At 72.3% G+C, this 56059-nt stretch carries 49 protein-coding genes and 2 pseudogenes (1 of these 51 cut by a window edge); 26 read left to right on the top strand and 25 right to left on the bottom strand.

The genetic code is table 11. The features are described 5' to 3' along the window. A protein-coding gene (locus ACGFYH_RS04030) for an HTTM domain-containing protein (RefSeq protein ID WP_393801571.1) crosses the window boundary here: on the top strand, nt 1-754 show its 3' portion. The gene continues 341 nt to the left of window position 1, outside the view; the window shows 754 of its 1095 coding nt (coding positions 342-1095); its start codon lies beyond the left edge, outside the window; it ends in the stop codon at nt 752-754. Between the two features lie 52 nt (nt 755-806). Here ACGFYH_RS04030 and ACGFYH_RS04025 read toward each other — a convergent pair whose 3' ends face one another. Then, on the bottom strand, nt 807-1187 hold the full coding sequence (locus ACGFYH_RS04025) for a thiol-disulfide oxidoreductase DCC family protein (protein WP_393801570.1): 381 nt from the start codon (nt 1185-1187) through the stop codon (nt 807-809). Beyond that, a complete protein-coding gene (locus ACGFYH_RS04020; RefSeq protein WP_393801569.1) occupies nt 1153-1980 on the bottom strand; it encodes a hypothetical protein in 828 nt (275 codons plus the stop codon). Before ACGFYH_RS04020 ends, ACGFYH_RS04025 begins: the two co-directional genes overlap by 35 nt. 563 nt (nt 1981-2543) lie before the next feature. Between ACGFYH_RS04020 and ACGFYH_RS04015 the strand changes: the two genes are divergently transcribed. The 4 genes from ACGFYH_RS04015 to ACGFYH_RS04000 all read left to right on the top strand — a co-directional run bounded on the left by ACGFYH_RS04015 (nt 2544) and on the right by ACGFYH_RS04000 (nt 5974). After that, a complete protein-coding gene (locus ACGFYH_RS04015; protein WP_393801568.1) occupies nt 2544-3743 on the top strand; it encodes a hypothetical protein in 1200 nt (399 codons plus the stop codon). Between the two features lie 11 nt (nt 3744-3754). Further along, the gene (locus ACGFYH_RS04010) at nt 3755-4345 is read left to right on the top strand and encodes a hemerythrin domain-containing protein (protein ID WP_393801567.1); all 591 of its coding nucleotides are present in this window, start codon (nt 3755-3757) and stop codon (nt 4343-4345) included. Nucleotides 4346-4470: 125 nt separating this feature from the next. Further along, nucleotides 4471-5445 carry a Rieske 2Fe-2S domain-containing protein gene (locus ACGFYH_RS04005; RefSeq protein WP_393801937.1) on the top strand — a complete coding sequence of 325 codons (975 nt, stop codon included), beginning with the start codon at nt 4471-4473 and terminating at the stop codon, nt 5443-5445. Then, complete coding sequence (locus ACGFYH_RS04000) at nt 5429-5974, top strand: DUF1360 domain-containing protein (protein ID WP_393801566.1); 546 nt, start codon at nt 5429-5431, stop codon at nt 5972-5974. Before ACGFYH_RS04005 ends, ACGFYH_RS04000 begins: the two co-directional genes overlap by 17 nt. 66 nt (nt 5975-6040) lie before the next feature. On the opposite strand, the gene ACGFYH_RS03995 is transcribed toward ACGFYH_RS04000, so the two are convergent. The 5 genes from ACGFYH_RS03995 to ACGFYH_RS03975 all read right to left on the bottom strand — a co-directional run bounded on the left by ACGFYH_RS03995 (nt 6041) and on the right by ACGFYH_RS03975 (nt 10146). Continuing rightward, the gene (locus tag ACGFYH_RS03995) at nt 6041-6415 is read right to left on the bottom strand and encodes a hypothetical protein (RefSeq protein ID WP_393801565.1); all 375 of its coding nucleotides are present in this window, start codon (nt 6413-6415) and stop codon (nt 6041-6043) included. Beyond that, nucleotides 6412-6828: a hypothetical protein gene (locus ACGFYH_RS03990; protein ID WP_393801564.1), complete on the bottom strand. Its 417-nt coding sequence runs from the start codon at nt 6826-6828 to the stop codon at nt 6412-6414. Before ACGFYH_RS03990 ends, ACGFYH_RS03995 begins: the two co-directional genes overlap by 4 nt. 454 nt (nt 6829-7282) lie before the next feature. Beyond that, nucleotides 7283-8551, bottom strand: a complete 1269-nt coding sequence (locus tag ACGFYH_RS03985; RefSeq protein ID WP_393801563.1) for an MFS transporter — start codon at nt 8549-8551, stop codon at nt 7283-7285. Further along, the gene (locus ACGFYH_RS03980) at nt 8548-9945 is read right to left on the bottom strand and encodes an NAD(P)-binding domain-containing protein (RefSeq protein WP_393801562.1); all 1398 of its coding nucleotides are present in this window, start codon (nt 9943-9945) and stop codon (nt 8548-8550) included. The genes ACGFYH_RS03985 and ACGFYH_RS03980 overlap by 4 nt, the downstream gene beginning before the upstream one ends. Nucleotides 9946-9975: 30 nt before the next feature. Further along, entirely contained in the window at nt 9976-10146 is a 171-nt protein-coding gene (locus ACGFYH_RS03975; RefSeq protein ID WP_393801561.1) for a hypothetical protein, read from the bottom strand. 82 nt (nt 10147-10228) lie between these two features. Here ACGFYH_RS03975 and ACGFYH_RS03970 point away from each other — a divergent pair, with 82 nt between their 5' ends. The 3 genes from ACGFYH_RS03970 (at nt 10229) to ACGFYH_RS03960 (ending at nt 12197) form a co-directional block, all read left to right on the top strand. Then, a complete protein-coding gene (locus ACGFYH_RS03970; protein ID WP_393801560.1) occupies nt 10229-10594 on the top strand; it encodes an ArsR/SmtB family transcription factor in 366 nt (121 codons plus the stop codon). A gap of 421 nt (nt 10595-11015) precedes the next feature. After that, nucleotides 11016-11444 (top strand): ester cyclase, encoded by a 429-nt coding sequence (locus ACGFYH_RS03965; RefSeq protein WP_393801559.1) that lies wholly within the window; start codon nt 11016-11018, stop codon nt 11442-11444. Between the two features lie 165 nt (nt 11445-11609). Beyond that, nucleotides 11610-12197 carry a TetR/AcrR family transcriptional regulator gene (locus tag ACGFYH_RS03960; protein ID WP_393801558.1) on the top strand — a complete coding sequence of 196 codons (588 nt, stop codon included), beginning with the start codon at nt 11610-11612 and terminating at the stop codon, nt 12195-12197. A 50-nt stretch (nt 12198-12247) separates the two neighbouring features. Here ACGFYH_RS03960 and ACGFYH_RS03955 read toward each other — a convergent pair whose 3' ends face one another. Together ACGFYH_RS03955 and ACGFYH_RS03950 are read right to left on the bottom strand one after the other, a co-directional pair. After that, the gene (locus ACGFYH_RS03955) at nt 12248-13972 is read right to left on the bottom strand and encodes a SpoIIE family protein phosphatase (RefSeq protein WP_393801557.1); all 1725 of its coding nucleotides are present in this window, start codon (nt 13970-13972) and stop codon (nt 12248-12250) included. Between the two features lie 97 nt (nt 13973-14069). Then, entirely contained in the window at nt 14070-14366 is a 297-nt protein-coding gene (locus ACGFYH_RS03950; RefSeq protein WP_393801556.1) for a hypothetical protein, read from the bottom strand. A gap of 753 nt (nt 14367-15119) precedes the next feature. Here ACGFYH_RS03950 and ACGFYH_RS03945 point away from each other — a divergent pair. Both ACGFYH_RS03945 and ACGFYH_RS03940 read left to right on the top strand, forming a co-directional pair. Next, complete coding sequence (locus tag ACGFYH_RS03945; RefSeq protein ID WP_393801555.1) at nt 15120-16178, top strand: PucR family transcriptional regulator; 1059 nt, start codon at nt 15120-15122, stop codon at nt 16176-16178. A gap of 387 nt (nt 16179-16565) precedes the next feature. Then, nucleotides 16566-18107, top strand: a complete 1542-nt coding sequence (locus ACGFYH_RS03940; RefSeq protein WP_393801554.1) for an alanine/glycine:cation symporter family protein — start codon at nt 16566-16568, stop codon at nt 18105-18107. Between the two features lie 208 nt (nt 18108-18315). Here ACGFYH_RS03940 and ACGFYH_RS03935 read toward each other — a convergent pair whose 3' ends face one another. After that, nucleotides 18316-19563, bottom strand: a complete 1248-nt coding sequence (locus tag ACGFYH_RS03935) for a cation:proton antiporter (RefSeq protein ID WP_393801553.1) — start codon at nt 19561-19563, stop codon at nt 18316-18318. A gap of 274 nt (nt 19564-19837) precedes the next feature. Between ACGFYH_RS03935 and ACGFYH_RS03930 the strand changes: the two genes are divergently transcribed. Both ACGFYH_RS03930 and ACGFYH_RS03925 read left to right on the top strand, forming a co-directional pair. Next, nucleotides 19838-20077 carry a hypothetical protein gene (locus ACGFYH_RS03930; protein WP_393801552.1) on the top strand — a complete coding sequence of 80 codons (240 nt, stop codon included), beginning with the start codon at nt 19838-19840 and terminating at the stop codon, nt 20075-20077. Between the two features lie 179 nt (nt 20078-20256). Beyond that, entirely contained in the window at nt 20257-20892 is a 636-nt protein-coding gene (locus ACGFYH_RS03925) for a precorrin-8X methylmutase (protein WP_393801551.1), read from the top strand. On the opposite strand, the gene ACGFYH_RS03920 is transcribed toward ACGFYH_RS03925, so the two are convergent. The 4 genes from ACGFYH_RS03920 to ACGFYH_RS03905 form a co-directional block, all read right to left on the bottom strand. Beyond that, complete coding sequence (locus tag ACGFYH_RS03920) at nt 20864-21664, bottom strand: cobalt-precorrin-6A reductase (RefSeq protein WP_393801936.1); 801 nt, start codon at nt 21662-21664, stop codon at nt 20864-20866. The two genes, ACGFYH_RS03925 and ACGFYH_RS03920, sit on opposite strands and share 29 nt — an antisense overlap. A 494-nt stretch (nt 21665-22158) precedes the next feature. Beyond that, nucleotides 22159-27423: a DNA repair ATPase gene (locus ACGFYH_RS03915; RefSeq protein ID WP_393801550.1), complete on the bottom strand. Its 5265-nt coding sequence runs from the start codon at nt 27421-27423 to the stop codon at nt 22159-22161. 120 nt (nt 27424-27543) lie between these two features. Continuing rightward, on the bottom strand, nt 27544-29577 hold the full coding sequence (locus ACGFYH_RS03910; protein ID WP_393801549.1) for an SPFH domain-containing protein: 2034 nt from the start codon (nt 29575-29577) through the stop codon (nt 27544-27546). A 147-nt stretch (nt 29578-29724) separates the two neighbouring features. Further along, the gene (locus ACGFYH_RS03905) at nt 29725-29862 is read right to left on the bottom strand and encodes a hypothetical protein (protein WP_393801548.1); all 138 of its coding nucleotides are present in this window, start codon (nt 29860-29862) and stop codon (nt 29725-29727) included. 411 nt (nt 29863-30273) lie between these two features. On the opposite strand from ACGFYH_RS03905, the gene ACGFYH_RS03900 reads away from it, so the two are divergent. From ACGFYH_RS03900 to ACGFYH_RS03890, 3 genes are read left to right on the top strand one after another with little or no spacing between them, the layout of a single operon-like run. Then, the gene (locus ACGFYH_RS03900) at nt 30274-30984 is read left to right on the top strand and encodes a hypothetical protein (protein ID WP_393801547.1); all 711 of its coding nucleotides are present in this window, start codon (nt 30274-30276) and stop codon (nt 30982-30984) included. 6 nt (nt 30985-30990) lie between these two features. Further along, nucleotides 30991-32574, top strand: a complete 1584-nt coding sequence (locus ACGFYH_RS03895; RefSeq protein WP_393801546.1) for a hypothetical protein — start codon at nt 30991-30993, stop codon at nt 32572-32574. Next, complete coding sequence (locus tag ACGFYH_RS03890; protein WP_393801545.1) at nt 32571-33311, top strand: TIR domain-containing protein; 741 nt, start codon at nt 32571-32573, stop codon at nt 33309-33311. The genes ACGFYH_RS03895 and ACGFYH_RS03890 overlap by 4 nt, the downstream gene beginning before the upstream one ends. Nucleotides 33312-33602: 291 nt before the next feature. On the opposite strand, the gene ACGFYH_RS03885 is transcribed toward ACGFYH_RS03890, so the two are convergent. Beyond that, entirely contained in the window at nt 33603-34400 is a 798-nt protein-coding gene (locus ACGFYH_RS03885; RefSeq protein ID WP_393801544.1) for a macro domain-containing protein, read from the bottom strand. A gap of 287 nt (nt 34401-34687) precedes the next feature. Here ACGFYH_RS03885 and ACGFYH_RS03880 point away from each other — a divergent pair, with 287 nt between their 5' ends. Further along, nucleotides 34688-36127 (top strand): macro domain-containing protein, encoded by a 1440-nt coding sequence (locus tag ACGFYH_RS03880; RefSeq protein WP_393801543.1) that lies wholly within the window; start codon nt 34688-34690, stop codon nt 36125-36127. 147 nt (nt 36128-36274) lie between these two features. Here the strand turns inward: ACGFYH_RS03880 and ACGFYH_RS03875 are convergent, their stop codons facing one another. From ACGFYH_RS03875 to ACGFYH_RS03860, 4 genes are all read right to left on the bottom strand, one after another. Continuing rightward, a complete protein-coding gene (locus ACGFYH_RS03875; RefSeq protein ID WP_393801542.1) occupies nt 36275-37720 on the bottom strand; it encodes an ATP-binding protein in 1446 nt (481 codons plus the stop codon). Beyond that, nucleotides 37721-38455 carry a response regulator transcription factor gene (locus tag ACGFYH_RS03870; protein ID WP_393801541.1) on the bottom strand — a complete coding sequence of 245 codons (735 nt, stop codon included), beginning with the start codon at nt 38453-38455 and terminating at the stop codon, nt 37721-37723. Nucleotides 38456-38809: 354 nt separating this feature from the next. Then, nucleotides 38810-39451 (bottom strand): CE1759 family FMN reductase, encoded by a 642-nt coding sequence (locus ACGFYH_RS03865; protein ID WP_393801540.1) that lies wholly within the window; start codon nt 39449-39451, stop codon nt 38810-38812. After that, nucleotides 39448-40578, bottom strand: a complete 1131-nt coding sequence (locus ACGFYH_RS03860; protein ID WP_393801539.1) for an LLM class flavin-dependent oxidoreductase — start codon at nt 40576-40578, stop codon at nt 39448-39450. The genes ACGFYH_RS03865 and ACGFYH_RS03860 overlap by 4 nt, the downstream gene beginning before the upstream one ends. 125 nt (nt 40579-40703) lie before the next feature. Between ACGFYH_RS03860 and ACGFYH_RS03855 the strand changes: the two genes are divergently transcribed. From ACGFYH_RS03855 to ACGFYH_RS03845, 3 genes are read left to right on the top strand one after another with little or no spacing between them, the layout of a single operon-like run. Further along, a complete protein-coding gene (locus ACGFYH_RS03855) occupies nt 40704-41042 on the top strand; it encodes a YnfA family protein (RefSeq protein ID WP_007387504.1) in 339 nt (112 codons plus the stop codon). 55 nt (nt 41043-41097) lie between these two features. Continuing rightward, complete coding sequence (locus tag ACGFYH_RS03850) at nt 41098-41877, top strand: SDR family NAD(P)-dependent oxidoreductase (protein WP_393801538.1); 780 nt, start codon at nt 41098-41100, stop codon at nt 41875-41877. A 56-nt stretch (nt 41878-41933) separates the two neighbouring features. Beyond that, nucleotides 41934-42200, top strand: a complete 267-nt coding sequence (locus tag ACGFYH_RS03845; RefSeq protein ID WP_393801537.1) for a DUF397 domain-containing protein — start codon at nt 41934-41936, stop codon at nt 42198-42200. A gap of 54 nt (nt 42201-42254) precedes the next feature. Here the strand turns inward: ACGFYH_RS03845 and ACGFYH_RS03840 are convergent, their stop codons facing one another. Then, entirely contained in the window at nt 42255-43448 is a 1194-nt protein-coding gene (locus tag ACGFYH_RS03840; protein ID WP_393801536.1) for an RtcB family protein, read from the bottom strand. Nucleotides 43449-43652: 204 nt separating this feature from the next. Here ACGFYH_RS03840 and ACGFYH_RS03835 point away from each other — a divergent pair, with 204 nt between their 5' ends. From ACGFYH_RS03835 to ACGFYH_RS03825, 3 genes are all read left to right on the top strand, one after another. Then, nucleotides 43653-44501 carry a DUF3558 domain-containing protein gene (locus tag ACGFYH_RS03835; RefSeq protein WP_393801535.1) on the top strand — a complete coding sequence of 283 codons (849 nt, stop codon included), beginning with the start codon at nt 43653-43655 and terminating at the stop codon, nt 44499-44501. Between the two features lie 116 nt (nt 44502-44617). Continuing rightward, entirely contained in the window at nt 44618-45547 is a 930-nt protein-coding gene (locus ACGFYH_RS03830) for a DUF3558 family protein (protein ID WP_393801534.1), read from the top strand. A gap of 88 nt (nt 45548-45635) precedes the next feature. Then, nucleotides 45636-46904: a DUF2637 domain-containing protein gene (locus tag ACGFYH_RS03825; RefSeq protein WP_393801533.1), complete on the top strand. Its 1269-nt coding sequence runs from the start codon at nt 45636-45638 to the stop codon at nt 46902-46904. Nucleotides 46905-46979: 75 nt separating this feature from the next. Here ACGFYH_RS03825 and lysS read toward each other — a convergent pair whose 3' ends face one another. Next, entirely contained in the window at nt 46980-48719 is a 1740-nt protein-coding gene (gene lysS, locus ACGFYH_RS03820; protein ID WP_393801532.1) for a lysine--tRNA ligase, read from the bottom strand. Nucleotides 48720-48888: 169 nt separating this feature from the next. On the opposite strand from lysS, the gene argS reads away from it, so the two are divergent. Further along, a complete protein-coding gene (gene argS / locus ACGFYH_RS03815; RefSeq protein ID WP_393801935.1) occupies nt 48889-50664 on the top strand; it encodes an arginine--tRNA ligase in 1776 nt (591 codons plus the stop codon). Nucleotides 50665-50766: 102 nt separating this feature from the next. Here the strand turns inward: argS and ACGFYH_RS03810 are convergent, their stop codons facing one another. Together ACGFYH_RS03810 and ACGFYH_RS03805 are read right to left on the bottom strand one after the other, a co-directional pair. Next, entirely contained in the window at nt 50767-51999 is a 1233-nt protein-coding gene (locus ACGFYH_RS03810; protein ID WP_393801531.1) for a PLP-dependent aminotransferase family protein, read from the bottom strand. A 76-nt stretch (nt 52000-52075) separates the two neighbouring features. Then, nucleotides 52076-52252, bottom strand: a pseudogene (locus tag ACGFYH_RS03805) (SAM-dependent methyltransferase); the annotation flags it as partial. On the opposite strand from ACGFYH_RS03805, the pseudogene ACGFYH_RS03800 reads away from it, so the two are divergent. Then, nucleotides 52253-52546 (top strand): annotated as a pseudogene (locus ACGFYH_RS03800) (DUF4232 domain-containing protein); the annotation flags it as partial. Nucleotides 52547-52595: 49 nt separating this feature from the next. On the opposite strand, the gene hemB reads toward ACGFYH_RS03800, so the two are convergent. After that, a complete protein-coding gene (gene hemB / locus ACGFYH_RS03795) occupies nt 52596-53588 on the bottom strand; it encodes a porphobilinogen synthase (RefSeq protein ID WP_393801530.1) in 993 nt (330 codons plus the stop codon). Nucleotides 53589-53689: 101 nt separating this feature from the next. On the opposite strand from hemB, the gene ACGFYH_RS03790 reads away from it, so the two are divergent. Together ACGFYH_RS03790 and ACGFYH_RS03785 are read left to right on the top strand one after the other, a co-directional pair. Then, nucleotides 53690-54157, top strand: coding sequence for a MarR family winged helix-turn-helix transcriptional regulator (locus ACGFYH_RS03790; RefSeq protein WP_393801529.1), 468 nt, complete (start codon nt 53690-53692; stop codon nt 54155-54157). Between the two features lie 44 nt (nt 54158-54201). Then, nucleotides 54202-55031, top strand: a protein-coding gene (locus ACGFYH_RS03785) for an IS5 family transposase (RefSeq protein ID WP_393801934.1) whose coding sequence is annotated in 2 segments (ribosomal slippage) — nt 54202-54541 and nt 54541-55031 — 831 coding nt in all. Because the reading frame shifts where the segments join, the coding sequence is not laid out codon by codon here. A 60-nt stretch (nt 55032-55091) separates the two neighbouring features. On the opposite strand, the gene ACGFYH_RS03780 is transcribed toward ACGFYH_RS03785, so the two are convergent. After that, nucleotides 55092-55739, bottom strand: a complete 648-nt coding sequence (locus tag ACGFYH_RS03780; RefSeq protein ID WP_393801528.1) for a DUF6518 family protein — start codon at nt 55737-55739, stop codon at nt 55092-55094. Between the last annotated feature and the right edge of the window lie 320 nt (nt 55740-56059).

Below are 56059 nucleotides of genomic sequence, written 5' to 3'. Positions count from 1 at the left end.
CGCCGTGGTGACGTCGTTCCACGCCCGCTCGATCTTCATGACGGACGGAGGCGACAACCTGGTCCTCCTGATGTCCCTCTACCTCGTGCTCACCGCGTGCGGCCGACGCTGGTCCCTGGACGCACGCCGCGAGCGGCGCAAGGCGTCTCGCGCGGCCGGTGCGGCGACCCGTGCGAAGAGTCCCGGCCCGACCGCTCGGCCACTCCGTGACGCCCGCGTCACCTTGACCACCGTGGTGCACAACTGCGGTGTGTTCATCATCGCGGCCCAGGTCTGCTTCCTGTACGGATCAGCCGGCCTGTACAAGGTCCAGGGATCGTACTGGGCCGACGGCACGGCACTCCACTACGTACTGCACCTCGAACTCTTCCAGCCCTGGCCCGCGCTCTCCCACTTCTTGGACCAGTACCCTCTCGCGATCGCGGCCATCAGCTACCTGACCGTGCTCACCCAGGTCGCTTTCCCGTTCGTACTGTCCGGCAGACTCAAGTACCCCGTCCTCGCAGTCCTGCTGGGCATGCACGCCGGCATCGCGGTCCTGCTGGGGCTGCCGGTCTTCTCGGGCGCCATGATCGTCGCGGACGCCGTGTTCCTGCCGGACCGCTTCTACACCTCGCTGCCCCGCCTGGGGCGCCGTACGGCACGGCGGCTCGGCGTACGGCTGCCGCGGCCCCGCGGAGAGACCGGGGTGGCGGGGGTTGGTGCAGTGCCTCCGCGGGTCAAGCCCGGGAGCCCCGGCCTGCACCTGCGGTGACGTTCGGCGGAAGGGCGGACAGGGTGACATCGACGGTCCGCCGGCGCGACCGTCAGCGACGGCCTGCGGGCAGGGCGCAGGTCGCGGTCCCGCCCGGCAGGCGGTCTCGGTTGTTCGCGACGATCCGGTAGACGCCGTGCGCGACCCAGCGGAACGGCGGCAGGGTGAGCAGCGCGCCGAAAACGGCCCACCCCTTGCCTGCCCGCAGCAGCAGCCTGGCCACCGCCTGCGCACCGCCGTACACGGCCCCGTCGGGCGTGATCCACAGGGCCTCGTACTCGGCCTGACGCTGAGTGGCGCCCAGAGAGGCCAGGTCGGCGAACTGCCACGGCGTGATGGAGCAGTCGGGTCGTAGCAGGCGTTCGAGGAGGGTGACTGACGTCGTACAGAATCGGCAGTCACCGTCGTAAACCAGCACAGGTCGGGTCCGCATGGCAGCAATCCTGCCTCACCAGGGCAGTCGGCCGGGGCAGGCCGCCCCATGGCGCTTCCGACGGGTAGTCGACCTCGGCAACCTGCTCTTCAGGCAGTCCTTGCGCGGCAGCTGTCTCTTCGAAGGGGACGCCCTCAGCGATAGCATCTTCGACGAGGGAAAGGGGGGTGCCGTTGTGGACGAAATAAGGCTGCCCGAAGTTGACGTCCGCCTTCACCGCAATCTCTGCAACCTCCCAGCCAGGCAGTATGACTCGGTTGGCGTAGGCAGCCACACCATCGGCGTCGTAGCTGATCTGCTTCATGTACCGCTCGACGACCTCGCGGAATACGTACTGCCCGTTACGCAGGACGATGACCTTGCGAGGCTCGATGCGTTCCTCACCATCGAGGTGATCGCTCACTTCGTAGAGCAGTTCCGCCCCATCGGTGTACAGGCGTCGGGACGCCAGTGCGTGCTCGACACCAAGTTCGTCGCGGACCAGTTCCAGTGCAGGTCGGATCTTCTGCATGGGCACGTTGGCTGCCCTCAACGCCGATAGGAACATGCCTTCGGCGAGTCCGATGAAGGGTACGGATGCGCCAGTACGCGGGTTGCCCAGACAAGTGATCAGAGGGGCGCCGACGACGTCCGGGCGATCCGGGAAGTGATTGTGGTAGCCGCGTGCCCACGACCGGAACGTGGACGAGGGAGTGCGGAGGTACCGGGCCGCTGCCTCCTGGGTGTACAGGGGCACGCTGAAGCGAGTGTCCACATCGAGGAACGCGTTGATCAAAGCATCGATGTCCGACACGATCCGCCTCCTCTCCGCTCTACCCCTTAGTCTGCCCGCTTCCATGTGGCCGGATGGCCTCTGCACAATATCTGAGACGCGCGCGGGTGGAGGCCATACGGCTTACGCATCCGAGACAGGTCATCGTTCCCCAGCGGTCTCCGTACATGAGTGTCGCGTGACCGTACTGCCTGGTGTGGCCCTGAGCATAGGTCTCGGTGGAGGTGGGCGGGGTCTTCGGGCCTCGCCCTTCTTCCGTGCTGGGCGCCGTCGTGCGGCCAGGACACATCGGGGCGCACTGGTTCTGCCGGGGGCGCCGATGTGCCCTGGGCGGCGGGCGGCCGCCGTGGTCCGCCGCTGAGCGCCGTGTCGTCCGGGTGAGGCGCGGACACGCGCGGCGACAGGCACGGTGCCCGCTCGCCCGGTTCACCCACCCGGGGGGAACCACGCGGCCCGCGGGCGTGAGCGGTGGCTGGAAAACACCGATGGTGAACAGACTGGGAGCCACGTCTGCGCTCGCCACCCGACAACGGGGTACCCCGGCCGGCGCACGAGTCCGTCCTCGGCCTCAGGAGGCACCCCCCATGACGTTCAACCCGCTTGGGCAACGGGGTATCCCGTTGGACCGCCAGCTGCGCAACTGGCGTGAGCTGAACGTGGATCCGATCGATCCCGACCACTGCGACCCGTACACCCGGTGCCGGATCATCACGATGAACGGGATCGAGGTGGAGGCGATCCTGTTCAGCCACCAGCTCGCCCGGCACACGGTGGATCCGGAGATCAAGAGGCAGCTGGCCCGGGTCCGCTACATCGAGGCCCAGCAGCAGAAGGTGGTGAACTGGCTCCTGCCGGGGGTGTCGTCGGTGCTGGAGACGACGATCGCCTACGAGCAGGTCGCGGTGGACCTGACGGCGTGGGTGGCGCGGATGGAGCCCGACCCGTACCTGAAGCAGGCGTACCAGTTCGGTGTGCTGGAGGACTTCGACCACCTGTACCGGTACGCGAACCTGTACGAGATGATCGAGCACCGCAAGGCGGAGTCGATCGTCGACGGCCTGACCGAAGTCATGCCCGGACGGCCCACCAGGCTCCACCACCGCAATCCGGTCGACAACGTCCGCGACCCGTACGCCAAGGACCAGACCGATCCGCTCTCCAAGCTGCACGCGCTGACGATCATGTCGGCGGAGCAGCAGACCATGAACTTCTACATGAACACCGGTCCCACCTACATGGAGCCGATCGCCCGCCAGCTGTACCAGGAGATCGGGCTGATCGAGGAGGAACACGTCACCCACTACGAGTCGCTGGTCGACCCGGGTGAGACGTGGTGGGAGCAGCTGGTCAACCACGAGTACAACGAGTGCTACCTGTACCACTCCTTCATGGAGCAGGAGAGCGACCCCAGGGTCAAGGCGATCTGGGAGCTGCACCTGAACATGGAGCTGGAGCACCTGCACGCCGCCTGCGACCTGATGCGCCGGCACGACGGCCGCGACCCCGCCTCGGTCCTGGCCCCCGAGCTGCCCAACGTGCTGACCTTCGAGCCGAACAAGGGCTACCTGCGCGAACTGCTCGACACCCAGATGGACCTGACCACGCTCGGGGCCGGTTACGTCCGCGAGGCGCATGAACGGTTCGAGCAGATGCAGGAGCAGATCCACGGCGGCGAGGCGCCCCCGAGCGACCGGGTCATGACCGGGCACGACGAGATGTTCGGCCGTGAGTACCGCGTCCAGACCGAGGGCGAGCACCCCGACCCCGCGCAGCGCGAGAAGTGAGGGGAGCCGAGATGTCCGAGCTGCACACCCCGTCCGCAGGCGACGACCGGGCCAAGGACGACGACGTCGTCGCCCTGCTGATGCGCCAGCACGGCGACATCCGCAACCTCTTCGACGAGGTCGAAGCCGCCAAGGGCGACGAGCGCCGCGACGCCTTCCGCCGACTGGTGCGCCTGCTGGCCGTGCACGAGACCGCCGAGGAGGAGGTCGTCCATCCCTTCGCCCGGAAGGGTTTCCCCGGCGGCGAGCAGGTCGTGAAGGAACGCCTCGCCGAGGAGAAGGCCGCCAAGGAGACGCTGGCCGCCCTGGACGAGCTGGACACCGACGACCCGAAGTTCATGCCCCAGCTGCTCAAGCTGCGCAAGGACGTCCAGGCACACGCGCGGGCCGAGGAACGCTACGAGTTCACCCACATCCGCCGCAGCACCGACGCCGGCAACCTGGCCGCGATGGCGAAAGCGATCAAGGCCGCCGAGGCGATGGCACCCACCCGGCCCCACCCGGGTGTCGAGTCAGGGGCGAAGAACATGGCCCTCGGACCGGTCGCCGCCCTCATGGACCGCACCAAGGACGCCGTCCGCAAAGCCATGGGCAAGGGCTGACCCCGCGTCTCCTGGCCGGCCGGGGCGCTCGACCGGTCGGCCGGGGCACGACACCGGGCCGGCTGTTTGCCCCCTCTTCACGGGGGGACCCTCCGCCCATGAGCATGAATCCAGGTCGTCGCCGTATGGGCCAGAACCGGATGCTTCGGCTGCTCGACGCCCTGGAGCGCAGCCCCAGGGCGGACGCGGCGATCGACGTGCTGACGAGGAGAGTCCGGGCTCTCCCGCTGGGCCGCGCACGGGACGCGTTGCACGGCAGGTGGCTCGGCCATCCCGTGCACCCCTTGTTGGTGCAGGTACCGATCGGCAGCTGGTTGTCCGCCGCCGTACTCGACCTGTGGCCCGGCCGTTCCCGAGAGGCCGGCTTCCTCGTGGGCGTCGGACTGGTGGCGGCCGGGCCCGCCGCGTTGGCGGGCGCGGTGGACTGGGCCGAACTCCACCGGCAGCAGACACGGGTGGGACTGGTGCACGCCGTGGCCAACACGGCGGCCGTGGGACTGTACGGCGCCTCGCTCGTCTGCCGCCTCACCGGGCGGGCCGGAGCGGGTCGCGCCTACGGGTTCCTCGGGCTGACGGGGGTCGGTCTGGGAGGCGTGCTGGGCGGCCACCTGGCATACCGGCAGGCTTCCGGCGCCAACCACGCCGAGGAGGTGCCGCACGTCGTCAGCGAGGGCTGGCACCGGATCGGCGCCGTGGACGACTTCCCCGCCGGCCGGCCCGTGCGGCGTGCCGTGGACGATGTGCCGGTCCTGGTGGTGCGCGAAACCGGCGGGGCCTTCCACGCACTGGCCGAGCGGTGCAGTCATCTGGCGGGCCCGCTTTCCGAGGGCACGGTCGCCGACGGATGTGTCCGGTGTCCCTGGCACGGCAGCGTCTTCCGGCTCTCGGACGGCTGGAACGTCCGCGGCCCCGCCACCGCGCCCCAGCCCGCCTTCGACACCCGCGTCGTCGACGGGCAGGTGGAGGTCAGGCTGCGCCGGGGGGACGGTACGGACAGCCCGGCCGAGCGCGAAGCGGACGAGGCACAGGCAGAGGCTCCGGCACAGACACAGGCACAGGCACAGGCAGAAGAGGACGAAGGCCATGGACGCGACTTCTGACGGTCGTCTCGCGGAGCGTCTGAGGCGACGGTGGCGACGCACCGAACGCACGTACTCGGCGGCGGGGGAGGACCGCCCGCTGCGCGGGTATCTGGCGGCCATGGCGGCTTTCGGCGTGTACACGGCCGGGTGGGCGACGGTGGTCGGGATGCGCGGCCGTCCGCTGCCGGACCGGCCCGTGCCCTGGGACGTGGCTCTGACCGCGGTGGCGACGTTCCGGCTGAGCCGGCTGCTGAGCAAGGCGTCGGTGACCAGCCCGCTGAGGGCACCCTTCACCGTGTTCCAGGGCCCGCAGGGGCCGGCCGAGCTTCACGAGGAGGCGCGGCCGGAGGGCGCCAAGGACACGGTCGGGGAACTCGTGACGTGCCCGTTCTGCATGAGCGTCTGGGTGGCCTCCACGCTCACCGCCGGACAGCTTCTGTGGCCCCGCGCCACCCGCATCACCATGGGGGCGCTCACCGCGCTGGCCGGCGCGGACGCCCTGCAGTTGACGTACGGCGCACTGGTGGCCAAGACGACCGGTGAGTGACCTCGTCCGCGCTGCCCGAGCGCCCAGCGGCGGAGCCGCGGCGCACCGGTCACCCGTGCTCGCGGCTCATCGCGCCCACATGCACAGCGCACCGCCGACGCCGGCCGCGCAGACCACCATGCCGCACGCCCACGCCGCGTGGCGTCTGAGCAGGTCGCGCCGCAACTGCTGGTACCGGGCCTCGTACTCCCCGCGCAGCTCGTCGGCGCGGTTCACCGTCGCGCTGAGCATCCGGCGGGACAGGGCGATGCGGTGGCTGACGTAGTGACGCGTGAGGTCTTCCGCCTGGGCGGTGGTCAGCCAGGTGAGGGCGCTGCACAGGGCCTGCGCCTCGCGGTCTGCGTCGTGCCGGTGCTCCCGCGCGAGCAGGAAGCCTTCCGCCTGTGCCGCGATGGCCGAGGCGGTCGAGGAGGGCGGGCGGCGGGGGCGTTTCTCCGTCATGTCCGGTCGCCCCTGTGGCCGTTCGGGTGCAGGGCGTCGCGTCGCCCGGTGTTCTCCGCCCGGCCCAGGCAGGCCGACGCGGGGTGGTGCGGGGCGAGGGACGCGGGGCGGGTTCCGGGCCGGGTGGCGCGGTCGTGGCGGGGCGGTGGGCCGGAGGTCGCCTCCGCCGGCACGCTCCGCAGGCCCGGCCGCGCCGGCTCCGCCCGCGCCACCATGGCCGGTGCTCCGCCGATGGGGAAGAACGCGAACGACGTGGTCAGGTACGGGTGCCCGGTCGTCTTGTGACCGGTCGCCTTGTGACCGGTCGCCTTGTGACCGGTCGTGGACAGCCGGGTGACCACCGCCTGGCCCCGGCCACGGCGCTCGGCCACGGTGACGGTGACGGGAGCCACCGGCTCGGTACGGGTCGCCATCACGTTCCTCACTCGGCAGAGCACATGGACGGCCGTGGGACGGCGGCGGTCCGCCTCTCTGCCCTGGGTCGGGCAACGCGTTTCCAGCCGGGTGAAAAGTAGTCCCCCTCGGTGCGCGACCGCGTTCGCGCCCAGCCGTCGCCGGGCCGGACGGCCGTATCTTCCAACCGGACGAGTGACACGTGGGCGAGTCTGTGCCCCGCCGCCCCGGCGCCTCCCGGCCGCCCGTTTCATCCGCGTGTCCACGGAGCCCCCTTACCGGCGGTGGACGCCGGGACACCGGTGCGGAGGACGTTCGAACGCCACCGGCCCCTGCCGCGACCCGACGCCCCGAGCGGGCCGTACTCGACCCTGCCGTCCTACCGGTCCCGCGAGCGCGACCGCCCGTTCGCGGCCCTCCCCCGGGGACGGCACCCAGCCGAAGGAACCCGACGCCATCGCCCGCTCGGTGCGCTCATGACGACTCGGCAGGCGGGCGGTTCTTCTCCCCGTCCCCGTCCCGGTTGCCGGCGTCGGGGGTGGTCCAGGCCGCGGTGCATGCGGCGGTCATGGAGACGATGGCCAGGAGCACGAAGAGGTGGCTGTACCCACCGAGTGGCGCTGCGAGCGCTGCTCCGGCGAAGGGAGCCATGGCGGCCGCGACGGTTGCCGGGGCCGCGAGCAGTCCGGAGAGCCGACCGTAGTGGCTGGTGCCCCAGCGGTCGGGGACGGCGGTGGCCTGCAGCAGCGTGAGATTGCCTCGGACCGTGCCGGCCGCGATCGACACGGTGAGCAGCAGGGCATAGGGGCCCTGTACGGCAGCGAACGCGGCGGTGGTGAGGCCGCCCAGAACGAACAGGATCGTCGTGCGGGCCGTCACCGGGGTGCGCCGGGCCAGTGCTGCGTACAAGGTACGGCCGAGGGTCTGTCCGGCGCCGCCGAGTCCGAGCGCCCAGGCTGCCTGGTTGGTCGTGTAACCGCGTTCCAGAAGAAGCGGGACGAGGGCCACGACGACGGCGTACATCGTGAACGCCGACAGTGTGAAGGCGGTGGCGAGCAGGAGGAAGGGCCTGCTCCGCTCAATTCCGGTCGCTCCGGTGGCCGCGTGCCCGGTTGTGGGCGGAGCTTCGGGCCAGGGGCCACGCAGCGCCAGGGCGTGGGCGGGGATGGTGACGGTGGCGAGGACGGCGGCCAGGACGAGATAGGTGTGGCGCCAGGAGAGGTGGTCGGCGAGCAGGGCCGTCGACGGGGCGAAGACGGTGGAGGCCAGGCCGCCGGCGAGGGTCACGATGGTCAGCGCCCGGATGTGGTCGGGGGCCCACCAACGGGTGAGGGCGGCGAAGGCGGGCTGGTAGAAGGTCGCCGCCATCGCGAGTCCGGCGAGCGCCCAGCCGAGGAAGAAGACGGGCGGGTTGGGCGCCGTGGCGACCACCAGCAGGCTGGTGACGCCGAGGGCCGAGCCGATCGTCATGACGGCGCGCGGGCCGCGCTGGTCGATGACGCGCCCGACCCGGATTCCGGCGAGCGCGGAGACGACGAGGCCGAGTGAGAACGCCGCCGTAGTCGCTCCGGCCGACCAGCCGGTCGCCCGGGTGATCTGTGGGTTGAGCACGGGGAAGGCGTAGTAGACGATGCCCCAGCTCACGATCTGCGTCAGGCAGAGGGCGGGCAGGGCGGCGCGGGGCCGCGACCGGTCCCCTGTTCCGGTCGCGGCCCCGCTGTCGTGGGTGTGGAGGCCGGTCACGAGCCGCAGCAGCCGCCCGCCGAAGCGTCCTCGGCGGCCGCGCCGGCCGCCGTGGGCGCGGCGAGCCGTACGAGCCGGGGTTCCGGTGCGGCGCAGCAGCCGCCGCCGTCGGCCTGCTGGGCGTCGGGGGTGTCGAAGAGGCCCGCGCCGCCGCAGACTCCGGTCTCCGGGAGGGTGAGTTCGACGCGGTCGGCGGAGTCGAGGTCGCCGGCGATGGCCGCGGCGACGGAGCGGACCTGCTCGTACCCGGTCATGGCCAGGAAGGTGGGGGCGCGGCCGTAGGACTTCATGCCGACCAGGTAGACGCCCTGCTCGGGGTGGGAGAGCTCGCGGTGCCCGTGCGGGTAGACGGTGCCGCAGGAGTGCTGGTTGGGGTCGATGAGCGGGGCGAGTTCCACCGGCGCCTGGAGGCGCTCGTCCAGGCCCAGGCGCAGCTCGTCGAGGAAGGACAGATCGGGGCGGAACCCGGTCAGCACGATCACCTCGTCCACCGCGTCCAGACGGCGTCCGTCCTCGCCGAGGAGGACGAGCCGTCCGTCGGCGTCGCGTTCGAACGCCTCGGTGCGGAAGCCGGTGACCGCGTCGGCGTGCCCCTTGTCGACAGCGGCCTTCGCGGCGAGGCCGAGGGCACCGCGGGCGGGGAGCTGGTCGGCGGTGCCGCCACCGAAGGTGGAGCCGGAGATGCCGCGGCGCAGGATCCACACCGCGTGCGTCCCCGCACCGCCCTCGGACTCGGACAGCTCGGCGAGGTACGCGAGCGCGGTGAACGCGGAGGCACCCGAACCGATGACGGCCGTGCGCCTGCCCGCGTACCGGGCACGGACGGCCGGGTTCTTCAGGTCCGGCACGCGGTAGGTGATCCGGTCGGCCGCCGCCTTCTCGCCGAGCGCGGGCAGGCCGCCGCCGCCGGCCGGTCCGGCCTTGGCCCAGGTGCCGGACGCGTCGATCACCGCCCGGGCGAAGAGGCGCTCCTCGCGGCCGTCGGCGTACTCGACGTGCACGACGAAGGGCCGCTGTTCCCGGTCGGCGTCGACGATCCGGTCGCGCCCGGCCCGGGAGACACCGGTGACGGCGGCGCCGGTGCGGACCTTGTCGCCGAGGGCGTCGGCGAGCGGCTGCAGGTACTGCTCGGCCCAGTCGCCGCCGGACGGATACGCAGCCGGGTCGGGCCGGGTCCAGCCGGTGGGGGCGAGGAGCTTCTCGGCGGCCGGGTCGACGACCTCGCCCCAGGTGGAGAACAGGCGCACGTGGCTCCACTCGCGCACGGCCGCGCCGGCCCTGTCGCCCGCTTCCAGAACGAGGGGCTCGATGCCGCGCTCGACGAGGTGGGCGGCGGCGGCGAGTCCGGCGGGACCGGCGCCGATGACGACGACGGGGAGCTGCTGGTTGGTCATGATGCTCGGTCTCCTCTGGGGATGAAGGGGTCAGCGCGCGGGGGTGAAGGCGGCCGGCTGGGCGTGCTGCCGGCGTTCCGCCGCTCGGGAGGCGCGGTCGCTGACCTGGGCGCAGCTGTCGCAGAAGCTGATGCCGGCCAGGTGGCGGGCGATGCGGCGGGCCCGGGCCGCGGTGAGCGCGGTACGGAGGGTGGTGGTCACGACGACTCCTTGCTTCGATGCTTGTCAATATCCCTGCACCTCGGAGCTTGCCACTCGTATCGACGAGTGTCAACATAGACACATGTCGAAATCAGAGGTCGTGGAACTGCCCGTCCTGCGGGACGGTGACGTCGTACCGTGCTGCCCGCCGATCACCGCCGGGGAGCTGTCCCGGGCCGACGCGGAGAGGATGGCCGCCATGTTCAAGGCGCTTTCGGACCCGGTGCGCCTGCGGCTGTTCTCCAGGGTCGCCTCCCACCCGGGCGGCGAGGCGTGCGTGTGCGACATCGCGGACGTCGGCGTCTCCCAGCCGACCGTCTCCCATCACCTCAAGAAGCTGCGCGAGGCCGGCCTGCTGACCTCCGAACGGCGCGGCACCTGGGTCTACTACCAGGTCGCCCCGTCCGTGGTGGCGGCCATGGCCGCCATGCTCGACCTGCGCGGCTGACCACCGTCCGAGCCGGGTCCGCGGTCCGGCGGCGCGAGATGTCCGCCCGACTCACGCCCGAGGGTGTCGTGTGGGCCGACGGCACCAAGGAACCGGTCGACACGGCCATCCGGGCCACCGGATACCACCTCGCCCACCCCTACCTGAACGGAAGCGGCGTCCTGGACACCGACGGCCGGTCCCACCACCACGGCGGCGTCGCCACCGCCCCGGGCTCGGCTTCGTCGGCATCGGGTTCCAGCGCGGCTTCCCTTCCCACACCTTGCGTGGCGTGGGTCGCGGTGGGCCGAGGCCGGGCCGGGGCGGGTCGCGGTGGGCCGGGCCGGGGTGGGCCGGGAGCCCCTGTTGCCGCCGCGAGCCGGCACCCGCATGTTTGACACCACTGTCAAACATTGTGCCAGGCAGACAGAGGGAGAGCCCGATGACGTACGCGAGTTCCGTTGAGATCGTGGAAGCCTTCTGGAAGGAGGTCTGGAACGACCGCAACCCTCAGAAGATCGACGACTTCGTGACCGAGGACTTCGTGATCACCAACGCCGGTGAGCGCGTCGAGGGGCGGGAGAACTTCAAGGCGTGGGTCGGAGCCTTCCTGGAAACGGTCCTCGACTTCCGGCTGGAGGTCGTCGAGTCCTTCCAGAACCACGACGGAAGCCGGGTCGCCTCGCGCTGGGTGGTGCACGGAAAGAACAACGGCGTTCTGGGCACGAAGCCCGACCGGCAGCCGATCTCCTTCAGCGGGACCGCCGTGTGGGAGGTACGGCCGGACGGCAGGCTCGCACAGAACTGGGTCGAGCGCGCCTCCTGGGAACTGCACCGGCGCATGTCCGGCGGACGGGCCACCACTGCCTGACCGGGCCCGGCGCGGACTCGGCCGCGTCCCTTCGCCCGGGGACCACCCGGGGGCAGGCCCCTCACCTCGCCGTTCTCGCCGCCCCGGCACGCGCGACGCTATGTTGGACGTCAGTGTCAACAGTCGGCGCGCATGATGCCGCCGACGGGGAACCGAGGGGACCGGATGGCCGGAGTACGTCAATTCGACGAACAGCGGACACTCGGCCGCGCCCTCGAAGTCTTCGCGGTCCGCGGGTACCGCGCGACCTCCATGCTGGACCTCGCGTCCGGCACCGGCGTCCAACGCGGCTCGCTCTACCACGCCTACGGCGGCAAGGAGCAGATCTTCCTGCGGGTGTTCGGCGTCTACACCCGGACCTTCCTCGGCGACGCGGCCGAGGCACTGCGCGCCGACGACCGGCGCTCGGCGCTGCTGGCCTTCTTCGACCACTGCATCCGGTCGATCACGGCAGGCACACCGGCCAGGGGCTGTCTGTCGACCCGGACGGTCATCGACGCGAGCACGGAGGTCGCGCAGGTGGAGACCGCGGCGCGCACGTTCCTGGACGACCTCGAAGACGTCGTCCACGACGGGCTCGCCGCGATCGAGGACGGCGGCCTCACCGTCGATCTGCGGTCGGCTGCCCGACTCGTGGTCACGACCACCCGGGGTCTGGCGGTCATGGAACGCGCGCACCACGGACCCGACGAACTGCGGGACATCGCCGCGACGCTCGTCACCTCCCTGACCGGGCGCGGCCGGCCGGTGTGAGAGCGGTCGCCGGCCGGCCGGTGCGAGACGCGCCGTGACTGCCGGACGCCTCACAGCCCACGGGCCAGCAGGAGGGTGACGTCGTCGGCCGGAGCCGTGGTGGGCAGTGTGCCGATCACGGCCGTGCAGAGGTCGTCGAGGGACGCGGCCCGCTGGGAGAGCGCACGTCCCACCCGCCGCAGACCGACGTCGATGTCCTGGTGGCGGTCCTCGACGAGGCCGTCGCTGAACAGGGCGAGCAGGCTGCCCGCGGCCAGGTCCAGCTCCGCGGTCGGAAAGGTCAGCATCCCGAGGCCGAGTGGAGTCCCGTGCGGCAGGTCGGGGAACGAGACTCCCCTGTCCGGATGTACGACGGCGGGCGGCGGATGGCCGGCCAGCGCCAGCGTGCACTTGCGGACGGCGGGGTCGTAGACGGCGTACACGCAGGTGGCGCCCATGGACGGGATCTCCGTGTCAGCGGCCTCGTCGTCCTCGGTCAGCCGGATGAACGTGCGGTCCAGCCTGGTCAGCAGCTCCCCCGGGGGGAGGTCGAGGTCCGCGAGCGTGCGGATGGCCGTACGCAGTCGCCCCATGGTCGCCGCCGCGGTGACACCGTGCCCCACCACGTCGCCGACGACGAGGGCCAGGCGTCCGCCGGGCAGCCCGATGACGTCGAACCAGTCGCCGCCGACGCTGCCCTCGGCGTCCGCGGGGAGGTAGCGGGCGGCCACCTCCATGGCGGTGCCGCCGTGTATCCGACGCGGCAGCAGGCTGCGCTGGAGGGCGAGGGCGGTGTTGCGCTCCCGGGTGTACCGACGGGCGTTGTCCAGGCTCAGTGCGGCCCGGGCCACCAGTTCCTCTGCCAGGAGCTGGTCGCTCTCGTCGAACGGCGTCGGGTTCGACGTCCGTACGAAGACCGCCACGCCCAGGAGCATGCCCCGGGCGTGGACCGGGAGGATCAGCAGCGAGTGCATGCCGTATGCGCGGATCTTCGCGGCCCGCGCCGGATCCTCGGCCAGCCAGGTGTCGCGCGCGGTGTCGAGCAGCGGTTCCAGCAGGGGACGGCCCGTGGACAGCACCTGTGTGAACGGCGAGGTCTCAGGGACGTACACCACCTCGCCGCTCGACCACAGCGACTCAGGGGCACCGGCGTGGATCGAGGCCCGCCCCGCTCGCCTGAACTTGGGAATCCGCCCGCGAGAGGGGCCCATCCGGTCCAGCGGTTCCTCTCCGAGTCGCATCGCCTCGGTGAGGTCTACGGTCGCGAAGTCGGCGATCAACGGCACCGTGTAGTCGGCCAGTTCCTGTGCCGTACGCGTGACGTCCAGCGTGGTGCCGATGCGCGCACCGGCCTCGCTGACCACCGTCAGGCGGTCCCCGGTCCACCGCCGGTCGGTGACGACCAGCATCATCATGCACACCCCGAGGGGGCGCCCGGCCGCGTCGTGCAGGCGGACGAACGAGGACGACAAGGCACGATCCCGTCGTTTCCCCGCCGCCGGAACACGGTAATCGCGGTCCGTGACACAGTGGCCGCTTTCCAGCACCCAGCGTACGAGGGTTTCCAGTCGGTCGGCGTCGCCGGCCAGGGAATCCCTCGGCCGGCGGCCCAGGCGCTGCTCCCGAGGGATCCCGTCATAGCGTTCGAGAGCGTCATTGGCCCAGACGCACCGCAGGTCGGTGTCCCAGACGGCGAGACCGACGACCGAGTCGGTCAGCAGGGCCCGCAGTGCGGGGACGACATCGTCCCCCAGGTCCACGCCTTCCGGATCGCGGGCGGGGTCCGCTGCCTCCATGGGTGTCCGCCTTCCGGCCCTGTCTCACATTCGGTGGTCCGACGTACTTCCTCCGGTACGACTCCGCCCCCACTTCCTGCGGGCAGAGCGCACGCGCTCAGACGAGGTCCTCGATCGTGATCGGCAGCTTGCGTATCCGCCGCCCGGTGACGTGGTGCACCGCGTTGGCGAGGGCGGCGGACACGCCGACCCGACCGTTCCCGCCGACGCCTTTGACTCCGAGGGGTTGACGAGGCTCGTAGGCCAGATCGCGGCCCTGGTCGAGGGTGGTGACGGGAGGGGTCTCCTCAAAGGAGACGCGCAGCAGCCGCGCCGCGGGCCGGGCTCGCTCCCAGGTGTCGGCGACGACCGGCGCCATCTGCCGGCCCGCGTGGTGCACCGTGTCGTCGTGCATGGGGAAGAAGGTCTGACCGGGCGCCGCCGTGCCGCCGAGCGAGGGGACGAGAGGGGGACGAGAGGGGGCTGCTCGGCCGTTCTGGGCAGCGTCCGGTGCGTGAGGACGGCCTGGACGCTCTCCTCGGCCTGTGCGGCGATCGCGTCGATGCCGGTGACCCGCCCGGCGGCGATGCGGGAGCCGACTGCGTACGCGGCCTCGACGGCGTTCGCGGCGTCGGTCGCGCGGAGGTAGCGCTCCCGCGGCGCGTCCAGGAGGCTGACGCGTGGTTCGATGCCGAGGGCGTGCTCGGCGCCGTTGATCGACGACGTGATCCGGACCGGACGAGGCCCTCGTTCCGCCGGAGTGGTCTCACGCTGGGCGGGTGCCGGGCCGGCAGCGGACATGGCGCACCTCCAAGGGCAGCACCCTCCCCATTCTCTTACGGGCATGTTTGCGAGGCAAAAATTGACCTCGCGGCATACGTCAACGTATGCCCGATTCATCCGAGCCGGTGACCGCGGTGCACACCTGGGAGGTGGCACCCCTGGAGACATGGTCCAACGTCCCCGGCAGCCCGGCCCGGCCGCCGGCGCGCTGCGAGATGTCCCTGGCGACGATCATCGCCGTGCAGCAACGCAGGCCGTGCCCGACGGAGCCGGGCCCAGCGCCGGGACCGGGCCGCCCCGCCTCGAAGGCGTTCGCTAGGGTCTGTGGACACGCCGCCGAGGGGAAGCGCGCGTCATGGGCGGACGACTGTCTCAGGGGGCGGGTGTGAGGGACAGGGACATTCCCGGGGAGTACCTGGCCGGCTATGAACGGATCCTCACGGAGGTCGCCTCCACCGGGCGTCGGCTGACCCGGGACGAGATCGACTCCAGACGGGCGCTGGGCGAACGGGCAGCGGAGGCCGGCCACGGACTGCGCGCCCTGGTCGGTGGACATCTGTCCGCCGCGCTCGCCGTCTGGCCCCGGCTCTCCGCACCGACCGACCGGGCCCTGGCAGCCGTCCACCAGGTGATCGACGCGTTCGCGGAGGGCTACGAACGCGCTCAGCGGATCGCCGTACGGCAGGAGGAAGCGGCACGCCGCGAATTCATCGACGACCTGCTGCACGGGCGCAGTGACCTCGGACGGCTCGCCGAACGGGCCGAACGCTTCGGGCTGCGCCTGTCCCACGCCCACGCGGTCGCCGTCGCACAGGGCACCGACTCCTACGAAGAGGGGTCCGGCGCCCCGCGCCAGGTGGAGCAGGCGCTGTTGGCGCGGTTCGGAAACCACCACGTCCTGCTCACCACCAAGGACGGCCGGCTCCTGTGCATCGCGCCGGGCAACGAGAACGAGGTGCTGCCCTACTTCGCCAAGCAGGCGCACGCCGCCACCGGCGGCGGCCGGGTGGCGATCGGCCGCTCGCATCCCGGCCCCGGCGGAGTCGTCCAGTCCTACGAGGAAGCGCTCAACGCCCTGGACCTGGCCGGGCGGCTCGGCCTCGACGACCCGGTGCTGCGCGCCGCCGACCTGCTCGTCTACCCCGTTCTGACCCGCGACCGCCAGGCCATGGCCGACCTGGTCCACGACACGCTCGGTCCGCTGGCCACCGCCCGCGGCGGCGCCGGGCCGCTACTGGAGACCCTGACCGCGTACTTCGAGTCGGGCTGTGTCGCCGCGGCGGCGGCGCGCCGTCTCTCGCTGAGCGTGCGGGCCCTCACCTACCGGCTGGAGCGCATCCACCAGCTCACCGGCGCCGATCCCACGGACCCGTCCCACCGTTACATGCTGCAGACCGCCACCATCGGCGCCCGGCTCCTGGACTGGCCCGCCGAGCGAGGCTGAGCACCGGCGAGGCGCCCCTCCGGTTCGGCCGGCGTCCGCCCGTCCGTCATCCGACCGGGTCCGCATAGGTGCAGACGGCACGCTTCCCGCTGCCGGATAACGGTCCGGTCTCACCTGCTGGGACTTTCACCGGTTACGAACCGTCACGTGAGATGCATCACTAAAGCTGCGGCAAAGACGTGGTACAACGGCGCAACTCCGCAGGTAACTCGGCCGCCCGCCGATCTGTGGAGGGTCGGCCTGTACACCACTACAGCCCGGGTTGGTCACGGTCCGGAACCGCGCCGTGTACCCCGGGTCCGCTCATCGGACAACGACGTTCGCCCATAGACCGCTCACCCAGGCGGACTCCCCGCCCGCCAGACCAGCGTCACCGAGGTAGCCACCGTGTCACTCGACTCCGTCACCCAGTCCGTCGACGAAGCAGTCAGCGGATTCTTCGAGCCCATAGCCAAGTGGCTGGGAGAAGTCGTCTTCTACACCGTCCCCGTCGGCGGAACCGACCTCCCCCTCATCGTCGCCTGGCTCGTCGTCGCCGGACTGGTCTTCTCCAGCTGGTTCGGGTTCATCCAGGTCCGCAAGTTCAAGCTCGCCTTCGACGTCGTGAGAGGGAAGTACGACGAGAAGGGGTCGGCCGGTGAGGTCAACCACTTCCAGGCGCTGACCGCCGCCGTCTCCGGCACCGTCGGCCTCGGCAACATCGCCGGTGTGGCCGTCGCCGTCTCCATCGGTGGCCCGGGCGCCACCTTCTGGATGATCCTGTGCGGCCTGCTCGGCATGGCCACCAAGTTCGTCGAGGTCACCCTCGGCGTGAAGTACCGCGAGGTGCACGCCGACGGCACCGTCTCCGGCGGCCCGATGCACTACCTCCCCAAGGGCCTCGCCGAGCGCTTCGGCAAGAACGGCAAGACCCTCGGCAAGGTCCTCGCGGTCCTCGCCTCCTTCATGATCCTGTTCTTCGGCCTCTTCGGCGGCAACCTCTTCCAGGTCAACCAGTCCTACGCGCAGCTGGTCTCCGTCACCGGCGGCGAGGACGGCGCCGTCGGCTCCTCCGCCGGCGCCCTGTTCTTCGGCCTCCTCCTCGCCGCTCTGGTCGGCATCGTGCTCCTCGGCGGCATCCGCTCCATCGCCAACGTCACCAGCAGGCTCGTGCCCGCCATGGCCGGCATCTACGTCGTCGCGTGCCTGGTCGTGATCCTGGTCAACGTCACCGCGGTCCCGGACGCCGTCGGCACCATCGTCGAGGAAGCGTTCAACCCCGAAGGGGTGGCCGGCGGTGTGCTCGGCGCGCTGATCATCGGCTTCAAGCGGGCCGCCTTCTCCAACGAGGCCGGTCTGGGCTCCGCGCCGATCGCCCACTCCGCGGTCAAGACCAAGCACCCCGCGAGCGAGGGTCTGGTGGCGCTGCTGGAGCCGTTCATCGACACCGTCGTGGTCTGCACCATGACCGCTCTGACCATCGTCATCGCCAACCCGGCGAGCTGGGCCGAGGCCCGCGCCGGCGAGGAGGGCATCGGGGGCGTCACCATCACGTCGGACGCCTTCGAGACGGTACTGCCCTGGTTCCCGTACGTCCTGACCGTCGCGGTGATGCTGTTCGCCGTCTCCACCGTGCTCACCTGGGGCTACTACGGCCTCAAGGCGTGGACCTACCTGTTCGGCCGCAGCCGGGCCAGCGAGGTGACGTACAAGGTCCTCTACACCGTCTTCGCCGTCGCGGGCTCGCTGCTGACGCTGCAGACCCTGATCGACCTGGCCGACGCGGTCCTCTTCTCCCTCGCCGTCATCAACATCATCGGCCTCTACCTCCTCGCCCCCGTCGTCAAGCGCGAACTCAACACCTTCCTGGAGTTCGTCCGCGCCCGGAACACCGGTGCGAGCGCCGGGGACGGCGAAGAAGACCAGGAGTCGGTGAAGACCACCGTCTGACCGCCGCACGCGGACCGGCTCCCCCGGGGGCTCCCCGGCCGTAGGCCGGTGGCGGGCCCGTGCTCACCTCGCGCCTTGGTGAGCACGGGCCCGTTCGCCGTACCCGCCGGGCGGGAGCAGCGCTTCGGCGGCGAGCAGGAGAGGCGCAGCGCTCCCGCGGCCGGCCCGCCGTTCCGCAGGGCCTCGCTCCCCGCGGCGCCCGCCCCGCTCACGGCCGGCGGACACCGCCGTCCTCCCGGCCCGCGACCGGCGTCTGCGCGGCGCTCGCGGGCTCGGGAATGCCCGCCAGGTCCTCCACGTCGAAGACCCTGGCGATGGGCACGTCGGTGCTGCTGTGGGCGATGATCGAGAAGGCGATGCAGACCGCGATGAGCGTGTACGCCTGCTCCCCCTGCGGGATGCCGGCCTGCAGCACGAGAAGCCCGTAGACCACGGACGCGAAGCCCTTGGGGCCGAACCAGGCGGCCACCAGCTTCTCCCGTCGGTCGAACCGCGTGCCGACGAGCGAGATCATCATCGAGGCCGGGCGTACCAGCACGATCGCCAGGAGCACGGCCACGTAGCCGGTCCAGGACAGGTCGGCGAAGAGCCGGGGCGTCAGCAGTGCGCCGAAGACCAGCAGTGCGGCGAACTTGGCCAGTTCCGCGAGCGCCTCGCCCAGCGGTTCGAAGGCCGTCTTCGCCTCGGGCGACACGGCGGTGAGGACGGCGCCCGCGGAGAAGGCGGCCAGGTACGGGTTCGCGTGGGTCAGGTGGCACGCGGCATACAGGATGATCCCGGTGGCCAGCGGCAGCAGTGGCTGCAGCTTGGGCTCCGCCCCCAGCAGCCGGAACCGTACGAGCCCGTTGACCAGGAGCGGCAGCACCACACCGAAGGCGAGCCCCAGCCCGAGCTCCAGGGCGATCTTGCCGAAGGACGTCTCCGCGTGGCCGCTGGTCGGTCCTGCGGCAGCGATGAGGACGAGAACCACCGGCAGGGCGAGCCCGTCGTTGACGCCGCTTTCCACGTTCAGCAACTGCCGCAGCTTGGGAGGTACTTCCTTGCGGCCCACGATCGCCGAGGCGAACACCGGGTCCGTCGGGGCCAGGACGGCGCCCACGAGGAAGGAGGTCGTCCAGTCCAACCCGACCAGGTAGTGGGTGATCAGCGACATACCGACAAAGGCGAGGGGCATGCCAAGGCCGAGGGCACGGGCCGGGTTCTTCCAGCTCTCTCTGAGCTTCGGGAAGGACACGTGCATGCCGTCGGTGAACAGCACCGCGAACAGCGCCAGGTCGGCGGTGACCGCGACGATGTCGCTGTCCGGCGTGATGTGGATCAGCCCGAGGAACCCGTCACTGACGAGCGCGCCGCCCACGAGGAAGAGGAAGGAGGTGGACAGCACGGTCCGGGCCGCGAGCCCGGAGAGAAGAACCGCGATGAGCAGAGCGGCACCGAAGACCGCGATGAGCACCATGAAGACCAACCCCGATCGGCGAAGACAGCTGTTTCCTGTCGCCGACCAGACTTCCCGGCACACCGCGACGGACTTTACACGTCTATTACACGTCCTTGACAGGTGCCTGGCGGGCAGTCCCGGCCGGCCGTTCGCTGCCGCGTTCCGGCACGTCGCCTTCGCGGGGGCGTCCTCGGCGCCCGGCCCGCTCGGCGCAGGTGCGGCGGGCCGGCACGCGGCCCCCCGTACAGTTGCCCGGGTTCCGAGGAGCCCGGGTTCCGAGGAGGGGGACGGCGTGGGTGAGGTACTGAAGCGGCGCCCGGTGCTGGGGGGACTGGCGATCGCGGCCTTCGGCCTGACGGTGCTCGCGGTGTCGAGCCGGTACCTGAGCGAGGTGGTCGCCGCCGACTTCCCGCGGCGGCCCGTCTGGGACCTCGGGGGCGCGGGTCCCTGGGGCCTCGTACGCGCACGCCGTCGCCGGGAGACCAGCTGTGAACCGTCTCGTCCACGGGTGACCGTCGCTTCCAACGGGTGACCGTCGCTTCTACGGGTGCGGCGGGGGGTGGCACCTGGAGGTCCGGCCTCGTCGCCGGCCTCCGCGTGCAGGGCGTCGTCGGGCCCGTCCGCCGTGGTGACGGCGACCCGGGGACGCGGGACGGTCGGTATGCTCGCCGCCGTGGCCGTCCGCCGACCCAGAGCAGCGAGAAGAGCACCGTGACCAGGTACTACGACTACGAGAAGGACGGCGCGGCCATCTACCGCCAGTCCTTCGCCACCATCCGCGCGGAGGCCGACCTCTCCGGACTGCCCGCCGACGTCAGCCGGGTCGCCGTCCGGATGATCCACGCCTGCGGCATGGTCGACCTCGTCCGCGACCTCGCGTACACGCCCGGTGTGGTCGCCCGCGCCCGCGAGGCCCTGCTGGCCGGGGCGCCCGTCCTGTGCGACGTGCGGATGGTGGCCAGCGGCGTGACGCGCGGGCGGCTGCCCGCGAACAACGACGTGGTGTGCACCCTGTCCGACCCCGCCGTTCCCGAGCTGGCGGCCGAGCTGGGCACCACGCGCAGCGCCGCCGCGCTGGAGCTGTGGCGCGACCGGCTGGAGGGGGCCGTGGTCGCCGTCGGCAACGCGCCCACCGCGCTCTTCCGGCTCCTGGAGATGATCGAGGAGGGCGCGCCCCGCCCGGCCGCCGTCATCGGCGTGCCCGTCGGCTTCGTCGGTGCCGCCGAGTCCAAGGACGCCCTGGCCGCCCACCCCTCGGGCCTGGACCACCTGGTCGTACGGGGCCGACGCGGGGGCAGCGCCATGGCCGCCGCCGCGATCAACGCGATCGCCGGCGAGGAGGAGTGAGCGGGACCTGATCCGGGGGCAGGCGCCTGGCGTGTGCCTCCCGGACCCACCCCGCCGCCTGTCCGGGTTCGGCCACGACCGGCACTCCCCCGGGCACCGGCGGCCTGCGCACCACGACCACGGGCAGCCCTGCCTCGCGGGCGGCCGTCAGCTTCGGTGCGGTGGCCGCTCCCCCGCTGTCCTTGGTGACCAGGACGTCGATCCGGTGCCGGCGCAGCAGCTCGCGCTCCCCGCCGACGGTGAAGGGGCCCCGGTCGAGCAGGACCTCCATGCGGGGCGGGCGGGGCTCCCCGGGCGCCTCGACGGTCCGTACGAGGAACCACGGGCCGGACAGGCCGGCGAAGGCGGCCAGTCCCAGGCGGCCGGTGGTCAGGAAGACCCGCCGGCCGAGGGCGGGGAGCACGGCGGCGGCCTCCGTCAGGGAACCGGCCTCGTGCCAGCGGTCTCCCTCGACCGGCCGCCAGCCGGGGCGGCGCAGTGCGAGCAGCGGGACCCGGGCGGTGGCGGCGGCGTCTGCCGCGTTGAAGCCGATCGTGCCGGCGAAGGGATGCGTGGCGTCGACGAGCAGGTCGACCGTGTGCTCGCGGAGCCAGGCGGCGAGCCCTTCGACGCCGCCGAAGCCGCCGACGCGCAGCTCGCCTGGCGGCGTCCTGGGCGCGGAGACCCGGCCCGCCAGGGAGTTCGTCACGCGCAGTCCCGGCAGCCGTTCGGCCGCCAGCAGTTCGGCGAGACGGCGGGCCTCCGTGGTGCCGCCGAGGATCAGCACGTGCACGGGGCGACTGGTTCCCTTCACGTCATGCGGTTCCGGTCCGGCCCGGCGAGTGGGGGCCGGGGCCGCGCCGCCGGGGGTGGTCGCGGCGTCCCACACTCAAGCACACCGGCCGCGGCCGGTCACGGCGGTCACGCGCCGCACCGGCCCCCACTCGCCGGGGCACTCCTCGCCGGCCGCGTCCGTCACCGCGGGCGCGCCGAGCCGGACGAGCCGCACCGCCGTAGACACCGCCGGGACTCGGGGCGTCGAACAGGCCCCGCACCGCCGCAGGCTCGGGCCAGGGCTCGGCTCGGGCTCCGGCTCCGGCTCCGGCTCCGGCTCCGGCTCCGGCTCCGGCTCCGGCTCCGGCTCCGGCTCCGGCTCCGAGAGGGTGACGCGCCGCGGTCGGCGGAGTCGAGCTCTCCCGCGATCGCGGCGGCGACGGAGCGGACCTCCTCGTGCGCGGCCCGCGGCCCGCGGGAACGGGTCCGGGACTCACTCCCCCTGCCCTCTGGTCAGGAACGGTTGGCGAGCGGGTGGCGGGGGTCGGCGGCGCGGGTGATGGCGGACTCGACGGCGGCGACGCGGTCCGCGAGGAGGCCCAGGGCGGCGACGGCACGGGTGAGGGGGTCGCCGTCGGGGCCGCCGAGGGTGCGTGCCCGGACGTGGGCGGTGCGCACCTCGGCCCAGCGGGCGGCCGCTTCGGGGGTGAGTGTGCCGCGCAGTTCGGCGAGCTTGAGGAGGTTGGCCTCGGCCGCGTGGGTCAGGGTCTGCGCCTCGGCGGTGTAGTGGTCGTCCAGGACTGCGGCGCGTTCGGCGTCGTTCATGACGGGGCGGATGCGCTGAGCGATCTTGTTCATGTTGCGGTAGGAGCCCTGGAGCCGGAAGGCGGGCTCCGTACGGGTGTCGTCCGACTGGGCGGCGGAGGCGATGTAGGCGGCGTTGACGGCCAGCACCGTGTCGCGGGCCGCCACGAGGTGGCGCAGGACGGACAGGACGCGCTCCAGCTCGGCCGGCGGGTAGGCGTGTTCCAGGCGGTCGGCGCGGGCGGTGGGGTCCCCGGTGGCGAGGCGGACGAGCAGTTCCAGGTCCGCCCGGTCGCGGCCGGCGAGCGGGGCCAGGACCGGGTTCGCGGTGAGCGCGTTCTCCAGGAAGCTGAGCGCGAAGGCCTCCTCCTTGCCGGTCAGGACGTCGCCCAGGTTCCAGACGTCGGCCCGGTTGGCGAGCATGTCGGGGACCTGGAAGCGGGCGCCCGACTCGGTGTAGGGGTTGCCGGCCATGCAGACGGCGAAGCGCTTGCCGCGCAGGTCGTAGGTGCGGGGCCGGCCGTCCCACACACCGTCGACGCGGCGGGTCGCGTCGCACAGCGGGATGAACTTCTGGAGGAGCTCCGGGGAGGTGTGCTGGATGTCGTCCAGGTGGAGCAGCGTGTTGTTCGCGGACGCCAGCGCGAAGTTGATCTTCTCGATCTCCTGGCGTGCGGTGGCGTTCGGGGCGTCGGCCGGGTCGAGCGAGGTGACGGTGTGGCCGAGCGCGGGGCCGCTGACCTTCACCAGCATCAGGCCGAGGCGTTCGGCGACGTACTCGACCAGGGTCGTCTTTCCGTAGCCGGGCGGGGAGAGGAGCAGCAGCAGGCCGCCGGTGTCGGTGCGTTTGCCGTCGCCGGTGGCACCGAGTTGTCTGGCCAGGCTGTCACCGACGAGCGGGAGGTAGACCTCGTCCACGAGCCGGTTGCGGACGAAGGCGGACATGACGCGCGGGCGGTGGTCGTCCAGGCGCAGCCGGGCGCGTTCGGCGCTCACCAGGTCCGTACGGCGCCGTTGGTAGGCACGGAACGCGGGGACGTCGTGCGCGGCGAATCGGGCGGTGCGGGCGAGGAACTCGTCGAGGCGCAGCCTCAGCCGGCCTCCCGTGATGCGCGGGTGGACGCCCAGCAGGCCCTCCGCCGTGGCCGCGGGGAGGACGTCGCCGTCGTGGCGGGGCAGGTCGGGGCAGAGTTCGGCGGCGACCGCCTCGGCCAGGTCGCCGGGGGTGAGGTCGGCACCGGTGGCGGCGGCGTAGGACGAGATCCACGCCTCGGCGAGCTGGTGGCGCGCGGCCAGGTCGTCGAGGGCGGCCAGGTCCTCGTCGTAGGCCGGGGTGCCCACCGTGCGGCGGAACTTCTCCAGGAGCGTGCGCGTGCCCGCGCCGAGGACGAAGCCGCCGGGGGCGGTGGTCAGTTCGTGGAAGAGGTAGGAGGCGGCCGCGCGGGCGGTCTCCGCGCCGGAACCGGCCGGCTCATCCGGCACGCCGACCGTCCCGGTCACCGGCCCGGCCGCCCCCGCGGCCGCACCGGCGGTACCCGCGGGTGCCCCGGCCGTACCCGCGGGTGCCCCGGCCGTCACGACGGTCGAGCGGGCCTTCCCCGCGGCTGAGCCGGCCGTCCCCCTCGCCGGGGCGGCCGTCGCCGCCGGACCTGCCGTCCCCCTCGCCGGGGCGGCCGTCTCACCGGCCGGTCCCCCCGGCCCGCCCGCCGCGTCCCCGCCCGCCGTTCGCGCGAGGCCGGTGACGGCGTCCGTGCGCCCCGTCCCCGCCTCGCCCGGCCGGGACCACGTGCCGATGGCCCCGGCCAGTTCGTCCTCCAGGTCCGCTATCGCGCCGGAGAGGCCGAAGGTGTCCCGCGCCCGGGCCAGCGACACCGCCCGCCGCGTCCAGGACTGACGTGCTTCGGGCGTGGTGCCGTGGGCCCAGAAGAGCTGGGCGGCGGCGCGGGCGGCCGGCTCGTGGACGAGTGTCCCGGCCTTCTCGTACAGGGGCAGCAGCGCGGTCAGGACGACCGTCGCGTCGTGGTCGTGCACACCCCGCTCGTAGCCCTCGTCGTACGCCTCCTGCGCCGCCTCGCGGACGAGGGCGGGAAGGTCCTCGGCGGTGGCGAGGGCGTTCGCGCCGTGCCGGCGCAGCAGACGGGCGGCGAGGTGTTCGGCGCGGTAGACGCCGGGGGACTCCGAGGGGAGGGTTCGGTCCCAGTGGGAACGGCCGGCCGCGAAGGCCGGGTCGGTGACCGGTGCGCGGTAGTCGGTGCCGGTGAGGGCGAAGGCGAGTCCGTCGCCGTCCGGGACGAGGGTGAGGTCCAGGGGCTGGGTGTTGACGGCGAAGCGGTGGGTGCCCAGGCGCAGGGTGCGGCCGTCGTCGGCGTACAGGTCGGTCCGGTCGCGCAGGGCGCGGGAGGCCTCCTGGCGGGCCGACTTGAGGCGGCCGTCCAGCTCCTCCGCGCGGACGGTGTCGCCGAGGGCGCGCAGTTCCTCGGCGGTGCGGCGGACCTTGGCCGGCATGGGGTCGGAGGCGAAGTAGGTGCTGACCGCGTCGGCGTCGGCCAGGGTGGCGCACCGCCTGGTGACCGTCTCCAGGATCCGGGCGGCGGAGGCGGCGAGTTGTTCGGCCCGGCGGGCGCGGGTGTCGGAGAGCGCCTGTTTGCGGGCGGCCAGCGCCTCGTAGATCTCGGTGCGCTTGCCGGCGAGTTCGCCGAGGAAGCCGTCGAACTCCGCGAAGCGGGATTCCAGGTCCTCCAGACGGGCCAGCAGCCGCGCCAGTTGGTCGTCGCAGCGCTCGGGGGTGTCGGCGGCGGCGAGCGCGGCGGTGACCGCCTGGCCGAGCAGGGCCGTCTCGGCGGCGAACTCGGCGCGGCCCTCGTGGTCGAGGAGAGCGCGGCGGCGGGCGTCGAGGGTGGCGCGGGCGCGGTTGACCCCGCCGAGGACGGCGGCGACGCGTTCCAGGAGGGCGGTGCGGACCGTGGCGTCGCCCATGTCGAGTTCGGCCACCACGTCGGTGACCGTGCGCAGCCCGTCGGCGAGTTCGTCGAGCCGGGCGGCGACGGGCCCCGCACCGGCGACGGTGGTGACGGCCTCCGCGTCCGCGACGAGCCGTTCGACGTCCTCGCGCTGGGCGTCGAAGGCGTCCTCGCGGCCGAGGAAGGTCACGGCCCGCCGGCCGAGCTCGGCCAGGGCGCCCTCGGCCTCCCCGGCGAGGGCGTCGATGCCGGGGGCGTCGGCGTACCGCATTTCCTTGACGTTCAGCAGGTGCCCGTGGGCGTGCCGCAGTTCGGTGAGGCCCCGGACCCAGGCGGCGGCTTCCCGGGGCGCTTCGCCGCGCAGCCGGCGGACCACCGCCGCGATCCGCTCGGCGGCCTCGTCGCGGGCCTCGGCGGCCCGCCGGGTCAGGTCCCGTACCGTCTCGAATTCGGCCAGTACCTGCTCGGCGGTCTCCCGTACCGCCGCCAGGGCACCGGCCAGGTCGCCCAGGTCCGCCTCGCCCAGCCAGTGGTGGCCGTCGGCCGCGCGCACGCAGGAGGCGGCCAGCGCCCGGTAGCCCTCGGCGGTGGTGATGCCCTCGCCGACGGCGCCCGCGACGGACAGACAGGCGGAGATGCCGCGTACGAGGTCGGCGTTGCCCACCCGGGCCAGCGGGCCGCTCCCGGTGGGCGCGGCGGCGGCGTGCGTGTCGGAGACGTAGGGCGAGTGCCACAGCTGCACCGGGTGCACCTGGGCGGGTTCGTCGCCGTCCGCGCGCAGCACCGCGAAGGTGCCGTCCCCGGCCAGGGCCCAGCCCCGGCAGGGCAGCGGACTCGCGACCTCCTTGCGGATGGTGTTGTAGGACAGCAGCAGGCCCCGGCTCTCGCCGCGCGCGTGGAAGGCGTACAGCACGTCCTCACCGTTCGGCGAGCGCACCTCCCGCTCGAACTCCAGCCCGGCCGCGTCGAGTTCGTACGCCTTGTGGGCGCCCGTGGCCAGGCAGTAGCCGCCGGGGAAGACGATGCCCTGGTCGTCGGGCAGGCGGCGGCAGGCCAGGCCGATGCCGTCCAGGCGGACCACCGACTTGGTGAGGGTGTTGAACACCAGGTGGCGGTCGGCGGCCTCCTTGTAGGGCCGTACCCGCAGCAGGATCAGGGCTCCGACCCGGGCGTGCGCGATGTCCGCGTCGGCCAGCGCCTGGAGGGGTTCGTCGACGGGCTCGGTGTGGATGCCCTCGGCCGTCTCGGTGTCGTCGGCCTGCTTGACGGTGAGGGTGCCGCCCACGGCGCTGACGTAGCACTCGCCCCGTACGGACACGTGCGGGTGGCGTCCCTGGACGTGGTCATCTCGGGTGGCGGCGGTCCACTCGAAGTCGTGGGACGGGGGGAAGACGTCGTCGCGTTCGCCCCGCGCGTCGAGGAAGGCCGCCCCTCCGTCCTCGGTGAGCGTCCAGCGCAGCACGCGGATGTCGTCGGCCTTCTCGCCCGTGCGGAAGACGGCCAGCAGCTTGCCGTCGACGGGGCGCAGCCGCAGCAGCCGGGCCTGCCGGTAGTAGCGGTGCAGGTCAGCGAACTCCCGCACGAAGGACGGGTCGTCGAGCAGTCCCGGCACGGCCGACTCGGGCAGCGGGTTCAGCTCGCGGTCGTACAGCGTGAAGACGTCCGCCACGCCGGTCCGGGCACGGTGGCCCGGCCGGCCGGTGGAGCCGAGGAGCAGGGTGCCCCCGACGGCGGCGATGTCGCACGGCACGCCCGGGTGTTCGGTGCGCAGCCGCTCGGTTCCGGCCAGTTCGAGCCGTGCCGACCCGAATTCCTCGACCCGGCGGGTGTTCAGGAGCCCGGCCCGGTGGGCGAGTTCGGCGCTCTGCGCGGCGAGGCGGTCGCGCAGCACCTCGTACGCGCCGGCGTCGGCGGCGTCGTACGTGCCCGTCGTGCCTGCCGTGCCTGCCGTGCTGCTCGCCGTAGCCGTCGTGCCCGCCGCGCTCGCCGTGGCCGTGTCGCCGGTGTCGTTCATGCGTGTCTCAACCGTCTCCGGAGCGGTGGCCATGAGCGGTCGGTCCCTTCCAGGATGCGGGGTGCCGAAGCCGCCGACCCCCGTGCGGCGGCCTCGGCACCCGGTCGGTGGCAGCGGCGGTCAGACCCTGGCCGTGCCGTTCAGGGCGGTGAGGGGGGTGTCGGCGAGGCCCAGTTCACCCGCGCGGTCCAGGAGGCGCTGCACCTGCCCGGCGTCCGTGCCGCCCGACTTCATCAGCTTCATCAGCAGCGCGGACACCGTCAGGTTCTGCACGTCGGCCGTGGAGAACGAGCCCAGCACGCTGGTCAGGTCGTCGGTGAAGCTCGACGAGCCGTCCAGCCAGGACCCGGCGAGGGCCTGGGCCGTCTCGGAGTGCTTGACGAACCCGTCGACGCCCTTGCCGAGCGCGACCGAGGACATCAGGCGGTCGAAGAAGACCGTGTCGCCGCCCACGATGTCGATGTCGGCGTTCTCCAGACCGGTGGCGAGCACCGTCGCCTGGGCCTCGGCGACCTGCCGCTGCACGTCCAGACCGGCCAGCCGGATCTCCTTCTCCGCCTCCAGCCGCAGCCGGTACTCCTCGTGGCCGCGCGAGGCGTCGTCCAGGGCGGCCATCGCCGCGGCCTTCTCGGTGAGTCCGGCGGCCTCCGCCCTGAGCCTGCCGCCGATGGCCTCCGCCTCGGCGACGGCCCTGGCCCGCGCGCCCTCGGCCTCGGCGCGCATCCGGGCCTCGGTCGCCCCGGCCTCGGCCCGGCCGGCCTTCTCGATGACCTCGGCCTCCTTGTCGCGCACCTGGACCGCTGCCAGGCCTTCCGCGGCCGCCTCGGCCTGGAGTCCTTCGGCCGTCCGCAGCCTGGCCCGCGCGTCCAGGTCGGCGCTCTTCAACCGGGCTTCGGCCAGGGTGACTTCCTCGACCGCGCGGTGGGTGGCCGCCGCCTCGGCCGCCTCGGCCGCCTTGATGTCCTTGACCAGCCGCTCCTGCGCCTCCGCCTCGGCAGCGATGATCACGGCCTGCCGCTGCCGCTCGGCCTCCTCCACGGCGCGCAGCTTCTTGATGGACTCCTCCTGCTCGGCGACCGTACGGTCCACGGCGACGCGCTCGCGGATGACCTCGGCGATGTCCCGCTTCTCCGCCTCGACCTCCTTCTCGGCGGCGATCCGCGTCAGCTCGGTCTCCCGCTCGCGGCCGATGACCTCGAGCATGCGGTCCTTCTCGATGCGCTCGTTCTCCACGGCGATGACCCGCTCGCGGTTCTTCGCGGCGACCGCGACCTCACGGGCCTGGTTCTCGCGCTGCACGCCGAGCTGCTCCTCCGTGCGCAGGAAGGCGCCCTGTGACCGCAGCCGCTCCTCCTCCACCACCCGCGCGGTCTCGGCCTCCTCGCGGGCGCGGGTCGTGTCGATCTCGCGCTTCTGCTTGATCTCGGCGTCCGCCTGCCGGCGCTCCAGCTCCAGTACGGCCTCGCGCGCGTCGACGTTCTGCCGGGTGATCTCCTTCTCCTCGGTGCGCCGGGCCTCGTTGGTGCGTACGTGCTCCACGGCCGTCAGCTCGGTGATCTTCCGGATGCCCTGGGCGTCGAGGACGTTCGCCGGGTCCAGCTGGGTCAGCGGCGTCTGCTCCAGGTAGTCGATCGCCGCGTCTTCCAGGTGGTAGCCGCTGAGGTCGACGCCGATGACCTCGATGATCCGGTACCGCAGCTCCTCGCGCTTGGTGTAGAGGTCGGTGAAGTCCAGCTGCTTGCCGACGGTCTTCAGCGCCTCGGAGAACTTCGCGTGGAACAGCTCCTGGAGGGTGTCCCGGTCGCTGGCACGGGCCGTGCCGACCGCCTGGGCCACCTTGACGACGTCCTGGGCGGTCTTGTTGACCTTGACGAAGAAGGAGATGCGGATGTCCGCGCGGATGTTGTCCCGGCAGATCAGGCCCTCCTTGCCGGCCCGCGTGATCTCGATCGTCTTGACCGAGATGTCCATCACCTCGGCCTTGTGCAGCACCGGCAGCACCACCTGACCCGTGAAGGTCACGTCCACCCTGCGCATCTTCGAGACGATCAGCGCCTTGCCCTGCTCCACCTTGCGGAAGAGACGCGAGACACCGAACAGCACGACGGCGACGAGGAGCAAGCAGACGACGGCGATGACACCGATGACTTCCATGGCATACGTCCTAACGGCATGAGGCTGGGCTGAGGCGACGGCCGGTCGAGGCATGGGCCGGTCACGACAGGTGGGTGTGATGGCCCGCTCGGGCGGGCTGCGGTCCGGTCGGGCGTTCGGGCGGACCGGAGCCGCGAAGTGCGGGCTTCAGGCGGCGCGAACGGCGCCGCGGCGGTCGGGTGCCGCGGCGCCGACCGCACCGACGGCGCGGGCGGCGCGGCCGGGTTCGTCGGGGCGGAGCCGGTGGAGGGGGCGGGCGAAGGGACTGTTCGTCGTGATCGTCACCTTCGTCCACCCCCTTCCGCAGTGCTCCCCGTGCACTCATGGTGCGTGACGGGGCCGGCCACGCGCATTGCCGGTTTCCGGAAGCGTTCACCGGGGCTTGGATGCCGGTGAACCGTCAGCACGCCGGTGGGCTGGGCCCGTTGGTCCGGCGGCTAGGTAGTGGGCGTGGGCGACGGCGTGGCCCTTGCCGCGGCCGATCATCCATTCGCTGACCGGCGCGGTGAGGGCGAAGGCGACGGGAGCGCCCTCGCCCTCACTACCGGAAGCCGATCGGAAGCGCATCGGAACCCCGGAAATCTGGTTCCGGAAGCGCCGTCACTGGTCGGATCGGTCGATGCACAAGGCACATCGGCCCACCCGGGGCGCGTGCCGTATCCGCTCGGCCGGATACCGGCGGCAATGAGGTGACAGATGAGTAATACACGCGTTCCGCCCGGCGCCCGGGGTTCCTACCCCGCACCGGGACTCGCACTCACGCCCGGTCCCGTACGCAACCAGGCCCTGACCGTGATCGCGATCCCGTTCGTCCTCATAGTCGTGCTGGCCGTCGTGCTCGCCACGGCCGGCCCGGACGACGGGGCGCCCTCCACCGACGGGCTCTACGGCAGCGGAGCACTTCCGGACTGGGGGTCCGGCACGACCGACGACGGCACCTCCGACGACGGCACCTCCGACGACGGCACCAATCCCGACGGCTCCGGCGGCCTGCCCGGCCAGGACACGTACCCCTGGGGTGACGGGACGAGCGACGGGGCCACCGACGACACGTACGACGAGCCCACCGACGACACCGCGACCGACACGGCCACCGACACCGCGACCGAAACCGCCGCCGACGGGCCGGAGGCGACCGTGACGGCGTACTTCGACGCCATCAACGACCGCGACTTCGGGACCGCGTGGGAACTGGGCGGCAAGAACCTCGACCCGGACTACGACCACTTCGTCGCCGGCTTCGAGACGACCCAGCGGGACGACGTCACCGTGACCGGTACGTCGGGCGACGACGTGTCGATCACCGTCGTGGCCTGGGAGACCGACGGCACGCAGACGACGTACGAGGGCACCTACACGGTCAGCGGCGGCGTCATCACCTCGGCCGACATGCGGGAAGGGAACTGAGCCGCCATGACCACCCACGCCGCCCCGCCGCCCCCGGACGCGACCAGCAACGCCACCCGCCTGCTGTGCGCGGGCACCTACCTCGACCCCGTCTACCGCAAGGCGGTCATCCGGGAGCTGCTGACCCACCGCTACCGGGTGGTGGCCCCCTCCTACGGCTACGACGCCGCGCCCGTCCTGGCACACGCCCTCGCCGCCCACAACCTGCGCCGCAACCAGCTGATCGCCCTCGGGACGGGCGCCGTCGTCGTCGTGCTGCTGCTCGCCGCGGACCTGCTCAACGGCTGGACTGCCGCCCTGTTCGTCTTCTGGATCGCCTGGGCCACGATGTTCCTGCGCCGGCTCGCCATCCTCCAGACCCTCGCCGAGCACCTCGCGCCCCCGGCGGACGACCGGCGGGGGTTCGACGGCGCCCACCCGGTGACCTCGCGCCTCACCCCGGAACTGGTCGGCAAGATCGACCGGGAGCAGGCCTCGGACACGGTGTACTACGGCGGCTACAAGCCGTTCGTCGGCGCCGGCCACTCGGTCAAGCGGTGGGCCAACGCGGAACTGCTGCTCGGCGCCCCGAAGGCCCGGGGCAGCGCGCCCGGCCAGGGCCTGTTCAACGGGCACGTCCCCGCCCAGCACGGCCCGGCGGACGACCCGGACGGCGCTGCGGACCCCGGGCGGACGGAACGCAAGCCGATCATCCCCTTCACGGTCGAGGACATCACCGCCCGGGTCTGCGAGGAGATGCTCGCCGAACTGCGCGACAAGCCCGCCCCGAGCGACCGCGTCGAGCTGCTCTCCGTCGACCGGCGCCGGTTCACCAAGGCGGTACGGACGGCCGAGGGCGGCGACCCCGTCGCCGTGCTCCTCGACACGCCCGACCCCGACCACACGGACGAGCACTGGCGCGAGGACTACGACGCCCGCCGCGAGTACCTGTGCATCCGGATCGGGGCCTGGCAGCAGGAGCTGGTCACCTCGGTGTTCATCGGGTTCGACATCAAGGGCAGCACCCTGCACACCGAGTTCTACACCTACGTACTCGGTCCCCTGCCGGAGAGCTTCCACCTCGCCGACCGGCTGCCCGCCACGATCGACGGCAGGCTCATGTGGCGCATCGCCTGGGACGTGACCCGCAGCGCACCCGGCGAACTCCTGCGGCTGATCGCCAACCCGCTGCGCGAACGGCTGCCCAGCCGCTTCGGCGCCGGCACCGTCCGCAAGCTGGTCGGCGAGCCGGCCGACACCAGCGAGTTCAAGCTCGGCCGCTACGCCCTGACCGCCGTGGACTGCGGCGCCCTCACCAGCGTCCGCGAGCTGGCGCCCAACCACGACTTCCACCACTTCTTCCAGGAAACGGACGCGATCAAGTACATCCAGATCATCGAGCGCCATCTGCTGCAGATCGTCGGCGACTTCCTGCGCGACCACGACGTCGACACCCGTGAGCACGAGGCGACCCAGACCAACATCCTCCAGCAGAACTTCGGCGCCAACAGCACCAACAACTTCGGGGGCAACCAGAGCGTCGGCAACACCGGCACCACCCAGACCTTCGGCAACAACTCCGGGATCACCAGGGAGGCACGGCAGGCATGAGCGGCCAGCAGTTCGACGGCAACGGCTTCGGCCAGGGCAGCACCAACAACTCCGGGGGCAACCAGAGCGCCGGCAACACCGACACCACCCAGACCTTCGGCGACAACTCCCCCATTCACGCCCCGCCGTCCGCCCCGCCCGCGCAGCCGTACGCCGGCGGGTGGCGGCGGGAGGCGGCCGCGATGCCCGGGGACGCCGACCGGGCGCGGAGCGTCTTCGTCGTCCACGGCCGCGACGACCAGGTGCGGCGCGAGATGTACGAGCTGCTGCGCCGCCTCGATCTGCGCCCCAAGGAATGGGAGGACCTGGTCAGAGCGACCGGCCAGGCCTCCCCCTTCCTCGGTGACGTGGTCGCCGGCGCCCCCGCGCAGGCCCAGGCGGCGCTCGTCCTGCTCACCCCGGACGACATCGTCACCCTCCATCCGGACCTGCGCGGTCACCACGAGCCCGACTACGAGACCCGGCCGGTGTGCCAGCCGCGCCCGAACGTCCTGATCGAGCTGGGCATGGTGCTCATGGCCTACCCGGAGCGCACGCTGATCGTCGAGGTCGGCGGTGTGCGGCCGATCGCCGACATCGCGGGCCGCAACGTCATCCGCTTCGACGGCTCCGAGACGGCGCTCGGCAAGGTCGTGGAACGGCTGAAGCTGGCGGGCTGCACGGTCAACGACACCGGCTCCGACTGGCGCCAGACCTACCCCTTCCGGCACCTGTCCGCATACCACCGCCGGCCCTAGTCCGGCGGATCCGGCGCCGATCGGGGGACCGGCGCAACCGGCCCCCGGGACACGTTCCGTCACCGCGGAACGCGTCCCGGGGGCCGGCGCCGTCCCCGGGCCCGTCCCCGTCCCCGTCCCCGTCCCCGGGGGTCCTCCTACGCCGTGCGGCCACCCCCGGGCCCCTCCCACGCCGTGCGGCCACCCCGGGACCCCTCCCACGCCGTGCTCCACCCCCGGCCCCTCCCACGCCGTGCTCCACCCCCGGCCCCTCCCACGCCGTGCTCCCGCTCCCCGGGCCCCGGCCCCTCCCTACGCCGTGCTCCCCGAACCGGCCGCCGCCAGTACCCCGAGGAACGCCGCCACCTCCGCAAGGTCGACCCGCTCCAGCTCGGCGGGGCGCAGTACGACCCGCAGTTCGCGGCAGATCACCCGTTCCCGGGAGTGGGTGATGAAGGAGAGCAGGATCAGACGCAGCAGGCTCTCCTCGTCCAGCCCGTGCAGCCGGGACAGTCCCGAGCCGATCAGCGGCACGGCCACGCGGTCCAGCTGTCCGTGCCGGTAGACGGCGTCCCACACCCGGCCGAGGCTGAGCCACAGTTCCTCCGTGCTCGACCGCGCCACGCAGTCGTTGCCGATCCGGCTGTAGGCGACCCCGAAGACCAGCCGCGGCCGGCTGCCGAGCACCGCCACCGTGCCGACCGGGTAGCGGTCGAGCTTGCCGTACGGCTTGGCCTCCCGCGTCTCCCGGGCCACCGGCACGGCGGCGCGCAGGGCGGCGCCCAGCTCGTCGTCCAGCCGCCGCGCGTCACCGTCGTACCGGCGTTCCAGCAGTTGCCCCTGCACACTGGTGCCGCTGATCACCACGCCGTCGCGGACGTCCGTGTCGAAGGTGTCCGAGAACCCGACGACGAGATGGGCGGACTCGTCGAAGAGGTCGCCGGGTCCGACCGTCACGGACATCCGCGGCCGCCCGAACTCCTGGCGCACGACCACGGTGGGCCTGCTGCGCGCCACGGCCCAGGCCAGGCACAGCAGCACGGACGCCGCCGTCACCGGAGCCGGGCCGGGGATGACCCCCGGCCACAGCTGCCCCACGAACTGGAGCACCGCCGACACCCCGCCGAAGGCCGCCATCAGACTGCCGGCGAACAGCCGCCGGGTCCGCGCTCCGCCGAAGAGGCCGGAGCGGCCGACGAACGCGCCGCGACGGCTCCCGGGACCGCGGCCACCTCCGGGACTCAGCCGCCCGCCCCGCCGCGACGGACGGACGACCGGACCGGCCCCGCGCGAACCGACCGAAACCACAACTCCCCCAAACGGACAATTGATACGCTGCCGAAACCTCCCCCGCGACCACCGGGCGGGAGAGGGCGAAGCGAGTGGAGACCACTTGTATGGCGCGCATCCGTGTGAGCGTCCTCGGCCCGGCCAGGCTCGAAGTCGACGGCGTACCCGCCCGGTTGACACCGTTGACGACACGGCTGCTGGTCCGCCTGGTGGCCGCGGACGGTGAGCCCGTCCCGGTCCGCCGGCTGCACCGGGACGTGTGGGCGGTCGACGGCGAGCAGCCGCACGCGGCCCAGCGCCACCGCAACGAGGTGCAGAAGCGCGTCCTCGAACTGCGCCGCGCCCTCGACTCCGCCCGCGGTGGCGACGGCGCCCGGGTGCTGCGCACCGAGCAGTTGCTGGCCGCCCCGGTGCCCGAGACGGCGTACCGGCTGGTGCTCGGGACCGATGAGCTGGACTGCGCGGAGTTCACCGACCTGGTCAACTCCGCGCTGCTCGCGGCCCCGGCGTCCGCCGCCGACCGGCTGGCCGCCGCGCTCGCCCTCGTCCGCGGCCGGCCCCTGGCCGAGGCGGGCGACGAGGACTTCGCACGTCCGCTGGTCCGCCGGCTCACCGCGCTGCACGAGACCGCCCGCCGCCAGCTGATCCGCAGCCGGATGGACCTGGGCCGCCACGATCTGGCGCTGCCGGTCGCGGAGCGGATGGCGCGGGAACGGCCGGACGACCAGGACGTGGCCGAACTGCTCGGTTCCCTGCGGGCCCGGCTGCGGGAGCGGCACGGGCGGGAGCTGCTGCGGCACTCGTTCCCCGGCGCCGGCGACCTCGTGGTGGTGCGCGGCGACCTGTTCGACCAGGAGGACGCCAATCTGGTGGTCGGGTTCACCGACACCTTCGACACCGCGACCGAGCAGGACCTGGTGATCAGCCGGGAGAGCGTCCAGGGACAGCTGGTGGAGCGGCTGTTCGGCGGCGACCGCAGGCTCCTGGACGACCGGCTCCAGGCCGGGCTGAAGGGCTTCACCCCGCTGCGCACCGAGCGGCCCCAGGACAAGCCGCGCGGACGGCGCGTCCGCTATCCCCTCGGCACCACCGTCCCGCTGCCGGTGGGCGGCCGCCGGGTCTTCGCCGTGGCCTACTCCCGGCTCGGCAACGACCTCGTCGCCCGCTCCGGACCGGCCGATCTGCGGGCGAGCCTGGACACCCTCTGGCCGGCCGTCGCCCGGTACGGCATGTACAAGCCGGTCGCGATCCCCCTGATCGGCTCCGGTCTCGCCCGGATCGTGGAACGCGACCGCACCCAGCTGCTGCTCATGATCGTGGAGAGCTTCGCCGCCCACTGCCGCCGTGAGCCGACGACCGCACCGGAACTGCGCGTCGTGATCCGCCCGGCCGACCTGGAGCGGACCGACCTGTCCGTGCTCGGCACCTACCTGCGCACCGCGCGGCACCCGGACACCGGCGCGGACGTCGGCGCCGGCACCGGGGGCCGGGACACCGGGGCCGGCGCCGGCGCCGGCGACAGCGGTGGGGCGTACGGCCGCCGGTGACGTCGACATGCCCCCACGGCATCAGCGGCACCGCTTCCGGCACCAGCCGCGTACCGCTTCCGAACCGCTTCCGGTACCGGCGCCGGCCCGCCCCGGGCCCGGTTCCGCCACCGGGTCGCGCGGCGGCGCGGAGGCGGCGACGCCCCCTCACGTACGGCCGTCGTCCCCGTACCCCGTGTCGTCCCCGGCCCGCCCCGTGCCCACCGTGAAGCCGATCACCGATCCGCCGCCGTCCCTCCGGTAGGCGAACGGCGCGCCCCCGTGGGCCAGCGCCACCTCCCGCACGATGGACAGGCCGAGGCCCGAGCCGGGCTGGGAGCGGGCGCCTGCGGCGCGGTAGAAGCGGTCGAACACCCGGGTCAGGTCGGCCTCGGAGATGCCGGGGCCCCGGTCGAGGACCTCGACGCGGACGGGACCCGGCAGGGCGGGACCGGCGACGGCGACCTCGATGGGACCGGTGCCGCCGGGGTCGAACTTCGCGGCGTTCTCGACCAGGTTGGAGACCGCCCGGGTCAGCATGGCGGGGCGGCCCTCGGTCACCGTCTCGCCGCACGCCCGTACGGCGATCTCCCGCCCGGTGCGACGGCGGGCCAGGGCCGCCACGTCCCTGGCGACCCGGGCCAGGTCGACCGGTTGCGGGGGCTCGCCGGACCACTGGCCCGCCGCCAGCTCGACCAGTTCGTTGACCAGGTCGGTCAGCTCGCGGGCCTCCTGCCCCAGGTCGGCGACGAGCTCCTCGCGGGCGCCGGGCGGGAGCTCGTCGATCCGGCGCAGCAGCGAGATGTTGGTCCGCAGCGAGGTCAGCGGCGTCCGCAGTTCGTGGCCCGCGTCCTGGACCAGGCGCCTCTGGTCCTCCTCCGACTGGGCGAGGCGGCCCAGCATCAGGTCGAAGGCGCGGCCGAGCCTGCCCACCTCGTCGGGCCCGGTGACCGGCACCTGGACGCCGAGTCTGCGGGTGCGGGCGACGTTCTCGGCGGCGGAGGTGAGAACCACGAGGCGCCGGGTGATCCGCCGGGCCAGCCACCAGCCGAACAGGCCCGCGGCGACCACCACCGCCGCCATCAGGACCAGCGTCCGCCGCTGCAGGGCCCGCAGCAGGTCCTCGGTGTCGCTGAACTCCTGCGCCACCTGCACCGCGCCCCGGCCGTCGCCGAGGGAGACGGTCGCGACGCGGAAGACGTCGTCGCCGACGCCGACGTCCTCGTGCTGCACCACCCGCCCGGCCGTGGCCGCACCCGCGGTCCGCCGGTCGGCGCCGGTCACGGGCAGCCGTGGGTCGGCCGGGTCAAGGACGGCGCCGTCCGGTCCGAGGACCTGTACGTCGGTACGGGCCGGGCGGACGATGTCGTGGCCGGGCGCGGAGGAGGAGAAGTCGTCGGGTGACAGCCGCTGCCGGCCCACCTCGGCCCGCAGGTCCCGCACGGCCTGCTCGAAGACGGACTCCTGGTCCACCCGGACCAGCCGGGCCGCCGCGTTGTAGGACAGCCCGCCGACGAGGACCGTGACGACGGCGGTGATCGTCGCGAAGGACACCGCGAACGTCGTGCGCAGCGACAGCAGCCGGGGCCGGTGCCCGGGCTGGGCGGCGCCCACTCAGTCCGCCCGCAGCACGTAACCCACACCGCGCACGGTCTGGATCAGCTGCGGGGCGCCCGGCTGGTCGAGCTTGCGGCGGAGATAGCCCACGTACACGGCGAGGTTCTTGGAGCCGGGGCCGAAGTCGTAGCCCCAGATGCGGTCGTAGATCGTGGAGTGGTCGAGCACGATGCCCGCGTTGCGGACCAGTAGTTCGAGCAGCTCGAACTCGGTGCGGGTCAGTTCCAGCTCCCGCCCGCCCCGCCAGACGCGGCGGGCCCGGGGGTCCATGCGCAGCCCGGCCGCCTCCAGGTGACGCCCGCCCGGCTCCTCCGGCTCGGCGGCCTGCCCGGGGACGTCGGACCCGGCGTCGGCGGGGTCCGCCCGGCCGGTGCGGCGCAGCAGGGCGCGCAGCCGGGCGAAGACCTCCTCGACGTCGAAGGGCTTCACGACGTAGTCGTCGGCGCCCGCGTCCAGACCGGCGATACGGTCGGCGGTCTCCACCAGCGCCGTCAGCATCAGGATCGGTGTGGAGTCGCCCTCGGCGCGCAGCACCCGGCACACCTGGAGGCCGTCGATGCCCGGCATCATCACGTCGAGCACGAGGACGTCCGGCCGGCCGCGGTGGGCCTGCGCCAGCGCCTCGATGCCGTCGGCGACCGCGGTGACCCGGTAGCCCTCCAGGGTGAGGGCGCGTTCCAGGGCGTGGCGGATGGCGCGGTCGTCTTCGGCGAGCAGAACAGTCCGGGGCACGCGTCCAGTCTGCCAAGGCGGAGAGCACCGCGACCGGGCGGCAGGGCTTCTTACCCAGATCTCACCCGGCGGGCGGCCCCGTCCGCCCCGGCACGCCGACAGGAACCCGGTCGTGGCGTGGAACCCGGCCACGACGGCCACCCCCCACAGCACCGCCGCGCAGGACCGCCGCGCAGGCACCTCCGCACAGCACCGCCTGCACAGCACCTCCGCACAGGCCCCCCCCACAGGCACCTCCGCACAGCACCGCCTGCACAGGACCGCCGCACAGGCACCTCCGCACAGCACCGCCTGCACAGGACCGCCGCACAGGCACCGCCGCACAGGCACCGCCGCACAGGCGCCGGTGGTTCCCTACGGCGCCGGGCTCGGCCCCGGAACGCTCAGCGCGGCGAGCCGCTGCCCGAAGGGCGTGACCTCCTCGAAGGAGTCCCTCCTGGGCAGCGGGCGGGCCGTGGACAGCCCCGCCATCAGCGCGGCCAGCTCGTTCGCGGCCCGCCCGATCCGGGCGTCGAGCCCTTCGGCACCCCAGTCCTCGGAGGCGGCGTACACGCCGGTGGGGACGACGACCGCCTTCAGGTAGGCGAAGAGCGGGCGCAGCGCGTGCTCCAGCACCAGGGAGTGCCGGGCGGTGCCGCCGGTCGCGGCGATCAGTACCGGCTTCCCGGTGAGGGCGTCCTCGTCGGTGACGCTCAGCGCGTCGAAGAACGACTTGAACAGCCCGCTGTACGAGGCCGAGAACACCGGCGTGACGACGATCAGTCCGTCGGCCGCCGCCACCGCCTCGAACGCCTCGGCGAGCGCCTGCGCGGGGAATCCGCTGGTGAAGGTGTGCGCGATCTCCACGGCGAGGTCGCGCAGCTCGATCACCCGGACGTCGGCCGGAGCGGGCTCGGGCGCGGTGGCCGCCGGGGCGGCGACCGCGGCCAGCCGGTCGGCGAGCAGCCGGGTGGACGAGGGGACGCTCAGCCCCGCGGAGACGACGACGAGCTTCATGCGCGCGCTCCTTCCTGGGCGGTGTCCTGCCGGGCCGCGTCCTTCCGGGCCGCGTCCTTCCGGGAGGCCAGCAGGGAGGCGTGGGTCGGCGCGTCCGGCACGTTCGCCGGACGGTTCCCGGCGAACTCCTCGCGCAGGACCGGCACGACCTGTTCGCCGAGCAGGTCGAGCTGTTCGAGGACGGTCTTCAGGGGCAGCCCGGCGTGGTCCATCAGGAACAGCTGGCGCTGGTAGTCACCGGCGTACTCGCGGAAGGCGAGCGTCTTCTCGATCACCTGCTGCGGCGAGCCGACGGTCAGCGGGGTCTGCTCGGTGAACTCCTCCAGCGAGGGCCCGTGCCCGTACACCGGCGCGACGTCGAAGTACGGACGGAACTCGCGCACCGCGTCCTGGCTGTTCTTCCGCATGAACACCTGTCCGCCCAGGCCGACGACCGCCTGCTCGGGGGTGCCGTGCCCGTAGTGGGCGTAACGGGCCCGGTACAGCTCGACCATGCGCTTGGTGTGGTCGGCGGGCCAGAAGATGTTGTTGTGGAAGAAGCCGTCGCCGTAGTACGCCGCCTGCTCGGCGATCTCCGGCGAGCGGATGGAGCCGTGCCAGACGAACGGCGCGACACCGTCCAGCGGCCGGGGTGTGGACGTGAAGCCCTGGAGCGGCGTGCGGAACCTGCCCTCCCAGTTCACGACGTCCTCGCGCCACAGGCGGTGCAGCAGGGCGTAGTTCTCGACGGCGAGGTCGAGGCCCTCGCGGATGTCCTTGCCGAACCAGGGGTAGACCGGCCCGGTGTTGCCGCGCCCCATCATCAGGTCCACCCGGCCGTCGGCCAGGTGCTGGAGCATCGCGAAGTCCTCGGCGATCTTCACCGGGTCGTTCGTGGTGATCAGGGTGGTGGAGGTGGACAGGACCAGCCGCTCGGTGCGCGCCGCTATGTAGCCGAGCATCGTCGTCGGCGACGAGGGCACGAAGGGCGGGTTGTGGTGCTCGCCGGTCGCGAAGACGTCGAGCCCGACCTCCTCGGCCTTCAGCGCGACGGCGACCATGGCCTTGATCCGCTCACGCTCGGTCGGCGTACGGCCCGTGGTCGGGTCCGGCGTGACGTCGCCGACGGTGAAGATGCCGAACTGCATGGTCGCTCAACCTCCGAGTTGTTGACGGTTCAACTATACCCGGAACGGAGGGCACCCTGCGGATATTCCGGCCGCGGCTCCGGCCCTCGCGTTCCGCCCCGGCACCGCCGTGCGAAGCTGCCCGCATGCTCGTCCTGCGCTCCGCCGCCCTGTTCGTCGTCGCCGCCCTGTTCGAGATCGGCGGTGCCTGGCTGGTGTGGCAGGGGGTGCGCGAACAGCGCGGCTGGCTGTGGGCGGCGGGCGGGGTCCTCGCCCTCGGCGCCTACGGCTTCGTCGCCACCTTCCAGCCCGACGCCCACTTCGGCCGCATCCTCGCCGCGTACGGCGGGATCTTCGTGGCCGGCTCGATCCTGTGGGGCGTGGTCGCCGACGGCTACCGGCCCGACCGCTGGGACATCGCCGGGGCCCTGGTCTGCCTCGCCGGCATGGCCGTGATCATGTGGGCGCCGCGCAACGGCGGCTGACTACCCTGGTCGGCGACTGGTGACACCGACCGAGGAACCGACCGAGGAGCAGTCCATGGCCACCGCAGCCGCCCCGCCCGCCGCCTCCCGCATCGCCGTCGTGACAGGTGCGAGCAGCGGCATCGGCGCCGCCACGGCCCGGCAGCTCGCCGCCGCCGGATACCGCGTCGTCCTCACCGCCCGCCGCAAGGACCGCATCGAGGCTCTGGCGGAGGAGATCGAGGCGGCCGGCCACAAGGCGACGGCCTACCCCCTGGACGTCACGGACCGCGAGGCGGTCGACGAGTTCGCGACCGCCTTCAGGACGGTCGGCGTCCTCGTCAACAACGCGGGCGGCGCGCTCGGCGCCGACCCGGTGGCCACCGGCGACCCGGACGACTGGCGCCGCATGTACGAGACGAACGTCATCGGCACCCTCAACCTCACCCAGGCCCTGCTCCCCGGGCTGGAGGCGAGCGGCGACGGCACGATCGTGGTCGTCTCCTCGACCGCGGGATTCGGCACCTACGAGGGCGGCGCGGGCTACGTCGCCGCCAAGCACGGCGAACACGTCCTCGCCGAGACCCTGCGCCTGGAGATCGTCGGCCGTCCGGTGCGTGTCATCGAGATCGCGCCCGGCATGGTCAAGACCGACGAGTTCGCCCTGACCCGCTTCGGCGGCGACCGGGACAAGGCGGCCAAGGTCTACCAGGGCGTCGCCGACCCCCTGACCGCCGACGACGTCGCCGACACCATCACCTGGGCGGTCACCCGCCCCGCCCACGTCAACATCGACCTCCTGGTCGTCCGGCCCCGGGCCCAGGCGTCGAACACGAAGGTGCACCGGGAGGGCTGACGCACGGCGACCGGTCCGCTACGGCACACTCGGCCCACACGGTCTTGCCTGGACCGGTGGGCCGTGCGGTGACGCCCCAGTCGACCGCGAGGACGTCGACCAGGAGCAGCCCCGCCCCGACTCCCCGGCAACGGGACATCGACGGCCTGGCCTGGTACAAGAGCAGTCACAGCGCCGGGGGCGGCGGCGAGTGCGTCGAGGTCGCCTCCTTGCCGGGCGTGACGCACGTCCGCGACTCGAAGGACAAGGCGGGTCCGAAGCTCGGCCTGACGCCGACGGCGTGGACGGAGTTCGTCAAATGCGCCGCCCGGCATACCGCGTAGGCCGAAGATCCGTGCCCCGTGACCACCCACCAGGGCCACGGGGCACTGAGGTGCTCAGCCCTTCACGCAGACGACCTGCTTCAGCTTCGCCACGACCTCGACCAGGTCGCGCTGCTGGTCGATGACCTGCTCGATCGGCTTGTAGGCGCCCGGGATCTCGTCCACGACGCCCGAGTCCTTGCGGCACTCCACACCCCGCGTCTGCTCCTCCAGGTCCCTGGTGGAGAAGCGCCGCTTGGCCGCGTTCCGGCTCATGCGCCGACCGGCGCCGTGCGAAGCGGAGTTGAAGGACTTGGCGTTGCCGAGGCCCTTCACGATGTACGAACCCGTGCCCATGGAACCGGGGATGATCCCGTGGTCACCGGAACCCGCGCGGATCGCGCCCTTGCGGGTCACCAGCAGGTCCATCCCGTCGTACCGCTCTTCGGCGACGTAGTTGTGGTGCGCGCTGATCTCCGGCTGGAAAGCCGGCTTGGCCTTCTTGAACTCCTTGCGGACCACGTCCTTGAGGAGCGCCATCATGAGCGTGCGGTTGTACTTCGCGTACTCCTGCGCCCAGAACAGGTCGTTGCGGTACGCCGCCATCTGCGGGGTGTCCGCGACGAACACGGCGAGGTCGCGGTCGATCAGGCCCTGGTTGTGCGGGAGCCGCTGGGCGATGCCGATGTGGTGCTCGGCGAGCTCCTTGCCGATGTTGCGGGAGCCGGAGTGCAGCATCAGCCAGACAGAACCTGACGTATCGGTGCATACCTCGACGAAGTGATTACCGGAACCAAGCGTTCCCATCTGCTTTCCGGCCCGCTCGTAACGGAACTTGACGGCTTCGGCCACCCCGTCGAACCGCCCCCGGAAATCGTCCCACCCCGCCGTCGCCGGCCCGTGGAAGCGGCCCGGGTCGACCGGGCTGTCGTGCATGCCCCGCCCCACCGGGATCGCCTGCTCGATCTTCGAGCGCAGCCGGGACAGGTCGCCCGGGAGGTCGTTCGCCGTCAGGGAGGTCTGCACCGCCGACATGCCGCAGCCGATGTCGACGCCCACCGCGGCCGGGCACACCGCGCCGCGCATCGCGATCACGGAGCCGACCGTCGCACCCTTGCCGTAGTGCACGTCCGGCATGACCGCGAGGCCCTTGATCCACGGCAGGGTCGCGACGTTGCGCAGCTGCTGGAGGGCGCCCTCCTCGACCGTCGCCGGGTCGGCCCACATCCGGATCGGCACCCTCGCGCCCGGCATCTCCACGTACGACACAGCGTCCTCATTCCCCCGGAAGACAAACAGAAGTCTCAAAGCGCAAAACCGGCACCAAGGGCAGTCAAAGGGACGACCGACCGGCGTTCACGGCGGCGCGTGCGATACACATTGTCTCCAGGGGACGCCCCCGCGCGGCAAGCGAATAACCAGCGGGGACACTGGAGTACCGACCACAGCCACACCGGCGAGAGGAGCCGCACCGTGCAGCGGAAGGCCTACGTACCCGGCGTCGCCGCCCTCCTGGCGGCGTTGCTGGCCGGCTGTACCGGCGGCTCGGGCGACGGCGCCACGGCGGACGACTCGGACCCGGGCCGGCCCGGCGTGGCGACCGAGGCGGCCGAGCCCGGCAAGTACCGCACCCTCCCGGAGCCGTGCGGCGCGGTCGGCCCCGAGGCGCTCGACTCGCTCCTGCCCGGCATCGAGGAGATCGCGGACGAGGAGCAGCGCGGGAAGGCGTACGCGGGCGAACCGACGCTCGCCTACGACACCGACCGCAAGGTCGGCTGCCGCTGGAAGGTGGAGTCGGCGGACGCCACCGACCATCTCTCCGTCGACTTCGAGCGGGTGGTGTCGTACGACAACTCCGTGAGCGACGACAGCGAGGCCGAGCGGCTCTTCGCGCAGCAGGTGGAGGCGGCCGACCTGCCCGAACCGGTCGTCTCGGAGTCGGAGTCCCCGTCCGGTGCCACGCCGGAGTCCGGGTCACCGTCCGCCACCGCGTCGTCCGGCGCACCCTCCGCCCCGGCCTCCGGCTCCGTGTCGTCCACCGCACCGTCGTCGGGCGCGTCCTCCGAGTCCCCGTCCACCGAGCTCCAGCCGCGGCTCCTCGACGGTCTGGGTGACGAGGCGTTCGTGGACGACGCGCTGAACAGCTCCGGTTCGACGGCGGAGCGACGGACCGTGACTGTGGCGTTCCGCACGTCGAACGTCGTGGTGACCATCGAGTACGCGGAGCAGTCGGCGACGCCCGGAGTCGTCCCGGACAGCGAGGAAATGCAGGACATGGCGCGGAAACTGGCTTCCCGGCTGGCGGATTCGCTGAGCGGCTGAGTCCCGTGCGGGTCCCCGGCGCCCGTGCGCGGCGCGCTCGAAGCGGGACCGCGCGATTTCCGCACCGCGTACCGTGGCCCCTCGGACCCGTTCCGAACGCAGGAACCACGAGTGCCATGAGTGAAGGAACCATGCAGCTACGAGCCCAGCGTGACCAGCGAGACCAGCAGGCGGAGCGAGCGAAGCGGCTCGCCCGCGTCCTCGTCGGCGCGGCCGCCGTACCCGTGATGCTGGTGGCAGCCGGCTGCTCCTCGGACTCCGGCTCCGACGACGGCAAGGACAAGGCCGCGCGGGAGTCCGCGGCCTCCAAGTCCGCGAGCCCGTCCCCGACGGTGCGGGCGGCGGCGTTCCGGAAGCTCCCGGAGCCGTGTGCGGTGCTGGCGGAGAAGACGCTGGACGACCTGGTGCCGAAGGCGGGCTCCGGCAAGGAGGGCACGACCGACGACACGGCGACGCGCTCCGGTTGCTCCTGGGACAGCCTCGACGACAACGGCGTGAAGGGCTCCCAGTTCCGCTGGCTGAGCGTGTCGATGCTGCGCTTCGAGTCGGACGTGACGCGCGGCGAGGGCGACGAGCTGGCGCGTGACTACTACCGCAAGCAACTGCGGGACGCCCAGGCCGCGCAGGGCGCGAAGGCCGTCAAGACCACGCCGCTGAGCGGCACGGGCGACGAGGCCTCGGTGGTCCGCTACGACCTGAAGAAGAAGGAAGGCACCTTCAAGCAGCAGACGGTCGTTGCGCGCGTCGAGAACGTCGTCGTCACCGTCGACTACAACGGCGCGGGTCTGGCGGGCGACAAGACGCCGGACGCCGACGACCTGGTGAAGGACGCGCAGAAGGCGGCCAAGGAGGTGGTGGCCGCGGTGACGAAGGCCAACGGCGGTGCCGACGGCGGCGGCAGGGCGAGCGGCACGCCGTCGCCCTCCGGGCCGGCCTCCGGCTCCCCCTCGGAGTCGGCGTCCGGGCCGGCCTCCAAGCCGTCGTCCAAGTCCTCCTCGAAGTCGGCGTCCAAGTCCTCCTCGAAGTCGCCTTCGAAGTCGAGCTGAGGCTCTCTTCGGCCCACCGGCCACCCGTTCCCCGCACACATGTGCCACTCTGTTGCGCGCAACAACAGGCATTGCGAGGGGAGTACGGGTGGCCGCGCCACTTCAGCTGACACGGACGCATCGTGTTCTCATCGGCATGGTCGTCTTCGGCGCCGTCGTCATCGCCGGGATCGGCTTCGCGGGTTCGTACGCGGCGGTGCGGGAACTGGCCCTGCAGAAGGGCTTCGGGAACTTCAGCTACGTCTTCCCGATCGGCATCGACGCGGGCATCTGCGTACTGCTGGCCCTGGACCTGCTGCTGACCTGGATCCGCATCCCCTTCCCGCTGCTGCGGCAGACGGCCTGGCTGCTGACGGCGTCGACGATCGCGTTCAACGGCGCGGCGGCCTGGCCCGACCCGCTGGGCGTCGGCATGCACGGCGTGATCCCGATCCTGTTCGTGGTGTCGGTGGAGGCCGCCCGGCACGCGATCGGCCGGATCGCCGACATCACCGCCGACAAGCACATGGAGGGCGTCCGCCTCACCCGCTGGCTGCTCTCCCCACTGCCGACGTTCCTGCTGTGGCGGCGCATGAAGCTGTGGGAGCTGCGCTCCTACGAGCAGGTCATCAAGCTGGAGCAGGAGCGCCTGGTCTACCAGGCCCGGCTGCGTTCCCGCTTCGGCCGCGCCTGGCGCCGCAAGGCGCCCGTGGAGTCCCTGATGCCGCTGCGCCTGGCCCGCTACGGCGTGCCCCTGGCGCAGACGGCCCCGTCCGGCCTGGCGGCGGCGGGCATCGAACCGGCCCTGCTCCCGCCGGCGCCGCGACCGCAGGAGACGGGCCCCGAGACGGCGCCGGCGGCCGAACAGCGTCCCGAGCTGGTCGGCCGCGGGGACGCGGAGCCGGTACGGGAGAACGAGCCCGCCCCGGAGCAGAATCCCTGGCTGCACGCCCGCGATCCGCAGTCGGTCGAGTACCACGGTGACTACGACCCCACGTACGACCCGGACCAGTACGCCCAGTGGGAGGCGGAACAGCGGCAGGCCGATCAGTACCGGCAGCAGTTCGAGGAGGAGCCGCCCGCGCAGGAGCCCTCTCCGGAGGAGACCGGCAGCTTCCCCATACCGGTCGGCCCCCACCGCACCCGCGAGCTGGGCGAGGGCGGCGGCCCGCCGGAGCCCGAGGACCCGGACGAGGACGCCTACTACCAGATCTTCAAGCAGTCGATCAACGGCAGCGGCTATCCCACCCCGCGGGAGTTCGGCTACAACGTCGAGGCGACGTACGGCGTCTCCGTCCCGGACGCCGACGCCAAGCGCATGGTCCTGCGTTTCCAGGAGCGCCACACGGCGGAGCTGGAGGACGAGCACATCGCCTGACGGCGCCGCGTACGGCGAAAGGGGGCACCCGGTGAAGACCGGATGCCCCCTCCGCCGTGTCCCTACGGTCCGGACCTACTCCCCGAGCAGGGTCCGCACCCGCTCCTGCCCCACCGCGAGGAGCAGCGTGGGCAGTCGCGGGCCGGTGTCGCGGCCGACGAGCAGGTGGTAGAGCAACGCGAAGAACGTCCGCTGGGCGCTCTTGATCTCCGGCGGCAGTTCCTTGGGCGTGGCGTCGGCGGGGAAGCCCGCCTGGACCTTGGGGACGCCGTAGACGTGGTGGGTGAGCCCGTCCAGGGACCAGTGGTCGGCCAGCCCGTCGAGCAGTAGCCGCAGCGACTGCCGGCTCGGCTCGTCGAGGGACTTGAGCAGCTCGGCGTCGGGCTCCTGGCGCACGACGGTGCGCTGGTCGGCGGGGACGTGGGTGTTGATCCACGCCTCGGCCTTGTCATAGCGCGGCCGGGCCTGCGCCAGCGACGCGATCGGGTCCGCCGGGTCCAGCTCGCCGAGGATGCGCAGCGCCTGGTCCTCGTGGCCGGCGGTGATGTCGGCCACCGAGGCGAGCGTGCGGTACGGCAGCGGCCTGGGCGTCCGCGGCAGCTCACCGGCGGCCGTGCCCACGGCACGCGCGTGGGCGGCGGCGTCGGCGGGCAGCACGCTGCCGTCGGCGACCTTGGCGTCGAGGCGGTCCCACTCGTCGTACAGGCGCTGGATCTCCTGGTCGAAGGCGATCTTGAACGACTGGTTGGGGCGGCGGCGGGCGTACAGCCAGCGCAGCAGCTGCGGCTCCATGATCCGGAGCGCGTCGGCCGGGGTGGGCACCCCGCCCTTCGACGAGGACATCTTGGCCATGCCGCTGATGCCGACGAACGCGTACATCGGGCCGATCGGCTGCTCGCCGCCGAAGATCCCGACGATCTGCCCGCCGACCTGGAACGACGACCCGGGAGAGGAGTGGTCGACGCCGCTGGGTTCGAAGACGACCCCCTCGTACGCCCAGCGCATGGGCCAGTCGACCTTCCAGACCAGCTTGCCGCGGTTGAACTCGCTCAGCCGCACGGTCTCGGAGAAGCCGCAGGCGGTGCAGGCGTACGTCAGCTCGGTCGAGTCGTCGTCGTACGCGGTGACCGTCGTCAGGTCCTTCTCGCAGTTGCCGCAGTAGGGCTTGTACGGGAAGTACCCGGCGGCGCCGGAGCCGCCGTCGTCCTCGGCGGCGGCTCCGGAGCCCTCGGCGGCCTCCAGCTCGGCCTCGTCGGCGGGCTTCTGCGACTTCTTCGCGGGGGCCTTCCTGGTCCGGTACTGGTCGAGGATCGCGTCGATGTCCCGCCGGTGCCTCATGGCGTGCAGGATCTGCTCGCGGTAGACGCCCGAGGTGTACTGCGCGGTCTGGCTGATTCCGTCGAACTCGACACCCATCTCGGCCAGCGAGTCGACCATCGCGGCCTTGAAGTGCTCCGCCCAGTTCGGGTGCGGGGAGCCCTTCGGGGCGGGGACGGAGGTCAGGGGCTTGCCGATGTGCTCGGCCCAGGACTCGTCCACTCCGGCGACCCCGGCCGGCACCTTGCGGTAGCGGTCGTAGTCGTCCCAGGAGATCAGGTGCCGCGCCCGGTGGCCGCGGCGGCGGATCTCGTCGGCGACGAGATGCGGGGTCATGACCTCGCGCAGGTTGCCCAGGTGGATGGGACCGGAAGGGGAGAGCCCGGACGCGACGACGACCGGTTTGCCCGGGGCACGACGCTCCGACTCGGCGACGACCTCGTCCGCGAAACGGGAGACCCAGTCGGTGGTCTCTGTGCTCTGAGCCACGATCGGCACGTCCTCTTTCCCGAAGTTCCTGAAGTTCTGCTCAGGCAGCCGGTACGGTCGCACGGCTGACCGCCCCATTCTCCCAGCCCGGCCCGCATCCGCGAAAACCGCTTTTCACCGCGTGGGATACTCGGTTTCCGCAGTACTCCAGGAACCCGAGCAGAACGGCAGCCACTCCATGGCCTCGGTCACGTCCCTCAGCGACTCCGTCCAGCAGCACCTCGCGTCCGCCCTCACGGCCACCCGGCCGGAAGCCGCCGGCGTCGACCCGCTGCTGCGACGAAGCGACCGGGCGGACTACCAGGCCAACGGCATCCTCGCCCTGGCCAAGAAGACGAAGGCCAACCCGCGGGAGCTGGCCACCGAGGTCGTCGCGCACCTCACCACCGGCGACCTGATCAAGGACGTCGAGGTCTCCGGCCCCGGCTTCCTCAACATCACCATCGGCGACCGGGCGATCATCGGGAACCTCGCCGCGCGGTACGCGGACGACACCGGCCGGCTCGGTGTCCCGCGCGCCGGGCACCCGGGCACCACGGTGGTCGACTACGCCCAGCCGAACGTGGCGAAGGAGATGCACGTAGGTCACCTGCGTTCCGCGGTGATCGGCGACTCGGTCGTCCAACTGCTGGAGTTCACCGGCGAGAACGTCGTGCGGCGGCACCACATCGGCGACTGGGGCACCCAGTTCGGCATGCTCATCCAGTATCTGGAGGAGCACCCGCACGAGCTGGACCACCGGGCCGCCGGGGGCGGTGCGGTCTCCGGCGAGGAGGCGATGTCCAACCTCGACCGCCTCTACAAGGCCGCGCGCAGGCTTTTCGACTCCGACGAGGAGTTCAAGACGCGGGCACGGCGCCGGGTGGTCGACCTGCAGGCCGGGGAGCCGAAGACGCTCGCCGCGTGGCAGAGGTTCGTCGACGAGTCGAAGATCTACTTCTTCTCCGTCTTCGAGAAGCTGGACATGGAGATCCGCGATCCCGACATCGTCGGCGAGTCCGGCTACAACGACATGCTGGCCGAGACCTGCCGCCTGCTGGAGGAGTCGGGCGTCGCGGTCCGCTCCGAGGGCGCGCTGTGCGTGTTCTTCGACGACATCAAGGGCCCGGACGGCAACCAGGTCCCGCTGATCGTGCAGAAGTCGGACGGTGGCTACGGCTACGCGGCCACCGACCTCTCCGCGATCCGCGACCGCGTCTTCGGCCTGAAGGCGGACACGCTGCTGTACGTGGTCGACGCCCGGCAGTCCCTCCACTTCAAGATGGTCTTCGAGACCGCCCGCAGGGCCGGCTGGCTGAGCGACGACGTGACGGCGCGGCAGCTGGCCTTCGGCACGGTCCTCGGCAAGGACGGCAAGCCGTTCAAGACCCGTGAGGGCGAGACGGTCCGCCTGGTCGACCTCCTCGACGAGGCCGTCGACCGCGCGTCCGCCGTGGTCCGGGAGAAGGCGCAGGACCTCTCCGAGGAGGAGATCGCCGAGCGGGGCGCCCAGGTGGGCATCGGCGCGGTGAAGTACGCGGACCTGTCGACGTCGGCGAACCGGGACTACAAGTTCGACCTGGACCAGATGGTCTCGCTCAACGGCGACACGTCCGTCTACCTCCAGTACGCCTACGCCCGGATCCGGTCGATCCTGCGCAAGGCCGGCGAGGTCGGCCCGGCCGCCCACCCGGAGCTGGAGCTGGCGGCGGCCGAGCGGGCCCTGGGCCTGCACGTGGACGCCTTCGCGGAGACGGTGGCCGAGGCGGCGAAGGAGTACGCCCCGCACAAGCTGACGGCATACCTGTACCAGCTGGCGTCTCTGTTCACGTCGTTCTACGACAAGTGCCCGGTGATCAAGCCCGCTCCGCCGCGGGAGGTGGCGGAGAACCGGCTCCTCCTGTGCGAGGTCACGGCCCGCACCCTGCACCAGGGCCTGGCCCTGCTGGGCATCCGGACGCCCGAGCGGCTCTGAGAACGGCGTCGTCGTCCGTGCGCTGTCGGACCCGGCACCGCACGGGCGGCGACGGCCCGCCGCCCTCGGCCCTTGGTCCCGCACCGAGGGCCGCGCCGGGTCCTACGCCGCCCGGTGCACTGCCTCCCGCAGCCCCTCCCCCAGCCTGCGCAGCCCCTCCGCGATCACGTCCGGCGTCTGGGTGACGAAGCAGAGCCGCAGCGTGGCGCGGTCGGGCTCGCCCGCGTGGAAGGGGGCGCCGGGGACGTACGCCACGTCGTGCCGGACCACCCCGGGGAGCAGGGCCGCGGTGTCGTACCCCTCGGGCAGCCGGGCCCACAGGAACATGCCGCCCTCGGGGCGGGTCCACACCGACCCCGCCGGGAGCGCGTCCGCGAGGCCCGCGAGCATGGCGTCCCGGCGTGCGCCGTAGGCGGCGGCGACGCGTGCGACGTGGGCGTCCAGGTCCCGGTCGGCCAGGTAGCGGGCGGCGGCGAGCTGGTTGACGGTCGGGGTGTGCAGGTCGGCGGCCTGCTTGGCGACCGCGCAGGCCCGGCGCAGCTCGGCGGGGGCCCGCAGCCAGCCCAGCCGCAGGCCGGGTGCCATGACCTTGGAGAAGGAGCCCAGCAGCACGGTCCGGTCCCGGGCGCCCTCGCAGGAGGCGATCCACGGCACGCGCTCGCCCTCGAAGCGCAGCTCCCCGTACGGGTCGTCCTCGACGATCCACAGCCCGCACCGTCCGGCGACCTCGGCGACGGCGGCACGGCGGGCGGCGGGCATGGTGCGGCCGGTGGGATTGGAGAAGGTGGGGACCGTGTAGAGCAGCTTGGGTCGCTCGCGCACCACCAGCTCCGCCAGCGCCCCGGGGTCGATCCCGTCCCCGTCCCCGGGGACGGCCACCACCCGGGCGCCCGCGAAGCCGAAGGCCTGGAGCGCGGCCAGGTAGCAGGGGCGCTCGACCAGGACGGTGTCGCCGGGTTCGAGCAGGGCGGTGGCGAGGAGCGACAGGGCCTGCTGCGAGCCGGTGGTGACGAGGACGTCGTCGGAGCCGGTGGCCAGTCCGCGCGCCGAGGTGCGGGCGGCGAGCGCGGCCCGCAGGGCGGGGTCGCCCTCGGTGGTGGAGTACTGAAGCGCCCGCGCGGGCACCTCGGCGAGGACGTCCCGGTACGCGGCGGCGATGCCCTCCGTGTCGAACAGCTCGGGGGCCGGCAGCCCGCCCGCGAAGTTGATCACCTCGGGGCGGCCGGTGACGGCGAGGATGTCCCGTACGGGCGAACCGGCGATGGACCGGGCCCGCGCGGCGAGCGGCGGTGGAGGAGCAGAGGCGGCGGTGGCGGCGGACGCGGTCACGGTCATGCCCGCAGCCTAGGGAAGTACGTGCCGCCTACAAGAGACTTTCCGCGATCCGGACACCCGGGCGGCTGCCGGGCCGTCAGTCCTTGACGCCCAGCCCGCCGTACACGTTGATGTCCGCGTCCGTGACGTCGTTGATGTCCTTGTAACGGGCCTTCTCGACGGCGTCGAGTCCGGCGAGGTACGACGCGTCCGGCTGCTCGGGCACCGGCGCCGCGTGGTCCGGCCGCCAGTGGTGCACGGGGACGACACCCGGCCGCAGTACCCGGCGGCGCGGTTCGGCGAGGCCCAGTCGGTGCCGCCCGTCGCCGAGTCCAGCAAGCCGCGGTCGCTGACGACGCTGTCCCCCGGCGAGTCCGGCTACGCCGGCGTGCGCCTGTCGTCCGGCGACGGCAGCGGGGAGAACGGCTACGAGACGAACACCCTCACGATCCCCTTCGAGGACGGCTCCATCGCCAGGGTCAAGCTGCCCTCGGGCGGCGTGTACGTCGACACGGCGCTGACGGTCACCTACTGGCAGACCGGCGCGGCCCACGCGCCCGAGTACTGAAGAGGTCCGCGGACCCGCACCCCGTGTGCGAGGGGCAGGCGCAGGTCGCTCAGCGCAGTGTGCGAGCGACCTCGGTCGCCCAGTACGTCAGGATGTTGCGCGCGCCGGCCCGCTTGATCCCGGTGAGGGTTTCCAGGATGGCCCGGTCGCGGTCGATCCAGCCCTTCTCGGCGGCGGCCTCGACCATCGAGTACTCGCCGGAGATCTGGTAGGCGGCGACGGGCACGTCCACGGCCTCGGCGACCCTGGCGAGGATGTCGAGGTAGGGCCCGGCCGGCTTGACCATCACCATGTCGGCGCCCTCCTCCAGGTCCAGCGCCAGCTCCCGCATCGACTCCCGCACGTTGGCGGCGTCCTGCTGGTAGGTCTTGCGGTCTCCCCTGAGCGAGGACCCGACGGCCTCGCGGAAGGGCCCGTAGAAGGCGGAGGCGTACTTGGCGGTGTACGCGAGGACGGCGACGTCCTCCCGCCCGATCTGGTCCAGCGCGTCCCGGACGACGCCGATCTGCCCGTCCATCATCCCGCTGGGCCCGACCACATGGGCGCCGGCGTCGGCCTGCACCCGCGCCATCTCGGCGTACCGCTCGAGGGTGGCGTCGTTGTCGACGCGCCCCTGCTCGTCGAGCACCCCGCAGTGGCCGTGGTCGGTGAACTCGTCGAGGCACAGGTCGGACATGACGAGCAGCTCGTCCCCGACCTCTGCCCGTACGTCGCGCAGCGCGACCTGGAGGATCCCGTCCGGATCGGTCCCGACCGTCCCGGCGGCGTCCTTCTTCTCCTCCTCGGGAACACCGAACAGCATGATCCCGGAGACTCCGGCCTCGACCGCCTCCGCGGCCGCCTTCTTCAGCGTGTCCCGCGTGTGCTGGACCACGCCGGGCATCGCCGCGATCGGCACCGGCTCGCGCACGCCCTCGCGTACGAAGGCGGGGAGGACGAGGTCGGCGGGGTGCAGCCGGGTCTCGGCGACCATCCGACGCATGACGGGAGTGCTCCGCAGCCGCCGGGGCCGGGTGCCGGGAAAGGATCCGTACGTCGACATACCACCTACGCTACGCCCGCCCCACCCGTGCCTTTGCCGACGAGAAGTCGGCCCGGCCGCCCCTTGACCTCAACCGAACTTGAGCTTCTACGGTCGACGCCATGGACTACTCGCACAGCGACGCCGAACTCATCCGCCAGCCCATCGGCTACTGGACCTGGGCGGCACACAAGGCCGTCGTCACCCGCACCCGGGCGGCCCTCGCCGAGCTCGGCACGACCCAGCCCCAGTGGTGGGTCCTCGCCCAGGTCGCCCGGGCCGGTGCCCCGAAGACCCGTGCCGAGGTCTCCGGCCTCCTGCGGAACTACCTGGACGCGGGTCCGGAGGTGATGGAGTCGGAGATCGACGCGACGATCGAGGCGGGCTGGATCGACCAGGCCGGAGACACCCCGGACGGCCGCCTGACGCTCACCCCCGAGGGCAGGGCGTTCTTCGGGAAGGCCGCGGCCGTCCAGGACGACCTGTGGACGGAACGCCACGCCGGAATCTCCGACGAGGAGTACCTGACCACGATGAAGGTGCTCCAGCGCTTCATCCACAACACGGGGGGCGAGGCCTGGCACCACTAGGCAGTGTCTTCAAATGATCGCCGCTGGTGGATCATGGTGTCGTGATACGTCGTCATGAACTGTCCGATGCCGAGTGGGAGTTCGTCCGGCCGTTGCTTCCCGTGCCGTTGCGGGGGCGGAAGCGGCTGGATGACCGCCGGGTCCTGAACGGGATCGTGTGGAAGTTCCGGACCGGGTCGGCCTGGCGGGATGTGCCCGAGCGTTACGGGCCGTGGGCCACGCTGCATACGCGTTTTCGCAGGTGGGCGGCGGACGGGACGTTCGAACGGATGCTGCGGGCTGCTCAGGCGAAGGCGGATGCGGCGGGCGACATCGAGTGGCTGGTGTCGGTCGATTCCACGGTCGTCCGGGCCCATCAGCATGCGGCGGGGGCCCGAAAAGGGGGCTCCGCGACCCGGCCCTCGGCCGGTCCAGGGGCGGTCTGACCAGCAAGATTCACCTGGCCTGCGACGGCCGGGGCCGGCCTCTCGGCTTCGTCGTGACGGGCGGCAACACCAACGACTGCACCCGGTTCACCGCCGTGATGGAACAGATCCGGGTGCCCCGGATCGGACCGGGACGGCCCCGCGTCCGGCCCGATCACGTCCTGGGCGACAAGGGCTACAGCTCGAAGGCGATCCGCACCTGGCTCCGCCGCCGCGGCATCGCCCACACGATCCCCGAGCGGGCCGACCAGGTCCGCAACCGGGCCCGGCAAGGCACTCGCGGAGGCCGCCCGCCGGCCTTCGACCGCGAGGCCTACAAACACCGCAACGTCGTTGAACGGTGTTTCAACCGCCTGAAGCAATGGCGCGGCATCGCCACCCGCTACGACAAGACCGCCCAGTCCTACGAAGCAGCCGTCACCCTCGCATCACTCCTGATGTGGGCCTGATGTTTCGTGACAAGCTCAGTGGCCGTCGCTGACAGCCGTGCCCCTACCTGGCGGGCCCACTCAGCCGGACACCGCGTCCAGGAGGCCATAGAGGACCTGATAGGTGACGAAGGACGCGGGGATCGCCACAGCGAGGCTCAGGCCGCGTTCCTTCCAGGTGCGCCCCAACAGCAGCGGAAGACCGCAGGCGAGAGCGGCGCAGACCACTGCCTGCGGTAGGTACCCCAGGCCGAGCCAGTAGTGGAGGCCTTCACTGCCGAAGAGGCCGCCGAGTGCGCCGAGCGCCACGTAACGCCGCCAGGGCCGCGTAGCGCGTCTCGACCACGCGCCCGCGACGCCGAACAGCGGCCCCGCGACGCATGCCATGGAGAGCCAGAGCAGCGGAAAGGTGAGCGAGCCCATGCCGCCCCGCCCGAACTCGGCGTACCCGTAGTAGCCGACGACGAGCCCGACCTCCGCCAAGGCTCCGGCTGCCGCCGGACCACGATGGCCTTCGGTGCGGTGCGCGAAGGCGACGCCCGCGGCGAACGCGAACATCGTCCACACCGCACCGGAGTTCGCCAAGTTGTTCCACGCCCCGGGCAGCCAGCCCTGCACCAGGTTCGTCAGGATGCCCCCGACGAGCCCTGCGCCGAGGCACAGGACAGCCGCGCCCGGGGCGTTCTTCAAGCGCAGGCGGGGGGAAGCGATCGAATCGGCAGCAGACATACCCCGACTATACATAGTGTTTACACACCTGGTTTATAGACGCAGTTTATAGCTGGACGTCGGCCATCGCCCCGGCGATTGACACCACCCACCGAGATCCAGTTAGGCGGACACACAACCAGCCAGCTGGCGACGAGGCCAAGGGTCTCGGGATCGGCGGGCTCGCACAGCAGGCGACGATAGGCGAGCAGAATCCCCAAGCGTTCCGACGAAGCGGCCGTCACCGGCAGTGTCCACGGCGCTCATGCTGCCGGTGCCGGTGGCGATACTGGCGGGGTGGACTCCGCCGTGGATGCGTAAGCGACAGGCCGGGATGCGGC

It is taken from the genome of Streptomyces sp. NPDC048392 (assembly GCF_043200575.1).
GTDB lineage: Bacteria > Actinomycetota > Actinomycetes > Streptomycetales > Streptomycetaceae > Streptomyces.
This window is presented reverse-complemented; position numbering and strand designations above follow the sequence as displayed.

What these genes read in the sequence shown, in the direction of transcription:
- ACGFYH_RS04025 (WP_393801570.1), bottom strand. Translation starts at nt 1,187, where the DNA reads ATGCGGACCCGACCTGTGCTGGTTTACGACGGTGACTGCCGATTCTGT.
- ACGFYH_RS04015 (WP_393801568.1), top strand. Translation starts at nt 2,544, where the DNA reads ATGACGTTCAACCCGCTTGGGCAACGGGGTATCCCGTTGGACCGCCAG.
- ACGFYH_RS04010 (WP_393801567.1), top strand. Translation starts at nt 3,755, where the DNA reads ATGTCCGAGCTGCACACCCCGTCCGCAGGCGACGACCGGGCCAAGGAC.
- ACGFYH_RS04005 (WP_393801937.1), top strand. Translation starts at nt 4,471, where the DNA reads ATGGGCCAGAACCGGATGCTTCGGCTGCTCGACGCCCTGGAGCGCAGC.
- ACGFYH_RS04000 (WP_393801566.1), top strand. Translation starts at nt 5,429, where the DNA reads ATGGACGCGACTTCTGACGGTCGTCTCGCGGAGCGTCTGAGGCGACGG.
- ACGFYH_RS03995 (WP_393801565.1), bottom strand. Translation starts at nt 6,415, where the DNA reads ATGACGGAGAAACGCCCCCGCCGCCCGCCCTCCTCGACCGCCTCGGCC.
- ACGFYH_RS03990 (WP_393801564.1), bottom strand. Translation starts at nt 6,828, where the DNA reads ATGGCGACCCGTACCGAGCCGGTGGCTCCCGTCACCGTCACCGTGGCC.
- ACGFYH_RS03980 (WP_393801562.1), bottom strand. Translation starts at nt 9,945, where the DNA reads ATGACCAACCAGCAGCTCCCCGTCGTCGTCATCGGCGCCGGTCCCGCC.
- ACGFYH_RS03970 (WP_393801560.1), top strand. Translation starts at nt 10,229, where the DNA reads ATGTCGAAATCAGAGGTCGTGGAACTGCCCGTCCTGCGGGACGGTGAC.
- ACGFYH_RS03965 (WP_393801559.1), top strand. Translation starts at nt 11,016, where the DNA reads ATGACGTACGCGAGTTCCGTTGAGATCGTGGAAGCCTTCTGGAAGGAG.
- ACGFYH_RS03960 (WP_393801558.1), top strand. Translation starts at nt 11,610, where the DNA reads ATGGCCGGAGTACGTCAATTCGACGAACAGCGGACACTCGGCCGCGCC.
- ACGFYH_RS03955 (WP_393801557.1), bottom strand. Translation starts at nt 13,972, where the DNA reads ATGGAGGCAGCGGACCCCGCCCGCGATCCGGAAGGCGTGGACCTGGGG.
- ACGFYH_RS03950 (WP_393801556.1), bottom strand. Translation starts at nt 14,366, where the DNA reads ATGCACGACGACACGGTGCACCACGCGGGCCGGCAGATGGCGCCGGTC.
- ACGFYH_RS03935 (WP_393801553.1), bottom strand. Translation starts at nt 19,563, where the DNA reads ATGGTGCTCATCGCGGTCTTCGGTGCCGCTCTGCTCATCGCGGTTCTT.
- ACGFYH_RS03915 (WP_393801550.1), bottom strand. Translation starts at nt 27,423, where the DNA reads ATGAACGACACCGGCGACACGGCCACGGCGAGCGCGGCGGGCACGACG.
- ACGFYH_RS03910 (WP_393801549.1), bottom strand. Translation starts at nt 29,577, where the DNA reads ATGGAAGTCATCGGTGTCATCGCCGTCGTCTGCTTGCTCCTCGTCGCC.
- ACGFYH_RS03900 (WP_393801547.1), top strand. Translation starts at nt 30,274, where the DNA reads ATGAGTAATACACGCGTTCCGCCCGGCGCCCGGGGTTCCTACCCCGCA.
- ACGFYH_RS03895 (WP_393801546.1), top strand. Translation starts at nt 30,991, where the DNA reads ATGACCACCCACGCCGCCCCGCCGCCCCCGGACGCGACCAGCAACGCC.
- ACGFYH_RS03890 (WP_393801545.1), top strand. Translation starts at nt 32,571, where the DNA reads ATGAGCGGCCAGCAGTTCGACGGCAACGGCTTCGGCCAGGGCAGCACC.
- ACGFYH_RS03880 (WP_393801543.1), top strand. Translation starts at nt 34,688, where the DNA reads ATGGCGCGCATCCGTGTGAGCGTCCTCGGCCCGGCCAGGCTCGAAGTC.
- ACGFYH_RS03865 (WP_393801540.1), bottom strand. Translation starts at nt 39,451, where the DNA reads ATGAAGCTCGTCGTCGTCTCCGCGGGGCTGAGCGTCCCCTCGTCCACC.
- ACGFYH_RS03860 (WP_393801539.1), bottom strand. Translation starts at nt 40,578, where the DNA reads ATGCAGTTCGGCATCTTCACCGTCGGCGACGTCACGCCGGACCCGACC.
- ACGFYH_RS03855 (WP_007387504.1), top strand. Translation starts at nt 40,704, where the DNA reads ATGCTCGTCCTGCGCTCCGCCGCCCTGTTCGTCGTCGCCGCCCTGTTC.
- ACGFYH_RS03850 (WP_393801538.1), top strand. Translation starts at nt 41,098, where the DNA reads ATGGCCACCGCAGCCGCCCCGCCCGCCGCCTCCCGCATCGCCGTCGTG.
- ACGFYH_RS03830 (WP_393801534.1), top strand. Translation starts at nt 44,618, where the DNA reads ATGAGTGAAGGAACCATGCAGCTACGAGCCCAGCGTGACCAGCGAGAC.
- argS (WP_393801935.1), top strand. Translation starts at nt 48,889, where the DNA reads ATGGCCTCGGTCACGTCCCTCAGCGACTCCGTCCAGCAGCACCTCGCG.
- ACGFYH_RS03810 (WP_393801531.1), bottom strand. Translation starts at nt 51,999, where the DNA reads ATGACCGTGACCGCGTCCGCCGCCACCGCCGCCTCTGCTCCTCCACCG.
- hemB (WP_393801530.1), bottom strand. Translation starts at nt 53,588, where the DNA reads ATGTCGACGTACGGATCCTTTCCCGGCACCCGGCCCCGGCGGCTGCGG.
- ACGFYH_RS03790 (WP_393801529.1), top strand. Translation starts at nt 53,690, where the DNA reads ATGGACTACTCGCACAGCGACGCCGAACTCATCCGCCAGCCCATCGGC.
- ACGFYH_RS03780 (WP_393801528.1), bottom strand. Translation starts at nt 55,739, where the DNA reads ATGTCTGCTGCCGATTCGATCGCTTCCCCCCGCCTGCGCTTGAAGAAC.